Here is a 57281-nt window from a genome sequence, read left to right as displayed (position 1 = left end):
CGGGTCATGTAGAAGCCGGTGATGCCGGCGCCGAGCAGGGCGCACAGTCCGACCACGAGGTTCTCCGCGAGCGCGGTCTCGATGATCTTGTCCTTGGACCAGAAGCCGGAGAAGCCGGGGAAGCCGATGATCGCGAGGTAGCCCATCGCGAAGGTCAGGAAGGTCACCGGCATGTACTTCGACAGGCCGCCGTAGTGGCGCATGTCGACGTCGTCGTTCATCCCGTGCATCACCGAGCCGGCTCCCAGGAACATGTTGGCCTTGAAGAAGCCGTGGGTGAGCAGGTGGAAGATGGCGAACGGGTAGCCGGCGGGGCCGAGACCGGCGGCCAGCATCATGTAGCCGATCTGGCTCATCGTGGAGCCGGCGAGCGCCTTCTTGATGTCGTCCTTGGCACAGCCGAGCACCGCACCCCAGAGGAGCGTGACGGTCGCGACGATGACCACCGCGGTCTGTGCCGTCGGCGTCAGGTCGTAGATGAAGTTGGACCGGACGACGAGGTAGACGCCGGCGGTGACCATGGTCGCCGCGTGGATGAGGGCGGAGACCGGGGTCGGACCCTCCATCGCGTCGAGCAGCCAGGCCTGCAGCGGGACCTGGGCCGACTTGCCGCACGCCGCGAGCAGCAGCAGCAGCCCGAGGGCGTTGAGCGTGCCCTGCGAGGCGTCCCCGGCGGACTCGCTGATGGCGGCGAAGTCGGTGGTTCCGAAGGTCGTGAACATGAGGGCGATGGCCAGCGAGAGGCCGATGTCACCGACGCGGTTGATGACGAAAGCCTTCTTGGCGGCCGCGGCCGCGGAGTGCTTGTGCTGCCAGAAGCCGATCAGGAGGTACGACGCGAGGCCCACGCCCTCCCAGCCGAGGAAGACGCCGAGGTAGTTGGCCGAGAGGACCAGCACCAGCATCGCCGCGACGAAGAGGTTGAGGTAGCCGAAGAAGCGGCGCCGGCGGGCGTCGTGCTCCATGTAGCCGATCGAGTAGACGTGGATCAGCGCACCGACGCCGGTGATCAGCAGCAGGAAGAGCGCCGACAGCGGGTCGTATAGCAGGTCCATGCCCACGTCGAGGCCACCGACCTCGAACCAGGTGTAGAGGTGCTGCCCGACCTGGCGCTCCTCCTCGGAGCGGCCGAGCAGCGACACGAACATGGCCAGGCTGAGGCCGAAGGACCCGGCGACGGTGGCGGTGCCGAGCCAGTGGCCGACCCGGTCGAGAGCCCGCGGGGCCAGGGCGCCGCCGAGCAGCAGCACGACGGCTCCCGCGAGCGGCAGCGCGATGATCAGCCACAGGAGCGAGAAGACGCCGTCGGCGTCCACCGGGTGCACGACCGGGATGGCGCCGCCCTCGGCGGCGAGCACGATGGTCTGGAGGTTCACAGTCAGGTCCTCAGTACTTCAGCAGGCTGGCGTCGTCGACGGAGGCCGAGCGTCGCGTGCGGAAGATGGTCATGATGATCGCCAGTCCGATGACGACCTCGGCCGCGGCCACCACCATCACGAAGAAGGCGGCGATCTGCCCGTCGAGGTTGCCGTGCTGCTTGGCGAAGGTCACCAGGGCGAGGTTGCAGGCGTTGAGCATCAGCTCGACGCACATGAAGACCACGATGGCGTTGCGTCGGGTCAGCACCCCCACGCAGCCGATGGTGAACAGGATCGCGGACAGCACGATGTATTCGTTCGTCATCGGGGGACGTCCTCCTCGGTGGTCGCCGGGGCGCCGTCCTTGCCGCCCTGCTCGGGCATCCGGTCCGGGTCGGCGGTCGCGTCGCTGCGACCGGCGGCGAGCTGGCGGCGTACCTCGTCGATGTCGTCGGCGAAGGCCGGTGCGGAGCGCACCGTGCCCCGCGCGGCCAGCACGCGGGAGACCGACAGCTCGGAGGCGGTGCCGTCGGGCAGCAGCGCCGGGGTGTCGACCGCGTTGTGGCGGGCGTAGACGCCGGGCGAGGGCAGCGGACCGAGGTGCTTGCCGGTCTCGGCGTAGTCGCGCATCCGCTGCGCGGCGAGCGAGGACTGGGTGGACTTGGGCGTGAGGCGCTCGCGGTGCGCGAGCACCATCGCGCCCATGGCCGCGGTGATGAGCAGCGCGCTGGTGGCCTCGAAGGCGAAGACGTAGCGGCTGAAGAGGACGTTGGCGAGCTGCTGGATGTTGCCGCCCTCGTTGGCCTCGTCGAGGCCGACGGCCGTGCCGAGCGCGATCTGGGAGAAGCCGGTGACCAGCACCAGGCCGAGCAGGAGGCCCAGCACGGTCGCCATCGCCCGCTGGCCGCGGATCGTCTCCACCACCGAGTCGGAGGCGTCGACGCCGACCAGCATCAGCACGAAGAGGAACAGCATCAAGATGGCGCCGGTGTAGACGATGATCTGCACGGCGAAGAGGAACGGCGCGTCGAGGACGGCGTACAGCACGGCGAGGCTGATCATCACCACCGCCAGCAGCAGGGCGGCGTGCACGGCCTTGCGGACGAACAGGATGCCGAGCGCGGCCACGACCATGATCGGGGCCAGGATCCAGAAGGCCATCAGTGGCTCCCCTCCCCCGCGGTCGTGGTCCGGTCCGTCACCAGGTCGGTCGGTGCGCCATACGTGCCGCGGTAGTAGTCGCCCTCGTCGTCGCCGAGGCGCATCGGGTGCGGCGGCTGCTCCATGCCGGGCAGCAGCGGCGCGAGCAGGTCGGACTTCTCGTAGATGAGGTCGGCCCGGTTGGTGTCGGCCAGCTCGTACTCGTTGGTCATCGTCAGCGCGCGCGTCGGGCAGGCCTCGATGCAGAGCCCGCAGAGGATGCAGCGCAGGTAGTTGATCTGGTAGACGCGGCCGTAGCGCTCACCGGGGCTGAAGCGCTCGCCGTCGGGACCGTCGCTGTTGGAGCCGCCCTCGACGTAGATCGCGTCGGCCGGGCACGCCCAGGCGCACAGCTCGCAGCCGATGCACTTCTCGAGGCCGTCGGGCCAGCGGTTGAGCTGGTGCCGGCCGTGGAAGCGCGGCGCCGTCGGCATCTTCTCGAAGGGGTACTGCTCGGTGACGACCTTCTTGAACATGGTCCGGAACGTGACGCCGAAACCGGCGACCGGGTCCCAGAACTGCTCCTTGAAGCCCTTGGACTCACTCATGACTTCTCCTCCTGCGACGCGGTCCCGGAGGTGGACGCGTCGTCGGCGTCGGACGTGCTCGAGGTGCCCGACACCGTCGTACGGCGATCGGCGAAGGTCAGCGGGGCGGCCGCACCACGGACCGCACCTCCCGCGGGCATGGGCGGGACCGGGAAGCCCCCGGCGAAGGCGTCGACCGGCTCCCGGTCGGCGGGGCCCTCGGCCTCGTCGTCCCCGGAGTCGCTGTCGCCGATGAAGAACAGGACCAGGAACAGCACCAGCAGGACACCCGCGGCGCCGAGGAGGTAGTCCCGGTTGATGCCGCCCTCCAGGGTCATCACCCGGATGGTGGCGACCGCGATGATCCACAGCAGCGAGATCGGGATGAGCCGCTTCCAGCCGAACGCCATGAACTGGTCGTAGCGCAGCCGCGGCAGCGAGCCGCGCAGCCAGATGAACATGAAGACGAAGAGCAGGACCTTGCCGAAGAACCAGAGCAGGGGCCAGTAGCCGGAGTCGGCGCCCTCCCAGATCTGGATGATCGGCCACGGGGCGTGCCAGCCGCCCAGGAACAGGGTCGTGGCCAGGGCGGCCACGGTCGCCATGTTGATGTACTCGGCGAGGAAGAACAGCGCGAACTTGAGGCTGGAGTATTCGGTGTGGAAGCCGCCGACGAGCTCGCCCTCGGCCTCGGGGAGGTCGAACGGGGCGCGGTTGGTCTCGCCGACCATCGCGATCACGTAGATCACGAACGACGGCAGCAGGATCAGGGCGTACCAGGTCGGGATCGGGATGACGCCGAGCCAGTAGTCGGGCTCGGGGTTCTGGGCGGCCACGATCTCGGACGTCGACATCGAGCCGGCGTAGAGGAACACCGCGACGAGCGCGAGGCCCATCGCGACCTCGTAGGAGATCATCTGCGCGCTCGAGCGCAGGCCGCCGAGCAGGGAGTACGTCGAACCGGAGGACCAGCCGCCCAGCACGATGCCGTAGATGCCGATCGAGGCGATGGCCATCACGAAGAGCACCGCGACGGGCATGTCGGTCAGCTGCAGCGGGGTGGTCCGGTCGGAGAACGGCAGCCCGACCTCGGGACCGAACGGGATCACCGAGAAGGTGACGAAGGCCGGGATGACGGCCAGGACCGGCGCCAGCAGGAAGACCACCTTGTCGGCGGCCTTGGGGATCAGGTCCTCCTTGAGCGCCAGCTTGACGCCGTCGGCGAGCGACTGGAGGAGGCCGAAGGGGCCGTTGACGTTGGGGCCGATGCGGTGCTGCATCCGGGCCACGACCCGGCGCTCCCACCAGATGTTGAAGAGCGTCAGCAGCACCAGGACCACGAAGATCAGCAGCGCCTTGACGAGAATGAGCCACCACGGGTCCTGCCCGAAGGCCTCGAGCCCGTCGCCCTGCGGCGTCTCCGCCGCGAGGGTGACCACCTGGGAGATGTTCACTTGCCGGCTCCCTTCACCGTGACCGTGCTGCCGGGTGAGGCCAGGTCGGCGAGCACGCCGCGCCCCACGCTGTGGGTCGGCAGCCACACGACGCCGTCGACCATGTCGGCGGCGGCCTCGACCGGCACCGTGACGGACCCGCGGTCACCGGTCAGGACCACGTCCACGGCGCCGTCGAGGCCGGCGAGGGTGGTCGGACTGACGAGGGCGACGGCCGGGCGTCGGGTGGCGGCCAAGTGCGGGTCGCCGTCCTGCATCGAGCCCTGGTCGAGCAGCTGCTTCCAGCCGGCGAGGACGAGGGCCCCCGCCTTGGCGCGCGGCTTGCGCGGTTCCTTGCCGAGGACCGGCTCGGGGCGTACGCCGTCCCAGGGACCCATCGCCTCCATCTCGGCGCGCACCTCGGGGACCGTGCGGAAGCCCAGCGAGCTCCCCTGTCCCAGCGCGGCGAGCTCGTCGGCGATGCCGGCGAGGACCCGCAGGTCGGGCAGCGAGCCGGGGTTGCTGAAGACCGCGTCGAAGGGGCGCGGGCGTCCCTCCCAGGTGACGAAGGTGCCGGCCTTGTCGGTGACCGGGGCGATCGGGAGCACCACGTCGGCCAGCCGCGTCACGTCGGTCTCGCGCTGCTCGAGGCTGACCACGAACGACGCGGCCTCCAGCGCGGCCCGGGTGGCGGCCGGGTCGGCGGTGTCGTCGGGGTCCACGCCACCGACGACGACGCCACCGAGGCTGCCGTCGGCCAGCGCGGCGATGATCGCGTTGCCGTCGCGACCGGGGGCGTCGGGCAGGTGGTCGATGCCCCACGCGGTGGCGGCGTCGACCCGGGCCGAGGCGTCGCCAACCGGACGACCGCCGGGCAGCAGGGTGGGGAGGCAACCGGCCTCGACGGCGCCGCGGTCACCGGCCCGGCGGGGCACCCAGGCGAGCCGGGCGCCGGTGGTGCGGGCGAGCTCGACGGCGGCCGTCAGGGCGCCGTGGTGCTGGGCCAGCCGCTCACCCACGAGGATGACGCCGCCGGAGTCCAGGGCGGTGGTGGCGTCCTCGGCCAGGGCGCGCAGCGCCTCGGCCTCCTCGCCCGGGGCGGTCGGGACCAGCCGGCCCTTCATCTTGCCCAGGCCGCGGGTGGTGAAGGGGGCGAGGGCGACGACCTTGGTCGACCCCTTCGACGCCTTGCGCAGCCGCAGGAAGATCGTGGCCGCCTCGTCCTCGGGCTCGAGGCCCGCCAGCACGACGACCGACGCGCGCTCGAGGTCGTCGTACGTGACGTCCATGGACAGCGCGACCCGGGAGGCCAGGAAGTCGGCCTCCTCGGCGGTGTGGGGGCGGGCGCGGAAGTCGATGTCGTGGGTGCCGAGGGAGACCCGCGCGAACTTGGCGTAGGCGTAGGCGTCCTCGGCGGTGACGCGGCCACCGGTCAGGACGGCGGCACTGCCGGCCGCGTGCAGGCCGCGGGCCGCGACGGCGAACGCCTCGGGCCACGACGCCGGGCGGAGCTCCCCGTCCTCGCGCACCATCGGGTGGGTGAGGCGGTCGTCCTGGCGGGAGTACTGGAAGGCGAAGCGGTCCTTGTCGCTGATCCACTCCTCGTTGACCTCGGGGTCGTTGCCGGCGAGGCGACGCATGACCTTGCCGCGCCGGTGGTCGACGCGGATGGCCGCGCCGCACGAGTCGTGCTCGGCGACGCTCGGGGTGGAGACGAGGTCGAAGGGGCGCGAGCGGAAGCGGTACTCCGCGCTCGTCAGGGCACCCACCGGGCAGATCTGGATGGTGTTGCCCGAGAAGTAGGAGAGGAACGGCGCGCCGTCGGCGATGCCGATCTGCTGCTGCGCACCACGCTCGACCAGCGCGATGAACGGGTCACCGGCGATCTCGTCGGCGAAGCGGGTGCAGCGCTGGCACACGATGCACCGCTCGCGGTCGAGCAGCACCTGGGGCGAGATGTTGATGGGCTTGGGGAAGGTGCGCTTGACGCCGTCGAAGCGGGTCTCGCCGCGGCCGTTGGACATGGCCTGGTTCTGCAGGGGGCACTCGCCGCCCTTGTCGCAGACGGGGCAGTCCAGGGGGTGGTTGACGAGCAGGAACTCCATGATCCCCTGCTGCGCCTTGTCGGCCACGGGGCTCGTCGCCTGCGTGCTGACCACCATGCCCTCGGCCACCGTGATCGTGCACGAGGCCTGCGGCTTGGGGATCGGCTTGCCGTTGCCGGCGTCCGGGATGTCCACCAGGCACTGCCGGCAGGCACCGACGGGGGCCAGCAGCGGGTGGTCGCAGAAGCGCGGGATCTGGACGCCGACCTGCTCGGCGGCGCGGATGACCAGCGTGTCCTTGGGGACGCTGACCTCGACGCCGTCGATCGTCAGGGTCACCGTGTCGATCTTGGCCGGGGTGGTCGTCATGCAGAGGCTCCGGTCTGGGCGAACGCCGTCGAGGCGGTCGGGTCGAACGGGCACCCACCGTGGGTGAGGTGCGCGAGGTACTCGTCACGGAAGTACTTGATCGAGCTCGAGATCGGGCTGGTCGCGCCGTCGGCGAGCGCGCAGAACGAGCGGCCCATGATGTTCTCGCACTGGTCGAGGAGCATGTCGAGGTCGGACTCCTGGCCCTCGCCCTTCTCCAGGCGGGCCAGCGTCTGCACCAGCCACCACGTGCCCTCGCGGCACGGGGTGCACTTGCCGCAGGACTCGTGCTTGTAGAACTCCGTCCAGCGCAGCACGGCGCGCACGACGCAGGTCGTCTCGTCGAAGATCTGCAGCGCGCGGGTGCCGAGCATCGAGCCGGCCGCGCCGACGCCCTCGAAGTCGAGGGGCACGTCGAGGTGCTCGGTGGTCAGCAGCGGGGTGCTGGAGCCGCCGGGGGTCCAGAACTTCAGCTCGTGGCCCTCCCGGATGCCACCGGCCAGGTCGATGAGCTGGCGCAGCGTGATGCCGAGCGGGGCCTCGTACTGGCCGGGGCGCACGACGTGGCCCGACAGGCTGAAGATGCCGAAGCCCTTGGACTTCTCGGTGCCCATCGAGGCGAACCACTCGGCGCCGTTGCCGATGATGCTCGGAACCGACGCGATGGACTCGACGTTGTTGATCACCGTGGGGCTGGCGTAGAGGCCCGCCACCGCGGGGAACGGGGGGCGCAGGCGCGGCTGGCCGCGACGACCCTCGAGGCCCTCGAGCAGGGCGGTCTCCTCACCACAGATGTAGGCGCCCGCGCCGGCGTGCACGACGACGTCGAGGTCGTAGCCCGAGCCGTGGATGTCCTTGCCGAGGTGGCCGGCCAGGTAGGCCTCCTGCACGGCGCGCTGGAGCCGGCGGATGACGTGCAGCACCTCGCCCCGCACGTAGATGAAGGCGTGGTTGGCGCGGATGGCGAACGAGCTGATGATGACGCCCTCGAGCAGCGTGTGGGGGCTCGCCATCATGAGCGGGATGTCCTTGCAGGTGCCCGGCTCGGACTCGTCGGCGTTGACGACGAGGTACTTGGGCTTGGGGTTGTCCTGCGGGATGAAGCCCCACTTCATGCCGGTGGGGAAGCCCGCGCCGCCGCGACCGCGCAGGCCGGAGTCCTTGACGGCTTGGACTATCGCGTCCGGGCCGCCGAAGTCAGGGCCCAGCGCCGTGCGCATCGCGCCGTAGCCGCCGCGTCCCTCGTACGACGCCAGCGTCCAGGAGCGCTCGGCGTCCCAGTTGTCGGTGAGGACCGGGGTCAGGGTGTCTGTCTTCACTGCGCCTCCTCGGTTCCCTGGGCGTCGTCCTCGTGCTTGAGGTCGGCGTCGGAGCGCTGGACCGCGCCCTCGGAGTCCTGGCGGTCGGCCTCGTGGCTGCCGTCGGCACCCGTGGCGGCCGCAGCGGGCTCGTCGGCGGTGCGCCCGCCGGCCTTGCCACCCGGCGCCGTCCAGCCACGCTCGCGCGCGATGCCCAGGCCCACCAGGGAGGCGGGACCGGCGGATGGCCCCTCGTCGGCGAGGTCGTCGGGGAAGCCCGCGAGCACCCGCTCGGCCTCGCGCCAGGTGCACAGGCGCGGACCCCGGGTGGAGTGGACGTCCTTGCCGGCACGCAGGTCGTCGACGACCTGGACGGCCGAGTCGGGCGTCTGGTTGTCCATGAACTCCCAGTTGACCATCATCACCGGGGCGTAGTCGCAGGCGGCGTTGCACTCCACGTGCTCGAGGGTGATCGTGCCGTCGGCGGTGGTCTCGTCGTTGCCGACGTCGAGGTGCTCCTTGAGCCGCTCGAAGATCAGGTCGCCACCCATGACGGCGCACAGCGTGTTGGTGCAGACCCCAACGTGGTAGTCGCCGACGGGCTTGCGCTTGTACATCGTGTAGAAGGTCGCGACGCCGCTGACCTCGGCCGGGGAGATGCCCAGGATCTCGGCGCACGCCTCGATGCCCTCGGGCGTCACGCGACCCTCCTCCGACTGCACGAGGTGCAGCATCGGGAGCAGTCCCGAGCGGGCCTCGGGGTAGCGCGCGGCGATCTGGCGCAGCTCGGCCCACGTCTGCTGGGTGAGGGCGCGCTCGTTCTCGGTGAAGCGGTCGGGTGCGGGGTGATTCATCGGTCGACGCCTCCCATGACGGGGTCGATCGAGGCGATCGCGACGATGACGTCGGCGACCATGCCGCCCTCGCTCATCACGCTCGTCGCCTGGAGGTTGGTGAAGGACGGGTCGCGGAAGTGCGCCCGGAACGGTCGCGTGCCGCCGTCGGAGACGACGTGCGCGCCGAGCTCGCCACGGGGCGACTCGACCGGGACGTAGGCCTGGCCGGCCGGGACCCGGAAGCCCTCGGTCACCAGCTTGAAGTGGTGGATCAGCGCCTCCATCGACTCGCCCATGATGTGGCGGATGTGGTCGAGGGAGTTGCCCATGCCGTCGGAGCCGATGGACAGCTGGCTGGGCCAGGCGATCTTCTTGTCGCCGACCATCACCGGCGCGCCCTCGAGGTCGGCGAGCCGCTTGGCCGCCTGCTCGACGATCCGCAGCGACTCGTCCATCTCGGCGAGGCGCACCCGGAAGCGGCCGTACGCGTCGGCGGTGTCCCACGTCTGGACGTCGAAGTCGTAGTCCTCGTAGCCGCAGTAGGGCTGCGTCTTGCGCAGGTCCCAGGCGTAGCCGGTCGAGCGCAGCGGGGGGCCGGTGAGGCCCAGCGCCAGGCAGCCGGCCAGGTCGAGGTGACCGACGCCCTCGAGGCGGGCCTTGAAGATCGGGTTGGCGTTGCAGAGCGCGGCGTACTCGGGCAGGCGCTTGCGCATCAGCGAGACGAAGTCGCGGATCTCGTCGAGCGCGCCGGGCGGGAGGTCCTGGGCGACGCCGCCGGGACGGATGAACGCGTGGTTCATGCGCAACCCGGTGATCAGCTCGAACAGGTCGAGCACCAGCTCGCGCTCGCGGAAGCCGATCGTCATCACCGTCAGGGCGCCGATCTCCATGCCACCGGTCGCGATGGCGACCAGGTGCGAGGAGATGCGGTTGAGCTCCATGAGGAGCACCCGCATGACCTGGGCCTTCTCCGGGATGTCGTCCTCGATGTCGAGCAGCCGCTCGACGCCCAGGACGTAGGTCGCCTCGTTGTAGAACGGCGAGAGGTAGTCCATCCGGGTGCAGAAGGTCGTGCCCTGGACCCAGGAGCGGTACTCCATGTTCTTCTCGATGCCCGTGTGGAGGTAGCCGATGCCGCAGCGGGCCTCGGTCACCGTCTCGCCCTCGAGCTCGAGGATCAGGCGCAGCACGCCGTGGGTCGACGGGTGCTGGGGACCCATGTTGACGACGACCCGCTCGTCGGCGGCGTCGCCCAGGCCCTGGGTGATCGAGTCCCAGTCCTGGCCGGTGACCGTGAAGACCTTGCCCTGGCTGGTCTCGCTCGGGTCGGCGTACAGGTCCTGCTGGTTCTCTGTGCTGGCCATCAGTTGTACGACCTCCGCTGGTCGGGCGGCGGGACGGACCCGCCCTTGTACTCCACGGGGATGCCGCCCAAGGGGTAGTCCTTGCGCTGCGGGTGGCCCGGCCAGTCGTCGGGCATCAGGATGCGGGTCATGGCCGGGTGGCCGTCGAAGACGATCCCGAACATGTCCCACGTCTCGCGCTCGTGCCAGTCGATGGTGGGGTAGATGCTCACCAGGCTGGGGACGTGCGGGTCGCCGTCGGGGCACGACACCTCGAGGCGCACGCGGCGGTTGTGGGTCATCGAGAGCAGGTGGTAGACCGCGTGCAGCTCGCGGCCCGTGTCGTCGGGGTAGTGCACGCCGCTCACGCCCGAGCAGAACTCGAAGCGCAGCGCCTCGTCGTCGCGGAGCATCTGCGCCACGAACGGCAGGTCGTCGCGGCGGACGTGGAAGGTGATCTCGCCACGGTGGACCACGACCGACTCGATCGCCGCGGTCAGGTCGGTCTGACGCAGCCGCGCCTCGAGGGCGTCGGCGACCTCGTCGAACCACCCGCCGTACGGGCGCTGGGAGGGGCTGGGGAACACGATCGGGGAGACCAGGCCGCCGTAGCCGGAGGTGTCACCGGTGCCGGAGACACCGAACATGCCGCGGCGCTGGCCCGCCGAGCGGACCTCGGTGCCCTCGCCGCCGGGGGCCGGGAGGTTCTCCGGCGACTGCTCGACGGCCGGCTGGTCGACGTGCGCGGTCTCCGGCTTGTCGGAGGGGTTGTCCTGCGGGTTGCTCATCGCAGCAGGCCTCGCATCTGGCTCGTGGGCAGCGCCTTGAGCGCGGTGGTCTCCAGCTCCTCGATCTCCGCGAGGCGGTTGGCACCGAGCTTGGTGGCCTGCACCTGGTCGTGGAGCTTGAGGATCGCGTCGATGAGCATCTCGGGCCGCGGCGGGCAGCCGGGGAGGTACATGTCGACGGGGACGATGTGGTCGACGCCCTGGACGATGGCGTAGTTGTTGAACATGCCGCCGGAACTGGCGCACACGCCCATCGCGAGGACGTACTTGGGCTCGGCCATCTGGTCGTAGATCTGGCGCAGGACGGGAGCCATCTTCTGGCTCACCCGACCGGCCACGATCATCAGGTCGGCCTGGCGCGGGCTGGCGCGGAAGACCTCCATGCCGAAGCGGGCCAGGTCGTACTTGGGGCCGCCGGAGGTCATCATCTCGATCGCGCAGCAGGCCAGGCCGAAGGTCGCGGGCCAGAACGACGCCTTGCGCATGTAGCCGGCGACACCCTCGACCGTGGTCAGGAGCACACCGCTCGGCAGCTTCTCTTCAAGTCCCATGAGTCAGGCCTCTCTCTGAGGGTCACGAGGTGCGTGCGCTGCCGAGGCGGAGGAGGGAAGGCGACCTTCAGCGGAGCGCAGCGGAGCGGTCGTCGACCGACGACAACGAAGGCAGGGTGCGGGCATCGTGATCCTCAGTCCCAGTCCAGTCCGCCGCGACGCCAGACGTACGCGTAGGCCACGAACACCGTGGCGATGAAGATGACCATCTCGATGAGCCCGAAGAGCCCCATGGCGTCGAAGTGCACGGCCCAGGGGTAGAGGAAGATGATCTCGATGTCGAAGATGATGAACATCATCGCGGTGATGTAGTACTTCACCGGGATGCGGCCGCCACCGATGGGCTGCGGGGTGGGCTCGATGCCGCACTCGTAGGAGTCGAGCTTGGCGCGGTTGTAGCGCTTCGGCCCGATGAACGCGCTCATGACGACCGAGCCGACCGCGAAGGCCGCGGCGATGGCCGCCAGCACGAGCACTGGCGTGTAGAGCTCCATCGAGCTGTCCCTTCCTCGTCCCTGTGCACCGCCTGCTTGTGCACCTCACCGCCACCGGCGGGCCGCCGCGACCAGGTCGCATGTGGCTTTGTGAACTACTTCACTAGTGGCGCAGCCCACAGTGTAGGACCCGTCACGCCGGTCGTCACGCGGGGGGCCGTCGACCCCCTCACCCCGCCTCACCTGCGGATTTAACGCACGCAGGGCTTGTCTAAATGAGGGACTCGGTGCGGCTCTCAGGCCGTCGCGCGGTGCAGGGCGACGATGCCGCCCGAGAGGTTGCGCCACTGCGGCGACTGCCAGCCGGCGGCGGCGACCATCGCGGCCAGGCCCTGCTGGTCGGGCCACGCGCGGATCGACTCGGCGAGGTAGACGTAGGCGTCCGGGGACGACGAGACGGCCCGCGAGATCGTGGGGAGCGCCTTCATGAGGTATTCCATGTAGACGGTCCGGAACGGCGCGAACGTCGGGCTGCTGAACTCGCACACGACGAGGCGGCCACCGGGCCGCGTGACCCGGCGCATCTCACGCAGCCCGGCCTCCGGATCGACGATGTTGCGCAGCCCGAACGAGATGGTCACCGCGTCGAAGGTGTCGTCGGAGAAGGGCAGCCGGGTGCCGTCGCCCGCGGTGAAGGGCAGGTGGCGACGGGCCTTCTTGCCGACCTGCAGCATGCCGAGCGAGAAGTCGCACGGGACGACGTACGCGCCGGCGTCGGCGAAGGGCTGGCTCGAGGTGCCGGTGCCGGCCGCGAGGTCGAGCACGCGGTCGCCGTACGACGGGGCGACGGCGTCGATGACGTCGCGCCGCCAGCGGCGGTCCTGGCCCAGCGAGAGGACGTCGTTGGTGACGTCGTACCTCTGGGCGACCGCGTCGAACATGCGTCGGACGTCGGTCGGCTGCTTGTCGAGCTCTGCGCGTGCCACGCGGTGAGCGTAGTCGGACGCAACTTCACGATGTCGGTCGGCGTCCCTACGATGACGACCACTTCCAACCTCGGAGATCCCATGCCTCTCGCCCGGTCCGCGCGCCTCGTGCTGGTGCTCGTGCTCACCCTCGGCCTCGCCGGCCTCGGTGCCACCGTCCCGCTCGCCCCGGCCGGTGCGGACGACACCGCGTCCGCCCGCGCCTTCGCCCCGTTGCGCTTCGGCGACACCGGGTGGCGGGTCCGGGAGCTCCAGAGCCGGCTGCACCAGCTCGATCTCCACTCCGAGGTGGTCACGAGCCGCTTCGACGCGCAGACACGTGCGGGCGTGCGCACCTTCCAGGCGCGCCGCAAGCGCGAGACGACCGGACGCGTCGACGCGCGCACGTGGCACAGGCTGGTCTCCGTCACGACCGAGCCGACCCGCGAGGCGCTGCACAACGTCTACACGCCCGGCCCGGCGATCCTCGCCACGGGCGACCGGGGCCTCGCGGTGCGCCGCGTCCAGGCCCGGCTGGCACAGCTGCAGTGGTGGAGCGGCGACGTGACCGGGATCTACGACGCACGCACCACCGAGGCGGTCCGCGGCTTCCAGGCCAAGCGCCGCATCCCCGTCACGGGCGAGGTCGACCGGCGGACCCTCGACCGGCTCGCCGCGATGACCCGCCAGCCCACCAAGGCCGAGCTCTTCAACATCGAGCCGCAGGGCCCCGCGCTCGACCCGCGCTGCATGACCGGGCGCGCGATGTGTGTCGACAAGACCTCGCGTTCCCTGCGCTGGGTGGTCGACGGAGTGGTGAGGACCCGCGTCGACGTGCGGTTCGGCTCCGACGAGCTGCCGACCCGCGAGGGGGCGTTCACGGTCTTCCGCAAGAGCCGCGACCACGTGTCGAGCCTCTACGACACCCCGATGCCGTTCGCGATGTTCTTCTCGGGCGGCCAGGCGGTGCACTACTCCCCCGACTTCGCGGCGACCGGCTACGACGGCGCCTCGCACGGGTGCGTCAACGTGCGCGACTACGACGCGGTGCGCCGGCTGTTCGACCAGGTGCACCTCGGCGACAAGGTGATCGTCTACCGCTCCTGACGGCGCCGGTCATCCGTGGTGGCTCGGGCTCGCGGGGCCCGTCGCAGTAGGCTCCGGGACGTGACGAGTGCGGCGACCACCCCCGTGACGACCGCGTCCAGCCCCCTCGTGGTGCGGACGACCGCGGTCGATCTCGGGGACCCTGCCACCACCCGCCTGCTGGACCTGTTGCCCGCCGACGCGCCGGTGACGTGGTTGCGCAACGGCGAGGGCCTCGTCGGCTGGGGCGTCGCGGCCCAGGTCCGCACCAGCGGCACCGCCCGCTTCAGCGACGCCGACAAGTGGTGGGCCGAGACCACCGCCCGCGCCGACGTCCTCGACGAGATGGTCGAGCCCGGCACCGGACTGGTCGCGTTCGGCTCCTTCGGCTTCGCCGACGACCCCGGCGACTCGGTGCTTGTCGTCCCCCGGGTGGTGCTGGGTCGACGCGGCGACCGAGCCTGGATCACCACCGTCGGCGACTCCCCTCTCGCCGAGGCGCCTCGGGTCGCGCCGGCCGACGTCCCGGCGGCCCCGGTCGGGTTGAGCTTCGCCGACGGCGCCCTCAACGGGGAGGCCTGGATGAGCGTCGTCGCCGACGCCGTCTCCCGGATCGACGCCGGCGCCCTGGAGAAGGTCGTGCTCGCCCGTGACCTGATCGCCACCTGCGCCGAGCCGATCGACGTGCGGTGGCCGCTGCACCGCCTCGCCGTCGACTACGCCATGTGCTGGACCTTCCACGTCGACGGTCTCTTCGGCGCCACGCCCGAGATGCTGGTGCGCCGCGAGCGCGGCCTCGTCACGTCCCGCGTGCTCGCCGGGACCATCCGGCGCACGGGCGACGACGAGCGCGACCTCGCGCTGGCCGCGACGCTGGCCCGCTCGTCGAAGGACCTCGAGGAGCACGAGTACGCCGTCCGCTCGGTCGCCGACGCCCTCGAGCCGCACTGCTCGTCGATGAACGTGCCCGAGGCCCCCTTCGTCCTGCACCTGCCCAACGTCATGCACCTCGCCACCGACGTGGCCGGGGTCGTGCACGACGCGGCCACGGTGTCCTCACTCCAGCTCGCCGAGGCCCTGCACCCGTCCGCCGCGGTGGGCGGGACCCCGACCCCGGAGGCCGTCGCGCTAATCGGCGAGATCGAGGGCATGGAGCGCGACCGCTACGCCGGCCCGGTCGGCTGGATCGACGCCACCGGCGACGGCGAGTGGGGCATCGCGCTGCGCTCGGCGCTGGTGCAGGGCTCGACGGTGCGGCTCTTCGCCGGCTGCGGCGTGGTCGGCAGCTCCGACCCGGAGGCCGAGCTGGCCGAGTCCCAGGCGAAGTTCGTCCCGGTCCGCGACGCCCTCTCGGGCGAGATCTGAGTCGTCCGGGCCCTACAGGTCCAGGTCCTCGCCGGGCTGGCGGCGTACGAACTCCTGCCCCTCCGGCAACAGGTTGCCCATGTGGGAGGCGACCATGTCGAGCCCGATGTCGCTGTAGACCCGGTCGTGGATCCCCAGCGAGCGCGGCGCCCCGACCTCGCGGACGAAGTCCACGGCCTCGCTCACCTTGAGCCAGGGCGCGCTCACCGGCGCGAGGAGCACGTCGACGGTCCGTCCGGGCGCCGTGAGGGCGTCGCCGGGGTGGTAGACGGCGTCCGGACCGACGGTCAGGAGATAACCGGAGTTGTCGAAGCGGTCGTAGTCGGGGTGGATGACCGCGTGCTTCTCCCCCACCACCTCGACCGGCATTCCGGACACGTCGAGACGGTCGCCGGGGCGCACGACGGTGACGCGTTCGGCGACGTCGGGCGCCTGCTCGCGCAGCAGCCGGGCCACCGCCTCGATCGTCCAGATCGGGGCGTCGGAGCGGCGCAGCAGGTCGGGGTGGACGTGGTCGGCGTGCTCGTGGGTGATGAGCACGGCGGTGGCCCCGTCGAGCGCCTCCGCCTCGCTGAAGACCCCCGGATCGAGGACGACGGCGGCCACGTCGTGCTCGATGCGCACACACGCGTGGCCGAACTTCGTGATCCGCATCCCGCCACAGTAGGCCGGTCCCGGAATCCGGTCATCCCCGTCCGACTCCGCCGTTCGATGCGGAGGATCAGGTCCTGGAAGTTAAGGTGTGCTCGCCCTCGAGTGCAGTGGGGGAACGTCAACCGCACCCGATCGAATGAGAGAACTCATGTCTGGACGCCGCGCCCTCGCAGGAAGCCTGCTCGCGCTGCTGATGCCCGCCTCGATGATCCTGGTCACGCAGACCAGCTCGTCGAGTGCCGACACCTCCGACTCCATCTCGACCTCCGTCAGCGAGCGTCGGGCCAAGAAGACCCGCGTCAGCCTGGTGGCCCTGCCCCAGATCGTCGGCCAGGGCAAGCGCCCCGCGTCGGCCGGATCGGCCCAGGCCGGCCTGACCGCCACCGTCAAGCCGGGCAAGCCCGGTCGCACCGTTGCCCTGCAGGTCAAGAAGGGCAACAAGTGGAAGACGGTCAAGAAGACCAAGGTCAACAAGAAGGGTCGCGCCGAGTTCGGTGCGCCGATCTCCAAGGGCGGCCAGGCGCTGACCTACCGCGCCCAGGCGATGGCCTTCAAGGGCTCCAAGGCCGGCAAGAGCAAGTCGGTCAGCACCTCCCGCTGGATGACCCCCACCTGGACCGACGAGTTCTCCGGCAGCACGCTGGGCCCGGTCTGGAACCACCGCGGCGGCACCTACGAGCCCCAGAGCCTGCGCGCCTGCTCCAAGGGTGACCCGCGCGCCGTGTCCGTCGGCGGCGGCACCGCCCGCCTGAGCGTCATCAAGGACCCGAGCCGCTCGGAGAAGTGCAACGCCAAGAAGGACGGCAAGTCCACCGGCAAGTTCGCCTACCGTCTCAACGGCCACATCGGCACCCAGGACGCGTTCTCGTTCAAGTACGGCTTCGCGGCCGCCCGCATCAAGTTCCAGAAGAGCCGCGGCCAGCACGGCGCGTTCTGGATGCAGCCCGAGGTGAGCGTGGACGGTGCCACCGACCCGCGCCTGACCGGTGCCGAGATCGACGTCATCGAGTACTTCGGCGACAAGCACCCCGAGGGTGGCCTGACGTCCTTCGTCTACTCGAAGAACAAGAAGGGCCAGGGCGTCAAGACCGGCTCGTGGATCAAGGACTCGCGCTCGTTCCTCAAGAACAAGAAGGACGGCTGGTCCAAGAACTTCCACGTCTTCTCGGTGGAGTGGACACCCAACGTCTACATCTTCCGGATCGACGGCAAGGAGACCTACCGCACCAAGGTCGGCGTCTCCGGCCAGCCGCAGTACCCGATCCTGAGCATGCTCGCGTCCGACTACGAGATCTCCAAGATCGTCAAGGACAGCAAGCTCCCGCAGTCGATGACCGTCGACTGGATCCGGGTCTGGCAGGCCTGATCGACCGGCCGCAAGGCCACTCCGCACGACGTACGACGCGTCGTCCCGCTCCGGCGGGACGGCGCGTCGTCGCATTTCACCCCACGCCGCGCAATACGCCGCCCGGGCGCCGGGGTCGCGCCGCCGTGGGGCGCACCGCCGGGGGCCGCAGTGCGGTCTCAGCCGGTGAGGTGGTGCACGTAGCACCAGCGCCAGTCCTCGCCGGGCTGGGCCGACTGCATGACCGGGTGCGTGGTCTCGTGGAAGTGCTCGGTGGCGTGCCGGAAGGGCGAGGAGTCGCAGCAGGCCACCTGCCCGCAGGTGAGGCAGCGGCGCAGCGAGACCCAGTGCACCCCGGCGGCGAGGCACTCCTCGCACACCAGCCCGTCGTCGGCCGACGCGGGAGGTCGGGCGGGCGTCTCGTCGAGGTGGTCGCAGGTGTCCCCGCGCCGCACCCGGGCGTTGCGGGCCTCGTCGCGGTCGTCCTCGTCGCCGAGCGCGACGTCGAGCATCGACTCCTCGACGTCGAGCACGGCGAGCACGTCGCGGATGACGTCGCTGGCCACGGTGCCCGTGTTGCGGATCTCGAGCACCCGCTCCCGCTCGGCGCCGATCATCGCGACGCGGACCCGCGCGTAGAGGTCGCTGGGCGACTCCTGCCCGGCGGTCGTGGACAGCCGCTCCCAGGCGGCGAAGTTGCGCTGCTCGACCCGCTGCCGGATCTGGTCGAGGACACCGTGCGGGTCGTCGGTCTCCATCCGCTCGAGTGCCTTGAAGCCGGCCTTGGACGCCTGCTGCAGCACCGACGCCCGGGCCAGGGCGTCGTCCAGCGGGTCGGGTGACGGCACCCGCAGGGTGCGGGCCACCCACGGCAGGGTGAGGCCCTGGAGGAAGAGGGTGCCGGCCACCACCGTGAAGGCGATGAGCAGCAGCACCTCGCGGTGCTCGGTCTCCTCGGGGATGACGAAGGCCGCCGCCAGCGTCACCACGCCGCGCATGCCGGCCCAGCCGAGGACGAAGCTGTACTGCCACGGCGGCAGCTGGCCGCTGTCCGGGTCCGGGCCGGGCCGGACCAGCAGGTAGCGCGCCGCGAACACCCAGACCATCCGCAGCACCACCGTGGTCAGCAGCGCCGCTCCGCACACGGCGGTGATGAGCCGCGGGGAGAGCTCGCTCTCCGCGACCCCCTCGAGGATCCAGCGGGCCTGGAGGCCGATGAGCAGGAAGACGGTGTTCTCCAGGAGGAAGGCGATGGTCCGCCAGTTGATGCGCTCCGCGATCCGCGACTGCGCGGTCTGGATGACCGGCGCCTTGTGCCCGAGCAGCAGGCCGGTCACCACGACGGAGATGACGCCCGAGGAGTGCAGCTCCTCGGCCAGGAGGTAGGCCGCGAACGGCGTGACCAGCGAGATCGCGGTGTCCATCAGCGGGTCGGTGACGAGCAGGCGGACCTTGGCCACCACGACGAAGACCAGGAAGCCGAGCGCGGCACCGCCGACGGAGGCCCACAGGAAGTCCAGGCCCACGTCGAGGGCCTCCACGCCGACCGAGCTGGCCGCCAGCGCGGTGCGCAGGGTGACCAGGGCGGTCGCGTCGTTGAGCAGCGACTCGCCCTCGAGGATGGTGACGATCCGTCGTGGCAGCCCGATCTTGCGGGCGATCGCGGTCGCCGCCACCGCGTCGGGCGGCGCCACGACCGCGCCCACGGCGATGGCCAGCGGCCAGGAGATCGCCGGCACCATCCAGTGCACGACCGCACCGACCCCGAACGCCGTGAAGAGCACCAGCCCGACCGAGAGCAGCAGGATCGGGCGCCGGTTGGCGTTGAAGTCGACCAGCGACGTCTGCAGCGCGGCGGCGTACAGCAGCGGCGGCAGGAAGCCCAGCAGCACCACCTCGGCCTCGAGGCGGACCTCCGGCACGAACGGCAGGTAGGTCCCGGCGACGCCGACCAGGATAAGCAGCAGCGGGGCGGGCAGGTCGAAGCGGTCGGCCAGCGCCGTGCCGGCGAGGACCACGACGACGAGGGCGACGAGGAAGAGGGCGATCTCCACCCGCAGAGTCTGGCAGGAGTACGACGCACGGTCGCCGCGCGTCCGCGGGCCGCGGGGTCCGGGCCCCACCGGGCGGCTGGGATGATCTGCGGGTGCGACGACTCGGGAGGATGCTGCTGGCCCTCGTCGGGCTGGCGTGCCTCCTCGCCGGGGCCGCTGCGGCGGCGTACGTCGGCTCCGACGACACCGTCTTCAACCGCCCGGCCGCGCTCGGCGCCGACGGGCGTCCGGTCCTCACCGCACCGGACCTGCTGGCGTGGGACGGCGTGACGGTGACCCTGCGCGCCCAGGCGCCGGACGGCGTGTTCATCGGCACCGCGCACCCGGTCGACGTGGCCGACTTCGTCGGCCGCTCCACGCGCGTGCGGCTCGAGGGCGTCACGCTCGACGGCGTGGTCGCCGAGGACGCGGGCCGGGGGGCTCCGCGGCACCCCGAGGACGCCGACTTCTGGACCCGCGAGATGACCGGCACCGGGCCGCAGGAGCTGGCGCTCGACCGCAGCACCTCGGCCGCGCAGTGGGTGATCGCCCCGCTCGGCGGCACCGGCCCGACGACGGTGTCCTTCGGCGTGACGGTCGAGGGGGCCTACCTCGCCGCGCTGGGCGTCGCGGGTGCCGGGCTGCTGCTGCTGGTCCTCGCCGTCGAGCTGCTGCGTCCCCGACGCCCCCGACGCCCCCGGCCCTCGCGGGGCCAGGCGCCCGACCCCGCCGACCCCGTGGAGCCGGCGCCCGTCCGCCGCCCGGGCGCCCGCAAGGCCGCCCGCCCCGGACGCCGCGCCCCCACCTCGGCCGCCGCCCTCGCCGCCACCCTCGCCGTCGTGCTCCTCGCGAGCGGCTGCCGGCTCCCGGAGCCGTCGACCCAGGAGGCCGCCACCCTCGCCCGGACCAAGGTGTCGCTCACCGAGGACGACCTCCCGGCGCTCTACGCGTCGTACGACGAGCGGCGGGCGCGGGCGGTCCGGCGGGCCGGTCCGCCGGCGTACCGCGAGAGCCCGTGGCGCGCCGCCGACCGCGGGCTGGCGCTGGCCGTGGACCGCTACGAGACGGCGGCCCGGCGCACCCTGGGGCTCGGGCACGGGCAGGCGACCGCGCACACCGGGCTGCGGGTCTACGCCGCGCGGTTCGACGCCTACCCCATGTGGGCGCTGGTGGCGGCGCGCGCCCGCGGCGCCGACCCCGAGGTGCACGTGATGGTCCGCGACTCGGTGACCTCCCCCTGGCTGATGGAGGCCCGGACCGAGGTCACCGGCGACCTGCCGCGGTCGGGGCGACCCACGACGCTCCCCGGCCGCGGGGTCCGCGAGGCGGCGACCGGGGCACGGGGCGCCTGGGCCGCGTTCCTCGAGGGCGGCACCGAGGACGGCCTGCGGGTCGACGAGGCGTCGCGGGCGTGGCGCCGGGCGATGGCCGACCTGGGCTCGCGGGCGATCTTCCGCGGCTGGGAGGTCGGGACGAGGGCCGAGGGCGCCCCGGTGCGGGTCGTGGCCGTCGCGGACGGCCACCTCGCCGTCGTGGCGCTGCGGGTCACGACCCGGCTGCGCGGCCGTCCCGACCTGGCGGTGCGGTGGAACCCGCCCTATACCCGGCTCCGTGCCGGGGAGGGGGGCGTGCTGGTGGTCGACGAGCTCGCGGTCGGCCTGGTGCACCTGCCGGACGACGGTCCGCCGACGCTGCTGGGGACGACGTTCAGCGAGATCCCGGCCGGAGCGCCCTGATCCGGGCGTCGAGGTCGCGCCGGTTGTCGCGGCGCACGACGGCCTCGACCACCTCGATGCCGCCGTTGGGCGACGCCAGCGCCTGCTCGAGCTCGGGCAGGCTCGTCACCCGCAGGTGCGGGGTGCGGGTGGCCGCGCAGAGGCTCGCCAGGTCGACGTCGTGCGGCGTCCCGAAGAGGGTGTCGAAGGCGTCGCGGTGCTCGTCGGCGCCCTGCTCCAGCATGCTGAAGATCGATCCGCCGTTGTCGTTGACGACCACGACCGTGAGGTCGGGGTGCTGCTCGCGGGGACCGAGCACCAGTCCGGTCATGTCGTGCACGAAGGTCACGTCGCCCATGAGCGCCAGGGCCCGGGTGCTGCGGGGGCGGCCCAGCGCGGCACCGATCGCGGTCGACACCGTGCCGTCGATCCCGGCGAGACCACGGTTGGCGATCACCTTGCGCCGGTCGCCGACGGCGTAGCGCGCCACCATCAGGTCCAGGTCGCGGATCGGGCTGGAGGCACCGACGTGCAGCAGCCCTCCGGGCGGCAGTGCGCGGCTCACCGCACCCGCGACCTCGTACGGTGTGAGGTCGGGCTCCGCGGCGAGCAGCCGGTCGAGCTGGCGGCCCACCGACCGGTCGGCCTCGCGCCACTCGTCCAGCCAGGCGGGGTCGCCGGCCGCGGCGGCGTACCGGTCGGCCTCCTGGCTGACCGCGAACGGTCGCGCCGACCAGATGCCCCGCGAGCGCATCGAGACGACCTCGACGTCGTCGCGGCCGAGCAACCGGGTGACGGGGCGGGACAGCGTCGGGTGCCCGGCCACGACGACCCGCTCGACGCGGTCGCCCAGGTCGCTGCCCAGCAGCAGGCGGTAGGTGCGGATGGCGTGGTCGCCGGTGCGCGAGCCGCTGGTCGGCTCGGCCAGCAGCGGCCAGCCGGCGTCCTGGGCGAGCACCCGCGCGGGCGGGCCCGCGTCGTCGCCGGCCACCACGACGGTGCGTGGACCGGACGGGAGCTCGACGGGCTCGGCGCGGTCGTCCCACGACATGGCCCAGGAGTCGGCGGCCACGTCGGTCCACGGACCATCGGGGAGCAGCGGCTCGTCGAGGTGGACGTTGAGGTGGACCGGCCCGCCGGTGGCCGACAGCACGTCGCCGACGGCCGGGCCGCCCGCCTGCAGGACGGTCGTCGGGGCGAAGGCGCCGAAGACCCCCACCTGGTCGGTGGTCTGGTTGGCGCCGGTGCCGCGCATCCGCGCCGGCCGGTCGGCGGTGACGACGACCAGGTCGAGGCCGGAGTGGGCGGACTCCATGACGGCGGGCAGGAGGTTGGCCACGGCCGTCCCGGAGGTGCACACGACGGCCGCGCGGGCGCCCACCTTGGTGAGCCCGAGCGCGAGGAAGCCGGCAGTGCGCTCGTCGACCCGGGTGTGCAGGCGCAGCAGGTCGGCCCGGGCCGCGTCGTGGACCGCGAAGGACAGCGGTGCGTTGCGCGAGCCGGGGCAGAGGACGACCTCGCGCACCCCCGCCGCGAGCAGCGCGGTGACGACGTCGCGGGACAGGGCGGTCGACGGGTTCACGAGGGCTGATCCTGCCGCACGGTCGCCAGCCGGCGCTCCCACCAGGCGACCCGCTCCGGGTCGGCGGCCAGCCGGTCGAGCGCGGCGGGGTCGACGACCGGAGTGCGGACGGGCAGCATCCCGTCGACCGGCAGCAGCGGCTCGGTCACCACGTCGTCGGTGAGCATCTGCACGGTGGCCAGCCCGCAGGCGTGCGGCAGCTCCGGCAGGGCCGCCGCCAGGGCCACCCCCGCCGCGATGCCCACGCTCGACTCGATCGCGCTGGAGACGACCACCGGCAGGCCGATGTCCTCGGCGATCCGCAGGCACGCGCGCACGCCGCCGAGCGGCTGCACCTTGAGGACGGCGATGTCGGCGGCACCCAGGTCGCGCACCCGGTAGGGGTCCTCCGCCCGGCGGATCGACTCGTCGGCGGCGATCGCCACGTCGACGGCGCGGCGTACGGCGGCCAGCTCCTCGACGTCGGCGCAGGGCTGCTCGACGTACTCCAGGCCACCCGCGGCCCGCTCGAGGAGGCGGATCGCGCCGACCGCCTCGTCGACGTCCCAGCCGCCGTTGGCGTCGACCCGGATGATCCCCCCGGGGCCGAGCGCGTCGCGCACCGCCTCGAGGCGCGCCTCGTCGTCGCCGAGGGTCTGGCCGACCTCGGCGACCTTGACCTTGGCGGTTGTGCACCCGCCCGCCCGCACGATCGCGTGCGCGCGCTCGGGGCTGCACGCGGGCACCGTCACGTTGACGGGCACGGCGTCGCGCAGCGGGGCGGGCCAGTCCCCGGCGGCGGCCTCCTCGGCGGCGCGCCACCACGGTCGCGCGGTCGGGGCGTCGTACTCGGTGAAGGGGCTCCACTCCCCCCAGCCCGCCGGACCCTCGACCAGCACGCCCTCGCGGACGGTGATGCCGCGGAACCGGGTGCGCAGCGGGATGCTGAAGACCCGAATCACGACTCCTCCCCCGCGCGCGCCACGAGCGCCTGCCGGTCGACCTTCCCGTTGTCGAGCAGGGGCAGCGCGTCCAGGGCGACGACCCGGCGGGGCGCCCACGACCGCGGGTGCTCCTCGCCGACCCAGTCGCGGACCTCCTCCAGCGCCACGACCCCGGCCCCGACCACGACGACGAAGGCCACGACCCGGTGCCCCCACTCCTCGTCCACGACGCCGACCACCTCGGCGGAGTCGACCGCCGGGTGCTCGCGCAGCCGGCGCGCGACCGCGGGGAGGGGCACGTTGACCCCGCCACTGACGACCACGTCGTCGAGGCGGCCGAGCACGTGCAGCCGACCGTCCTCGTCGAGGCGACCGGCGTCGGCGGTGAGGTACCAGCCGTCGACCAGCGTGCTCGCCGTCAGCTCCGGGTCGTCGACGTAGCCCTCGAACAGGGTCGGGCCGCCGATCCGGATCCGGCCGTCGGTCCCGATCGCCACGGCGACGCCGTCGAGCGGGTGGCCGTCGTAGACGCAGCCGCCGGCGGTCTCGCTGGCGCCGTACGTCGCGACGACGTGCAGGCCGGCGTCCTCGGCCCGCCGGCGCAGGGCCGGGTCGATCGGACCGCCGCCGAGCAGGATCGTGTGCAGGTGACGCAGGGCCTCGACCTCGCGCTCGTCGGTGAGCAGCCGGTGCAGCTGGGTGGGCACCAGCGAGGTGAAGAGGGGGACGTCGCGGTGGTGCGGCAGGCCGGCCAGTGTGTGCGCGAAGGAGCCCTCGACCACGACCGGCTCGTGGCCCGCGACCAGCGAGCGGCAGACGACCTGCACGCCCGCGACGTACGACGCCGGCAGCGCCAGGAGCCACTGGCCGCCGGCCCCGAGGCGGGCCGCGGACGCGTGCACGGAGGCGAGGACCGCGTGCCGGGCCAGCTCGACCCGCTTGGGCGTGCCCGTCGACCCCGATGTCTCCACCACGAGCGGCACGGGCTCGGCCATCACCGCCAGCCAGTCCCGCAGCGCGGCGACCACCTCGGTGGCCCCACCCCGCACCGGACGCAAGGAATTCACGAGACGCACGCTAGTCCCGGGGGGAGAATGGGCGGCAATGACCTCCCAGCCACCCGATCTGCCGGAGTCCTCGGGGCACTCCGGACCGATGGCACCGACGACTCCCCCGATCGACCCTGACCCCGGCTGGTGGCAGCGCCAGCTGCCTCCGTCGCCGCTGGCCCGGCGCCTCAGTGTCCAGTCGATCCTGTTCGCCGTCGGCGAGGGCACCTTCATCACCGGCAGCGCGGTGTTCTTCACCCAGATCGTCGGGCTCTCCGCCGCCCAGGTGGGCGTCGGCCTGACCGTGGCCGGGCTGGTCTCGTTCTTCCTCGCCGTCCCGGCCGGCAAGCTGGCCGACCGCGTCGGCACCAAGCGCATCTGGGCCATCAGCGCCGGCCTCACCGCGGCGCTCTACCTCCTCTGGCCCTTCATCGACGGGTTCGTCGCCTACGTCGCGATGATGGTCGTGCTCGAGGCGGTGAGCGTCGCCGGCTGGAACGGCCGCGGCGCCTACACGCTCGACATCTTCTCCAAGGAGGAGCGGGTCGAGTCGCTGGCGTTCATGCGTGCCGCCCTCAACATCGGCTTCACCATCGGTGCCCTCATCGGCGGTGCGGCCCTCGCGACCAACAACGACGACGTCGTGCGCGCCGTGCCCGTGCTGACCGCCGCGATCCTCGCCCTCAACACCTTCTGGATCACCCGGCTCCCCGAGCCGCCGGCCAAGGAGCCGACGCACGACGACGACCAGCTCATCAAGCCGGGCGCCCTCAAGAACCGCGCCTTCCTCGGCCTGATGACCGCCGACGGGGTGCTGGGCACCAACCAGGTGCTGCTCAACATCGTGATCCCGCTGTGGCTGGTCGAGGAGACCGACGCCCCCCGGGTGCTGCTGGCGTTCCTGTTCGGCACCAACACCGTGATGGCCGTGCTCCTCCAGGTCGCCGCGGCGCGCGGCGTCGACTCGGTCGCCCGCTCGCTGCGAGCGTCGTACATCTCGGCCTTCTTCTTCGTGCTCTCGTGCCTGATCGTGCTCGTCACCCACGACACACTGGGCTGGGTCACGATCCTCCTGGTGTGGGTCGGGCACGTCACCGTCACGGGCGCCGAGCTCTTCCAGTCGGCCGGGAGCTGGGGCTACCAGTCGGAGCTGACCGACCCCGACCAGCGCGCCGAGTACCAGGGAGCGGCCCACATCGGTCACACTGCCGGGTCGGTGTGGGCCCCCGCCCTGTTCACCTGGCTGGCGATGGAGCACGGCACCACCGGCTGGCTGGTGATCGCCGCGATCGTCCTGGTCGCCACCGCCACCATGCGTACGACGTCCCGCTCGGCCGAGCGGTACCTGGAGAGGACCACCATGTCGACGGGAGGACCGCGTTGAGCATCCTGACGACGCTCAAGCACCAGGCGATCCCCCCGTCGCCGCTGGCCGGGCGGTTGGCGCTGCAGTCGCTGCTGTTCGCGCTGGGCGAGGGCACGTTCATGGCCGGGTCGGCCGTCTTCTTCACGCAGATCGTCGGCCTGACCCCCGCGCAGGTGGGCCTCGGCCTGACGCTCGCGGGCATCGCCGGGTTCATCGCGGCGTACCCGATGGGCAGGCTGGTCGACCGCTTCGGCCCCAAGCGCTGCTGGGCCATCAGCTCGGCCGGCCAGGCGGCGATGTTCGCGGTCTGGCCGTTCATCGACAGCTTCACCGGCTACCTCGCGATGGCCGTCGTGATGGAGGTGATCGGCGCCCTCGGCGGCGTCGCCCACGGCGCGTACACGATCGACGTGCTGCCACCCCGGGAGCGCGTGACCTCCCGCGCCTACATGTACTCCGCGCTCAACGTCGGCTTCACCCTCGGCTCGTTCGTCGGCATCATCGCGCTGGCGCTGGAGTCGCTCACCCTGCTGGGGATGGTGCCGTACTTCACCGCCGCGGTCTTCATGGTCAACGCCGTCAACGTGACCCGCCTGCCCAAGGCACCGCACGACCTCAAGACGGTCGACGAGCGCAAGGTCCGGATCGCGGGCCCGGGACCGATGCGCAACGTCGGCTGGCTGGCCACCACCTTCTTCACCGGCGTGCTGTGGACCAACCAGGTGATCCTCAACCTGGTCATCCCGCTGTGGCTGGTCGACAAGACCGACGCCCCCTGGGTGGTCCTCGGCTTCCTCTTCGCGACCAACACGGTGATGTGCATCGTGCTGCCGATGGCGGCCGCCCGGGGCGTCAAGGACACCCGCACGGCGTTGCGGGCCATCCGCATCTCGACCGCCTTCTTCGTCGTCTCGTGCGTGATCACGCTGTCGACCCACGAGTCGATCGGGTGGGCCACCATCACGCTGTTCTTCCTCGGCCACATCACCCTGACCGGGGCCGAGCTCTTCCTCTCGGCGGCGAGCTGGACCTTCGAGGCCGAGCTGATGGACCCCCGCCGCCGCGGTGAGTACCAGGGCGCCTCCGAGCTCAGCGGCACGCTGGGCCGGGTCTGGGCGCCGGCGGCGTTCACGTTCCTCGCGATGAACTGGGGAGCGATCGGCTGGATGATCATCGCCGGCATCATCACCGCCGCCGCCGTGGCCCTCCACCCCTCCACCGCCATGGCCCGGCGCTTCCTCGAGAAGCACGTCCCGGCCGACGTGCTCGCCGACGCCGCCGCCCACGAGGTCGAGGACGACGTCGCCCCGGTCGGTCCTCCGACGATCGAGCAGCCGGCCAGCCCGGGTGCGCCGGGCGCGCCCTCCGGGGCCGTCGGCCCGGGTGCTTGAATCCTCCGGTGGCATCACCGTCTGACTGGCTCGCCGGAGCCCGCCCCCGCACCCTGCCCGCTGCCGTCGCCCCCGTGCTCGCGGGCACCGGCGTCGCGGCGTACGTCGACGGCGCGGTCTGGTGGAAGGCGCTGCTCGCCCTCGTGGTGAGCCTGGCCCTCCAGGTGGGGGTCAACTACGCCAACGACTACTCCGACGGGATCCGCGGCACCGACGCGGACCGGGTCGGCCCGATGCGTCTCGTCGGCTCGGGCACCGCATCGCCCGGTGCGGTCAAGGCGGCCGCGTTCGCCGCGTTCGGCGTCGCCGCCGTGGCCGGGCTCGTGCTCGCCGCCACCACCGCCTGGTGGCTGGTCGCCGTCGGGCTGGTCTGCGTGCTCGCCGCCTGGTTCTACACCGGCGGGTCGCGGCCCTACGGCTACCTCGGCCTCGGCGAGGTCATGGTCTTCGTGTTCTTCGGCCTCGTCGCCGTGGTCGGGACGACGTACGTCCAGACCGAGACCTTCGAGTGGGCCGCGCTGTACGCCGCCGTGGGCGTCGGCGCCCTCGCCTGCGCGATCCTGGTGGCCAACAACCTGCGCGACATCCCCACCGACGTCGAGGCCGGCAAGCGGACGCTCGCCGTCAAGCTGGGGGCCGAGCGGACCCGGGGCCTCTACGCGCTGCTGGTGCTGGCCGCGGCGCTGGCCGTGGTGGCCGTCGCGGCCGCCACGACGTGGTGGGCGCTCCTCGGGCTCGGGTTCCTGCTCCGGATGGTCCCGCCCGTCCGCACCGTCCTCGGTGGCGCGGTCGGCCCGGCGCTGGTGCCGGTGCTCCAGCAGACCGGGGTCGGCCAGCTGGCCTGGTCGGTGCTGGTCGCCGTACCCCTCCTCCTCACGTCCTGACACCGGATCACGGCCGGACCCTTGACAACGTACAACTGATTGGTTGTACGTTAGGCGCATGACCAGCGACCGGGAGAAGCAGGCGGACGCCTTCTTCCACGCCCTCGCCGACAGCACGCGGCGCGACATCCTCCGTCGCGTGCTGGCGGGCGAGCACTCCGTCTCGGCGCTGGCCCAGCACTACCCGATGAGCTTCGCGGCCGTGCAGAAGCACGTCGCGGTGCTCGAGCGTGCCGGCCTCGTCTCCAAGCGACGCAGCGGGCGCGAGCAGCTGGCGAGCGGTGAGGTGGAGGCCGTCCGGTCGGTCACCGCGCTGCTCGTCGAGTTCGAGCAGGTCTGGCGCGGTCGCGTCGACCGAATCGACGCGCTGCTGGAGGACGACCGGACCCACCCGACCACTCAGAAGGAGACCTGACATGCCCGTCATCGACGTCGCCAAGGACCTCGACAGCCGCACCATCACCGTGACCTCCGAGTTCGCCGCCCCGGTGGACCGGGTCTGGCAGATCTGGGAGGACCCGCGCCAGCTCGAGCGCTGGTGGGGTCCGCCGACCTACCCGGCCACGTTCACCGAGCACGAGCTCGCGCCGGGCGCCCGGGTCAAGTACCACATGACCGGCCCCGACGGTGAGGTCTACCCGGGCTACTGGGACATCACCGAGGTCGAGAAGCCCACCCGCCTCGGGTACGACGACGGCTTCGCGGACGCCGAGGGCAACCCGCAGGAGTCGGCGCCCCTCGGCACCATCGGCGTCGACCTGGTCGCTGCCGACGCTGGCAGCACCCGGATGGTCATGACGGCGACGTACGCCACCGCCGAGGACCTCCAGAAGGTGCTCGACATGGGGATGGAGGAGGGCCTCACGGCCGCCGTCAACCAGGTCGACGGCCTCCTCGCCGCCTGAGCGCGGTCCCCGGGCGGCGGGGATGCCCGCGTAGTTTGGGACGACCTGGTGGCTCGAACATCGTCCGGGCCTACCAACTCGTCCCCAACTACCCGCGGAAAATCCGGTTGCCGCGCTGACTAGCGTGAGGTCCGTGGAGTACGAGCACAGGACCCTGGACCCGCACGACGACACCGCCGAGGGCAAGGCCGCCGTCGATGCCTGGATGGGGGCGGTCAGCCGTGGCTTCCACGACGGCCGCCCCTCGGAGAGCACCCTCGAGATCTGGCGCGAGACCGCCCGGGAGGACTCGCTCCGGCTGGCCGGGGCGTGGCTCCCGGAGGGCACCTTCGGGGCCGGGCCGCTGCCCGTCGCGACCTTCAGCTCGTGGACCAAGACGCTCAACGCGGGCGCCGCCACGGTGCCGCTGCACATGATCAGCGACGTCACGGTGAGCCCCGCCCACCGCCGGCGCGGCCTGCTGCGGCGGATGATGGTCGACGACCTCGCCCAGGCCACCGCCCCGGTCGCCGCGCTCACCGTCTCCGAGGCGTCGATCTACGGCCGCTTCGGCTTCGGCCCCGCCACCTTCCGCCGTCGGATCGAGGTCGACACCACGTCGAGCTTCGCGCTGCGCGACTTCGTCGACCCCGGCCGCGTCGAGCTCGTCGAGCCGGCCGACCTGTGGGACACCGCCAGCGACCTGTTCGACCGCTTCCACGCCTCCTCGCGCGGGTCGGTCGAGCGCCCGCACTTCTACCGCGCCTGGCAGACCGGCCGCTTCGACCCGGCCACGGGCGGCACCGACGACAAGCTGCGCGGCGCCGTCCACCTCGACGCCGACGAGCGGCCCGACGGCTACGTCCTCTACAAGTACGCCGAGGGCGAGGGCGACAAGCCCGCCACCGTCACCGCCGAGCTGCTCACCCTCGACACCTCCGCACACCTGGGCCTGTGGCGGTTCCTGGCCGACATCGACCTCTCCTCGCGGGTCGCGGTGCGCAACAGCCACCCCGACGACCCGCTCTACTGGGCGCTGGTCAACAGCGACGTGATCGGCGTCCGGAGTGTCTACGACCACCTCTGGGTCCGCGTGCTCGACGTGCCGGTCGCGCTGGGCGCGCGGCCGTGGTTCACCGACGACACGGTGGTCCTGGGGGTCACCGACCCCCTCGGCCACGCGGAGGGTGCCTGGCGGATCGAGGCGGTCGACGGCCGGGCGGAGGTCACGGCCACCGACGACGACGCCGACCTCACGGTCACCGCGGAGACGCTCGGGTCGCTCTACCTGGGCGGGGTGCGGGTCGAGTCGCTGGCCAGCGCCGGTCGTCTCACGGGAGGCCGCGAGGCGGTCGAGCGGCTGGGCCGGCTCATGGACGGCGGGCCCGCGCCGTACTCGCTGACGAGCTTCTGACTACTCCTTGTCCTCGCGGGCGCGGCGCTCGTCGAACGCCGCGCTGGCGCGGGCGGCGCGCTCCTCGACCTTGCGGGCGAAGGCGTCGCGCTGGCGGTTGAGCAGGAAGTACGACGCGACCCCCGAGAGCGCGAACGCGATGACCACGGGCCAGATCATGTTGACCCGGCCGTCGCCGTCGAGCAGCGTCCAGACGCCGAGGACGAGGCCGACCATGCCGATGAACAGCAGGACACGCAGGGCGGTGTAGACGAAGAACTCCTTCACGCCACCAAGCCTAGGTGCTGCCCGGGAGCATGACCCAGGTGGGCGGTTGCGTGGCCGCCTACATTGGGGGGGTGAAGTTCCTGGTGTTCCTCGTGCTGCTGGCACTGGTCGTCTACGCCCTCGTGCGGGTGGCCCAGCAGCGCGGCCTGCGCCCGCCGCCGCGACGACCCGCGGCGCCGCCCCCACGTCCTCACGGACCCGACGACGACCCCGAATTCCTGCGCGACCTCGACCGCAAGCGACGTCAGGAAGAAGGCGGGACCGGCGGTCCCGGCGGGACCGGCACCGGCACCTGAGCCGCGCGGCCGGGGGCGACGTCGTCGTACGCCGGTCGCTGCTCGACCAGCGCGGGCGCAGCGTAGGAGTGCTGCGAGCTCGTGCTGAAGAAGTTGATCCCGATGAAGTTGAACCACAGCGTCGCCAGGCCCACCAGCGCGACGTACGCCGCGTTGCGGCCCTTCCAGCCGACCGTGGCGCGGGCGTGGAGGTAGGCCGCGTAGACGACCCAGGTGATGAAGGCCCAGACCTCCTTGGGGTCCCAATTCCAGTACGACGACCAGGCCTGGTGGGCCCAGATCGGCCCGGTGATGAGCACGGCGAAGGTCCACACCGGGAACGCGAAGGCGTGCATCCGGTAGGAGATCCGGTCCAGGGAGGCCAGCTCGGGCACCCGGGCGAGGTAGCCGCGCTCCTTGGTGGAGCGCTCCTTGAGCAGGTAGAGCACCGAGCAGATACCGCCCAGGGTGAAGGCGCCGGTGGCGATGACCGCGGACACCACGTGGATGACCAGCCACGGGCTGTAGAGCGCCTCGGTGAGCGGCGCGACCGGCGAGTAGAGCCAGACGACCGCGGTCATCATCAGCGCCAGCACGAGGCCCACGACGAGGGGGCCCATCCACTCGAGGTCGAAGCGGCGCAGCAGGAGCAGGTAGAGCAGGGTGACGACGAAGGTGCCGGAGAGCGTGAACTCGTACATGTTGCCCCAGGGCACCCGGTTGGGGTCCGCGGCCATGCCCCGCGCGACGAGCGCCAGGCCGTGCACGAGCGCCGCCACCGCGGTCAGCAGCACGCCGAGGCGACCGGCCATCGCGGTGCGCCCGGTGGTGACCACCTCGTCGGCCGGCAGCTTGCGCAACGACGCCCACTGGACCAGGTGCGCCATCAGGGCGAGGAAGTAGACGACCCCGGCGGCCGCGACGGCCTGGTTGCTGAGGGTCTCCCACGATGCGTCGGTCACGAGCTCTCCTTGGTGGTGCTGCCCGCGCCGCCGGAACCGGCGCGCAGGGTGTCCATGATCGCCACGAGCTCGGCGGCACCCCGGTCGGGGTCACCGCCGTTGGAGCGGTCGAGGGCGGCGACGTCCACGACGGTGGCGCCGTCCTGCTCGCGGGCCCGCACCCACAGCCGGCGCGGCCGGATGAAGAGCGACCCGAGGAGGCCGACGAGGGCCAGCACGACGCCCCCGAGGGCGACGAGCTTGCCGGGGGTCTCGCTGATCTGCAGCTTGTTCCAGCGCTGGACGCCGTCGAAGGTCACGGTGCCGAGCCCGTCGGGCAGCTCCACCGTGTCGCCGGGACGCATGTCGAGCCGCAGCGGCTGGCCGTCGTCCTGCATGAGCTGCTCGGCGTTCGACTTGTCCAGCACGTAGACCGACTGGCTGCCGCCGTCGTCGAGCCCGAGGTCGCCGGTGTAGACGAACAGCGACATCAGCGGGTTGACCGCGTCGCCGAACACCGACCGCGGCAGGCCGTCGCCGAGGGCGAACGTCGGGTAGAACGTGCCCTCCAGGGCGATCTGGCCGGGCTGCGCGTCCGGCGCCTTGATGACACCGAAGCTGTCGAAGGTCGGGCCCGTCGGCAGGAAAATCGTCGGGCCGCTGTAGGCCACGTCCCCGTTGCCGTCGGTGATCGTGACGACGGGGGCGTAGCCGTGCCCGATCAGGAAGACCTCGGTGTCGCCGATGGCCAGCGGGTGGTTGACGCGCAGGTCGTAGGTGCCGCTCTCGCCGTCGGCCGTCGTGTAGTCGAGGTGGGAGACGAACTTGCGCGCCTGCCCCTTGGCCGGCCCCTCGGTCAGCCAGGTGATGTCGAAGTCCTCCACCGCCACGGAGAAGCCGTCCATGTCGTCGGCACCGAAGAGGCTGCCGGGGACGAACTCGTCGTACTGCGTCGGGTTGTTGGAGAAGCCGTTGCCGACGGTCACGATGACGCCGGCCTTGAAGCCGAACAGCCCACCGACGGCGAATCCGACCAGCACCACGAGCACCGACAGGTGGAAGAGCAGGTTGCCGGCCTCCCGCAGGTAGCCCTTCTCGGCCGAGACCGCGCCCTCGCGGACCTCGACGCGGTAGCGACGCCGCCTCAGCTCCGTCGCGGCCGCCGCGAGGACGTCGTCCGCCCCCTCGTCCGTCCGGTACGACGCGTGCTCCGGCAGGCGGGACAGGTTGCGGGGGGCGCGGGGCGGCCGGGCCCGCAGCGCCCGCCAGTAGACCGCGGACCGGGGCAGGATGCAGCCGACCAGCGAGATCATCAGCAGGATGTAGATCGCGGAGAACCACACCGAGTCGTAGACCGAGAACAGCCCGAGCCGCTCGTAGACCGGTGCCAGGTCGGGGTGCGCGTCCTTCCACCGGCCGGCGGCCAGCGCGTCGACGTCCTCCTGCGGGACGACCGAACCGGGGATCGCGGCCAGCGCGAGGAGGAGCAGCAGCACCAGGGCGGTGCGCATCGACGTGAGCTGCCGCCACGACCAGCGTGCGAGCTCGCGCGCGCTCATGTCGGTGGGCATCGGCTGGGCCTGCCGGTCGTCACCGGACGAGTGGGTGGTCACCTCAGACCGCCGTCTCGAAGGAGGTGACCATGCGGACCTGGAGCCACTGGACCATCTGGTCCCACAGGCCGGTGACCAGCAGGACGCCGACGAGCACGAGCATGAGCCCCCCGGCCCGCATCACCCACAGCTGGTGGCGGCGGATGACGGCGAAGACGGTCAGCGCGCGGCGGTAGGCGAGGGCGGCGATGATGAACGGCAGGCCGAGGCCCAGGGCGTAGATCGCCGACAGCAGGGCGCCGCGGGCCGCAGTGCCCTCGTTGAGGGAGAGGTTGGTGATCACCGCGAGTGTGGGCCCCATGCACGGGCTCCAGCCCAGGCCGAAGAGGAAGCCCAGCAGCGGCGCCGCGGCGAGGCCCACGGCCGGCACCTGGTGGACGCGCCAGTCGCGCTGGAGGCCGGGCATCAGTCCGGCGAACATCAGTCCCAGCACGATCGTCACCAGGCCGAGCACGACGGTGATCTCGCGCTTCCAGTCGACCAGCCAGGCGCCCATCGAGCCGGCCGCCGTCCCGATGGCCACGAAGACGACGGTGAAGCCGAGGACGAAGAGCAGGGCACCCGCGAGCATCCGGCCGCGGCGGGCGTTCTCCAGGTCGGCGCCGGACAGCCCGGTCGCGTAGGAGAGGTAGCCCGGCAGCAGCGGGATCACGCACGGGGAGAAGAACGAGACCAGGCCGGCGAGCAGGGCGACGGGGACCGCGAGGGCGAGCGAGCCGTACGCGGCCTGGTCGGTGAACCAGTCGCTCACGAGGCGTCCCCGGCAGCGGTGGCCTCGGCGGCGGTGTCGTTGACGAGGTCGACCAGCGTCTGCTTCGACGGCAGGGCGCCGAGGACCGAGGCGGCGATGCGCCCCTCGGCGTCGAGCACCACGGTCGCCGGCACGGTGTAGGCGGTCAGGGTGCCGTAGAAGGGCACCAGCGCCTTGCCGTCGGCGGAGTAGAAGGACGGGTAGGGCACGTCGAACGTCCGGACGTAGGCGTTGGCCTGGTCGGACGACGAGTCACGGATGTTGAGCCCGACGAAGGCCGCCTCGCCCTCGAGCTCGGCCGCCGCCTCGGTGAGGTCCGGCTGCTCGACCCGGCACGGCGGGCAGGCCGACCACCAGACGTTGACCACCACGGGCTGCCCACGCAGGTCGGCGAGCGACAGCGGCTCACCGTCCAGGTCCTCGCCCTCGAGCTCGATCGGCTCGCCGCGGTCGGCGGCGGCCACGACCTCGACCTGGCCGTCGCTGGTGACGTAGCCCTTGTCGCCCGAGCCCTCCAGGGACGAGCAGCCGCCGAGGGCCACCGTGCCGAGGAGGAGGCAGGCGAGCAGGGAGACGAGGGCGCCGGGGGTCCGTGGGCGCGAGGGGTGGGAGCGCACGATCAGGGCCGGTCCTCCGCGGCGGCCCCACCGGCCGAGAACGGTGCCGACCGGTCGGCCACCGGGATCATGTCGCCGGCCGGCTCGGAGTAGGTCACCCGCACCAGGCGGTCGTCGTCGAAGTGCAGCGACGTGAGCGAGCACAGGGTGCACTGGCGCTTCTTGGGGTGGTGGAGGTAGGACTTGCGCTCCGCGAAGAGGCGGGTGGTCCAGATCGGCAGCTGGTGGGAGACCACCACCGCCTCGTGGCCGCGGGCGGCGTCGCGCGCGTCGTGGACGGCGGCCATCATCCGCGCCGCGATGTCGTCGTACGGCTCGCCCCACGACGGCTTCACGGGGTTGTACATGTGGCGCAGCAGCGCCGGACGCTTGACGAAGGTCATGCCGCCGTCGCGGAAGCTGATCCCCTCGAACTTGTTGGCCGACTCGATGACTCGCTTGTCGATCACCGGCTCCAGCCCGCGTGCTGCGGCGAGCGGCGCGATGGTCTCGCGGGCCCGCTCCAGCGGCGAGCTGACCAGGTGGACGATGTCGCGGTCACCGATCGTCTCGGCGACCCGGCGGGCCATCCGGGTGCCCAGGTCGGAGAGGTGGAACCCGTCGCGACGGCCGTAGAGGATGCCCTCGGGGTTGTGGACCTCGCCGTGGCGGAGCAGGTGGACGATCGTCTCCATCAGGAGCGGTTTCCTTCGCTGTCGGAGGGGATGGCCGCCGCGGCGGCACGGGCGGCCGCGGGCAGCGCGTCGAGGACGGTCTGCACGGCGCGGTCGTCGTGGGCCGCCGACACGAACCACGCCTCGTACGCCGAGGGGGGCAGGTAGACCCCGCCCTCGAGCATGGCATGGAAGAACGCCGCGAACGCACCGGTGTCCTGCCGGCTCGCGCCGGCGAAGTCGCGGACCTCGCCGTCGGCGAAGAAGATCGAGAACATCGTGCCCGCCGACTGGAGGCGGTGCGGCACCCCGGCGCCCTGCAGGGCGTCGACGGCCGCGGAGCCGATCGTCGCGGCGGTCTCGCCCAGCCGGGTGTAGACCTCCTCGGTCGCGAGCCGCAGCGTGGCGAGCCCCGCGGTGGTGGCGACCGGGTTCCCCGAGAGGGTGCCGGCCTGGTAGACGGGCCCGTCCGGCGCCAGGCGGCCCATCACGTCGGCGCGGCCGCCGAAGGCCGCGGCCGGGAAGCCGCCGCCCATCACCTTGCCGAAGGTCATCAGGTCGGGGGTCCACCCCTCCACGGCGCCGTCGAGACCCCAGCCGCCCTGCCGGGTGGCGCGGAAGCCGGTCATCACCTCGTCGCTGACGAAGAGCGCGCCGTGCCGACGACAGGTCTCCGCGAGGAAGCCGTTGAAGCCCGGCTCGGGAGGGACGACGCCCATGTTGCCGGGGGTGGCCTCGGTGATGAGGCAGGCGATCCGGTCGCCGTGCTCGGCGAAGGCCCGCTCCACCGCGGCCCGGTCGTTGTAGGGCAGCACGATCGTCTCGCCCGCCGCGGAGGCCGGGACGCCGGGCGTGCCGGGGACGGCGAGGGTGGCCAGGCCGGAGCCCGCCGAGGCGAGCAGCGCGTCGACGTGGCCGTGGTAGCAGCCGGCGAACTTCACGACGAGGTCGCGACCGGTGAAGCCGCGGGCCAGCCGGATCGCCGACATGGTCGCCTCGGTGCCGCTGGAGACGAAGCGGACCGCCTCGACCGGCGTGCGGGAGACGATCTCCTCGGCCAGCTCGACCTCGGGCTCGGTGGGGGTGCCGTACGACGTCCCGCGTGCCACCGCCGCGGCGACCGCGGCCTGCACCTCGGGGTGGGCGTGGCCGAGCAGCATCGGGCCCCACGAGCAGATGAGGTCGACGTACTCGTTGCCGTCGACGTCGGTGAGCCAGGCGCCGGAGGCCGAGCGGATGAAGCGGGGGGTCCCGCCCACCGCGTTGAACGCACGGACCGGTGAGTTGACCCCACCGGGGGTCACGGCGCGGGCCCGCTCGAAGAGCGCGCTGCTGTGGGTGGTCGGGGCCGTGGCCTGCAGGGGCTGGGTCACCCGGTCATTGTCGCCCAGCCACCAAGCCCGGACGTATTCGGGAGGGCGGTGCGGAGCCGCGCCCACCCGCTCGGCGGGTGCAGCTGGGCGGGCGGCCCGGGGACCCATCCGCCCGAGTCTTGGGTACGAATTGCCCGCACGGGGTGTCACGGCGGCCTCATCGGGGGAGGATGGGGGCGCCACACCACTGTCACGGAGGGGCCGGGATGGGACGCAGGTCACAGCCCGGTGGTGCGACGTAACTCACTGTGACAACATTCGTTGGAACCACACGCGAGCTCGAGGGAGGCCGCGACCGCTCCGGCGACACAGCACCACCTGACCACGGGGAGACCAGCAGATGTCCGCATTCGGCCGCATGCACAAGGCCACGGCACTCGTGCCGCTGGCCGTGCTCTCCGCCGCGTGGACGGCCAGCATGGCCGGCTCGGGCATCGGCTCCGCGGTCGCCGGCGACGAGGGCTCGGGCGCACTGCCCGACGGCACCACGGTCCCGGCGCAGGCCATCGAGGCCCCCGCCAGCGTCTCCGTGCCGGGGGTGGTGGCCCCCAGCGTGCCCCGCGGCCGGGCCGCCCGGATCGTCGACACCGCCTCCGCCAGCGGCATCCCGTCCGCCGCCCTCGCGGCCTACCAGCGGGCCGAGTCGGTCATCAACGCCGCCGACACGTCCTGCGACCTCCCCTGGCAGCTGATCGCGGCCATCGGGCGCGTCGAGTCCGACCACGGTCGTTTCGGCGGCAACGTCCTCGGTGACGACGGCGTCGCCCAGCCCGGCATCTACGGCATCGCGCTCGACGGGCGCAACAACACCCAGCGGATCACCGACACCGACGCCGGGCAGTACGACTCGGACAAGAAGTTCGACCGCGCGGTCGGCCCGATGCAGTTCATCCCGTCGACCTGGACGGTCGTCGGCGTCGACGGCGACAACGATGGCAGGCGCAACCCCCAGGACATCGACGACGCCGCCCTCGCCACCGCGGTCTACCTCTGCTCCGGCGAGGACGACCTGTCCGCCGAGCAGGGCCAGCGCGCCAGCGTCTACCGCTACAACCATTCCAACGACTACGTCGACCTGGTCCTGTCGATCATGCAGGCCTACATGGACGGTGAGTTCACGTCCGTGCCGACCCGCACCACGTCCGCCGGCGTCTTCGTCCCCGCCCCCACCGGACCAGCGGGTCCGGGCAAGGACAAGGGCCGCGGTGGCAAGGACGACCAGCAGGGCAACCCGGTCGCCGTGGCCGGCACCCCCACCGCCACACCGACGAAGAAGCCCACCAAGCAACCCACCAAGACCGCGACGCCCACCCAGACGCCCACCCAGCAGCCGACCCAGGAACCCACGAAGACGCCGACCACCAAGGCGCCGGTCCCGGTCCCCGTGCCCCCCACTCTGCCGACCCTGCCGTCGACCAGCGTCCCGCCGCTGGACCAGACGCTCACCTACGTCCAGGCCGTGGCCCAGTGCACCACCCAGGGCGTGGTCGACAACCCGCTCACCGCCACCAACGAGCTCGCGACCTGCGCCAACGCCCTGCTCGCTCCCTGACCCGTCAGGGCTCGAGCAGGTCCAGCAGGTGGCGCGCCTGCCGCTCCGTGGTGCCCGCCGGGTTGCGTCGCCACCCGCCGTTGCCCGGCAGCAGCATGGCCAGCCAGAAGGCGGCCCACAGCGGGCGGTAGGCCCCGAAGCGCTGCCGTGCGGCCCCGTCGAGACCGACCGCGCCGACCAGGGCCTGCGCGTCGTACACCCCGGTCAGCCGGCTCGCGATGTGCTCGACGTGGTCCGCGAGCTCGTACGCCGGGTCGCTGAGCCCGCCGTCCTCGAAGTCGACGAGCCGGCACCGCTCCCCGTCCCACAGGACGTTGGCCGGGTTGAGATCGGCGATGCCCAGGCCCCGCAGCTCCGGCTCCGGGAGCGCACCCGGGGCGGCCAGCGCCGCGAGGGCCCGGTCGACCGCGGTCGCCACCAGCACCGGGTCCTGGCAGGCCGCCAGGTCGTAGGACTCCCCCAGCCACTCCGCGACGGTGCCGGCGTGCGTCGAGATGCCGTAGGTGCGCTCGCTGATCCCGGCGGCGCGCACCGCGGCGAGCGGGACGTCGTACAGGCTGCGCAGCGCCTCGCCCAGCGAGGCGGTCTCCACAGCCGTCAGCGGCTCGTCGCCAAGCGGGCGGCCGGGCAGGCGCTCCATGACGACGACCGGGGCGCCGTCCTCGATCTCGCGCCGCAGCGGCCGGGGCGCGACCCCCGGCGCGTGCTCGGCCAGCAGGCGCAGGCAGCCCCACTCCCGCTCGGCCTCGCCCCGGTCCCACGAGACGAACCGCTTGCGGACCTCGGTGTCGCTGAACGTGAGCTCGTGGGTCTGGGTCTGCACGACCTCGACCCTAGGCGGGCGCCCGTCCGCTCGCCGTCGGACTCCACCCGCCTCGGCCGACCTTGGGTGTGGGATCGGTGCCACCAGGTGACACCGATCCCACACACATCTCCGCCGCAGGTCCGGCCGCTGGTCGACTGTGGTCATGTCCGTGCTCGGGTACGTGGAGACGACCGGTCGCAGGCCGTGCGCAGTGCCTGCCGCGACCTGCACTGGTGGGACTGATCGCCGGACCGGGTGGTCCACCTGGACGGGTGGAGCGACCCCTGCCCAGCGGGCCGGTTCAGGGCTAGGGTCCCCGTGCATGGACATGCTGAGGAGCGCACAGATCGCCGAGGCCGACCTGACCGACTGGCGCAAGCTCGCCCAGGGACTGCATGCGCGCTACCTGGTCGACGACTTCGGCGCCGGCGCCCGGTTCGTCGCCGCGGTGGGTGAGGCGGGCGACGCGCTCGGACACCACCCGCACGTGTCGATCGGCCGCGGACACGTCGATCTCGAGCTGGTCACCGACGACGCCGTCTATCGCGAGGACGACGGCACCGAGCACGTCGTCGAGTGGGTGACGCAGCAGGACGTCGACCTCGCGCGACGGATCACCGAGGTCGCCGCCGACCACCGGCTCGCCGCAGACCCCGCGTCGGTCAGCGAGGTCGAGCTCGGCCTCGACACGGCGCGCTCCGCGACCATCGCCCCCGTGTGGGCCGCCCTGCTGACCGGGAGCGCCGAGTCCCAGGGGCGCGGATCCCCCAGCGACGAGGTCCGGGACGCCACGGGCCGGGTGCCGAACCTGTGGTTCGGGGACGCCGACGAGCCCGGGTCCCCGGGCCAGCGGTTCCACGTCGAGGTCTACGTCGCGGCCGAGGTGGCCGAGCAACGGATCACTGCCGCCGTCGCCGCGGGTGGCACCGTCGTGGACGACAGCGACGCGCCCGCCCTCACCGTGATCGCCGACGAGGACGGCAACCGGGGCGTCGTCTGCGTCGACGCGGCCGCCGCCGGGAAGCGGGACTGACCCCGGCCGGGCCTACCGCGGCCCGCTCTCGAGGACCGCGAGGTCGCGCTCCGCGTAGGTCCGGTGCCACCACTCCTCGTTGAGCACGATCGACAGGCACTCCTTCACCGCGAGGGGACGGGGCGGGGGCCACCCGGCGCCGTCCGGCGGCGTGGTGTCGGCGGCGAGCGAGTCCTCGGTGAGCCCCTCGAGCACGCGACGTACGTCGGCCTGCCGGACGCGGCGGATCTCGAGCACCTCGTCCAGCGAGGGCCGCGCCGTGCGGTCGCGCGGCAGGCCCTGGTCGTCGGGTGCCTCGTCCCACGGCAGGTCGAGCGGGTGCCACGGGGCGGGATCGCCGCCGATCGCGCGGTGGACCCACGAGGCGGTCGCGAACGAGAGGTGCCGCAGCGTCTCGATGAACGACCACTCCCCGTCGACCTGCTCGTGCAGCTGCGCCGGGTCGAGGCGTCGGGCCCGCTCGACGGTGCCGTCCCAGAGCTCCTCGAGCAGGTCCCAGGCCTCGAGGAAGCCGGCGGGGTCGTCGGGGCGCATCCTGGCCAGGTCGGGCTCGCGGCGCGCCATCTCCTCCTCGACGTACGCCGTCACGTCGACGCCGTTGATCCGCAGACCACTCACCTCGCCACTGATGTCGACGTCCCAGAGCTCGACGCCGGTCATCTTCACGTGGTGCAGGTCGGTGCCCCGGATCGTCACGTTGCTGAGCGACGCGGCCCGGAACGTCGACCCGCTGAGGTCCGTCCAGTCGAAGGTCGAGCCACGGAGGTCCTCCCTGCCGAACTCAGCCATCCCACACCGCGCTTCCCGGCACGGAGGCCGCGTGGTCGGGTCCTCGGTCGAGTGCGAAGGCTGCGCCGCTCCGGTCACATGAGGTCATGGATCCGACCCTAGGACCCGTTCCGGTCGATACGCGTCCGGAACCTGCCCCGCCGTCGGGGACTACCCGCGCGATCGAGCCAGGCGACGGGCCTTGAGCGAGACGTGCAGGGCGGTGCGCCACAGACCGTCACCCAGGTCTCCCCCGAGCTGGCTCGCGGCGCGGTTCAGCCGGTAGTAGAGCGTCGTCCGGTGCAGCATGAGCTCCGCCGTGGTCCGCTGGGCGTCACCCGCGAGGTCGAGGTAGGTCTCGAGCGTGTCGAGGAGCGTGTCACCCGACGCGCCCTGCGCGTCCAGCGGCGCCAGTGTCTGGAGCCACGGTGGAGGGTCGCCGTGGGAAAGCAACCGGTAGACCCCGAGCTGCTCCCAGGCGTGGTCGCGCGGGAGGCGGGGATCGGCCACGACGCACGCGGCCGTGAAGTCCGCCATCGCCAGGCCGTGGAGCAGCCCGGGCGCGTCGAAGGGCACGGCCGGCCCCGTGCCGGTCGCGAGCACGGCCGACGCCACCATGTCGGCCATCGCCGGCGTCCGGGACGAGGCCACGGCACGACACAGCACCACGACCCTCGTCGTCGCCACCCAGCTGGTCACCACTCCCTCGGGACCGCCCGCGAGTGCGCCGAGCCCGCGGACCAGGCGTGCGACCTCGCTCGCGGACAGCCCGCCGCCAGGGCCGTCGCTGTCGCTCCCGGACGGGGGCGAGGTCGGGGACACGGGGAGGCCCACGACCAGGCGGACCGTGGCGCCGAGAAGGTCGGGCGCGACGTCGACCATGGCGCCGACCAGTCGTTCGGCGTCGTCGACGGGGGCGGGCACCACCAGGTCCCGGAAGAGCCCGACCAACGCGTCGGTCCCGGCGGGCGCCGGGGTCTCGGGCAGCCGCGCCAGCACTCGCCGGCCGTGCTCGGCGACCGCGGCCACCTCCTCAGGGGTCAGCGCTGTGGCGCCCTCGACGATCCACAGGTAGGCGCGCAGGACACCGTGCTGACGCAGGGGCAGGCACAACCGCGCCGTCATCCGGAGCCCACGGTTGGCGGGCAGCCGGACGGGACCGGTCGCCGTGCTGAGGCCGTGCTCGTCCTGCCACTGCCGCACCGGCTCGGGCACCTGTCGCGCCAGGATCGTGAAGATCCGGGCCTGGTCGGCGTCGTCGGACTGGACGCTGTAGCCGAGCAACCGGCCCGAGGGGCTGTCCACCGAGACGCTGCGCCCGAGCAGCGTCGCGAGGCTGTCCAGCTCGTCCTGCATCGCGCCCCCACCGTCCCTGCCCGCGTTCCTACAAGTGTAGGAGACACCGGTGGGAAGTCGCGTCGTCTGTCCGATGACGCACGGGCCGTCCGCTCCCTAGCGTGGGTCGCAGCCCGGCGTCACGTCGCCGGTGCACCCGAACGAGGAGGACCCGGATGTCCCAGGCCGTCGCCACCCGCCCCTGGCTGCCCACCACCGTGGCCGACCGCGTCCGCGACGTGTCGTCGAGCGCGTTGACGGGCGGCGCGCTGCAGGCCGAGATCGAGCGACTGGCCGGCGAGAACCACCGCATCCACGACGTCACCTGCCTCAACCTCAACCCGGCGACCAACGTCATGAACCCGCGGGCCGAGGCCCTCCTCTCGGCGAACCTCGGGTCCCGCGCGTCGCTGGGCTACCCGGGTGAGAAGTACGAGACGGGGCTCGAGGCGATCGAGCAGATCGAGGTGCTCGCCGCGGACGCCGCCTGCCGCGTCTTCGGGGCGGCGTACGCCGAGGTCCGCGTCGGCTCCGGTGCCCTGGCCAACCTCTACTCCTTCATGGCCACCTGCCGGCCCGGCGACACGATCATCGCCCCGCCTGCCACGATCGGCGGGCACGTGACCCACCACCTCGGTGGCGCCGCCGGCCTCTACGGGCTGACCACGGTGGCCGCGCCGGTCGACCCGGACGGCTACACCGTGGACGTCGACGCCCTCCGCACCCTGGCGCAGCAGACGCGACCCCGCCTCATCACCATCGGGGGGAGCCTCAACCTGTTTCCCCACCCGGTCGCCACCATCCGGGAGATCGCCGACGAGGTGGGCGCCCTGGTCCTCTTCGACGCCGCGCACCAGTGCGGCATGTTCGCGGGAGGAGCGTGGCCCAACCCGCTCGCCGAGGGCGCGCACCTGATGACGATGAGCACCTACAAGAGCCTGGGCGGACCTCCCGGCGGGCTCGTCGTCACCAACGACGCGGCCCTGGCCGAACGTCTCGAGGCCATCGCCTACCCCGGCCTGACCGCCAACTTCGACGCGGGCAAGACCGCCGCCCTCGCGGTGACGCTGGCCGACTGGGAAGTCGCCGGCAGCGCCTACGCCGAGGCGATGGTCGCCACGGCGCGTGCCCTGGCCGACGGCCTCGGTGCCCTGGGCGTCCCGCTCTTCGCCGCCGATCGCGACGCGACGACGTCGCACCAGTTCGCGGTCCTGGCCCACGAGTACGGCGGCGGCCAGCGCGCCGCACAGGGCCTCCGCCTGGCAAACCTGCTCGCCTGCGGCATCGGGTTGCCGACCACCCCGGTCGACGGCGACACCAACGGGCTGCGAATCGGCACCCCCGAGCTGGCGCGCCTCGGAATGACGGCCGCCGACATGCCGACCCTCGCGTCCTTCATCGCCCGCGGGCTCGCCGGCGACGAGTCCGCCGCGTCGGCCGGACCCGAGGTCACCGAGTGGCGCAGCGGCTTCACCGGCACCCACTTCACCGTCGACCTCCCGCACTGAGGCCGACCGGGGAGGTCAGCGACGCAGGAGGTGGGCCGCCTCGGCGGCCCAGTAGGTGAGGATCACGTCCGCACCGGCACGCCGGATCGACGTGAGCGTCTCCAGGATCGCCGGCTCCCGGTCGATCCAGCCGTGGGCGGCGGCCGCCTCGACCATGGCGTACTCGCCGGAGATGTTGTACGCCGCGACGGGGACGTCGACGGCGTCGCGCACCCGGCGGATGACGTCGAGGTAGGCCAGGGCCGGCTTCACCATGACGATGTCGGCGCCCTCGGCCACGTCGAGCAGGGCCTCCCGGACGCCCTCGACGGCGTTGGGCGAGTCCTGCTGGTAGGTGCGCCGGTCGCCCTCGAGCGAGGAGTCGACGGCCTCGCGGAAGGGGCCGTAGAACGCCGAGGCGTACTTGGCGGAGTAGGCCAGGATCGAGACGCCCTGGTGCTCGCTGGCGTCGAGGGCCTCGCGGATCACCCGCACCTGGCCGTCCATCATCCCGCTGGGGCCGACCATGTCGACGCCGGCCTCGGCGTGCGCGCGCGCCATGTCGGCGTACGCCGCGAGCGTCCGGTCGTTGTCGACCTCACCGTCCGTGGTGAGCAGGCCGCAGTGGCCGTGGTCGGTGAACTCGTCGAGGCACAGGTCGCTCATCACGGTGAGCCCCTCGCCGACCTCGGCGACCACGTCGTTGATCGCGAGGTTGAGGATGCCGGCCGGGTCGATGGCGCCGGAGCCTGTGGCGTCCTTGGTCGCCGGTATGCCGAAGAGCATCACGCCCCCGAGCCCGAGCTCGGCCGCCTCGGCGGCGGCCTTCCGCAGGGACTCGCGGGTGTGCTGGACGACGCCGGGCATGGAGCCGATCGGCTGCGGCTCGTCGATGCCCTCACGCACGAACATCGGCAGCACCAGCTGCCGCGGCTCGACCGAGGTCTCGGCCACCATCCGGCGCAGCGCAGGGGTGCGTCGCAGGCGTCGGGGCCGGACGACCGGCCCGACGACCTCCGGGTGCTCCCCCGCGCTGCTCGTCACTTCGCGCGCGCCTTGCGCCGCGCGGCGGGCTTGCGCTCGCTCGGGCGGGTGACGGGATCACCGGACTCGAGCATCGCCAGGCGGCGGGCCGAGCCGAAGTCGGCGAGGGCGTCGACCAGCAGCTCGACGTCGGGCTGGGGGGCCATGACGTCGACGCGCAGGCCGTGCTCCTCGGCGGTCTTGGCCGTGGCCGGACCGATGACCGCGATGATCGTCGACGGGTGCGGCTTGCCGGCGATGCCGACGAGGTTGCGCACGGTCGAGGACGAGGTGAACACGACCGCGTCGAACTTGCCGGTCTTGATCGCGTCCCGGGTCGGCGCCGGCGGCGGGGTGGCACGCACGGTGCGGTAGGCCGTCACGTCGTCGCACTCCCAGCCGAGGTCGACCAGGCCGGCGACGAGGTTCTCCGTGGCGATGTCGGCGCGGGGCAGGAAGACCCGGTTGATCGGGTCGAGCACCTCGTCGTACGGCGGCCAGTCCTCGAGCAGGCCGGCGGCGGACTGCTCGCCCGACGGCACCAGGTCGGCGCGCAGGCCCCAGGCGGCGATGGCCTGGGCGGTCTTGTCGCCGACCGCGGCGATCTTGAGGCCCGAGAAGGCACGCGCGTCGAGGCCGTACTCCTCGAACTTCTCCCGGACGGCCTTGACGGCGTTGACCGAGGTGAAGGCGATCCACTCGTAACGGCCCTCGACGAGGCCGCGGACGGCCTTGTCCATCTGCAGCGGGTTGCGGGGCGGCTCCACCGAGATGGTGGGCACCTCCTCGGGCACGGCGCCGTACTCACGCACGCGGCGCGACAGCGACCCGGCCTGCTCCTTGGTGCGCGGGACGAGCACGCGCCAGCCGAAGAGCGGCTTGGTCTCGAACCACGACAGCGTGTCGCGCAGGTCGACGACGTCACCGATGACGGTGATGGCCGGCGGGGCGACCCGGGCGGCCCGCACGTCGGCGGCGATGTTCTCGAGGGTGGAGATCACGGTCTCCTGCTCGGTGGTCGTCCCGACCCGGGTCATCGCGACCGGGGTCTGCGGGGAGCGACCGGCCTCCATCAGGGCGGCGGCGGTCTCGCCGATGGTGCCGACGCCGGAGAGCAGCACCAGGGTGCGGTCGTCGGCGTACTGGCTCCAGTCGACCTTGTCGCCACAGGTGACGACGGCCATCTCCTTGTGGTTCTTGGTGGTCAGCGGGATGCCGGCGTAGGCAGGCACCGCAGACACCGACGAGACGCCGGGGACGATCTCGAAGCCGACACCGGCCTTCACACAGGCCTGCGCCTCCTCGGGACCGGAGGCGTAGAGGAACGGGTCACCCGTCATGAGGCGTACGACGCGCTGCTTCTTGCCGTGGCGCACCACGACCTTGGCCCGGGCGGCGTGGGTCAGCGGCTGGCCGTCCTCGCCGAAGCCACCGTCGACGAGGAGCGGACCGGCGGCCTGCTCGTCCGGGGCCGCGCCCTCGACCGGGGTCGGGAGGCCGAGCAGCGTGCGGACCATGCCGACGTGCTCGGGCGTCTCGGTGACGACGACGTCGGCGTCGCGGAGGAGCTCCACCGCGCGCACGGTCAACAGGCCGGGGTCGCCGGGACCACTGCCGACGAAGGACACCCATCCACGGGGCGCGACGCCCGACGTGCTGGACGGGGACTGGCTCTGGCTTCGAGTCATGCCTGCTGCTTCCTCACTGGTGCTTCCATCAGGTCTGCGGCGCCGTCGTCGAGCATGTCGCTCGCGAGGCGGTGGCCGACGCCGGCGGCGTCGGCGACCGGTCCGGTGGTGCTCCTCCGGACCGAGAGGCCCCCGTCGTGGGAGAGCGCGACCGCGCGCACCCACAGCTCGTCGCCGTCCTCGCCCTCCACGACCTCGGCGAGGGCGCCGAGGGGTGCGGAGCAGCCGGCCTCGAGCGTGGCCAGCACGGCGCGCTCGGCGGTCACGGCCGCGCGGGTGGCGGGGTCGTCGAGCGCGGCCAGGGCGGCCACGAGGTCGGGGTCGTCGGTGCGGCACTCGATCGCCAGCGCACCCTGCCCGGGGGCGGGGAGCATCTGCAGCGGGTCGAGCACCTCGGTGGCGTCGTCGAGGCGGCCCAGGCGGGCGAGCCCGGCGCGGGCGAGCAGCACGGCGTCGTACTCGCCGCTGGCCACCTTGCCGATGCGGGTGTCCACGTTGCCGCGGACGCCGGACACGTCGAGGCCGAGGCCGAGTGCCTCGAGCTGGGCGGCGCGGCGCGGGGAGCCGGTGCCGACCCGGCTGCCGTGCGGCAGCTCACCGAGGGTGAGTCCGTCGCGGGCGACGACGACGTCGCGCGGGTCCTCGCGGGTGGGTACGGCGGCCAGCGCGATGCCGTCGGCGGGTGCGGTGGGCAGGTCCTTGAGCGAGTGGACGGCCACGTCGACCTCACCACGGAGCAGCGCGTCGCGCAGCGCGCTCACGAACACCCCGGTGCCCCCGAGGGTCGCGAGCGGGGCGGAGCTGACGTCGCCCTCCGTGGTGATGGTCACGAGCTCCACTTCACGCCCCAGCCGCTGCCGAATCAAATCGGCGACGAGGCCGGACTGGGTGGTGGCCAGCGCGGAGGCGCGGGTGCCCAGGCGCAGGGGGTCCACGACGGCCGTCACGACGTGCCCTCCCGCGAGATGCCCTCGGCGCGGGTGACCGCGTCGACGGCCTCGGGGTCGAGGGCAAAGAGCTCGGCCAGCGCGGCGGCGTAGGACACGGCGCCGTCCTCGTTGGCGAGCTCCTTCACCCGAACGGTGGGCTCGTGGAGCAGCTTGTCGGCGACCCGTCGCACGGTGTGCAGCACCTCGGCGCGGGTGGCGTCGTCGAGGCCGGGCAGCCGGGACGCGAGGCGCTCCATCTCGCTGTCGACGACCGACGTGGCCATCGAGCGCAGCGCGACGACGGTCGGGGTCACGCTGGCCTGCCGGCGGGCGGCGAGGAACGCGGCGATCTCCTGCGCGACGATGGACCGCACGTCGTCGACGCCGCGGGCCGAGTCGGAGCCCTTGAGCTCCTCGGCCAGCGCGGCGAGGCCCAGCACGGTGACGCCCGGCACCTCGGCGGCCGCCGGGTCGACGTCGTGGGGCAGGGCCAGGTCGACGATGGCCAGCGGGGCGGAGGTGTGCGCGCGGGCGGTCTCGACCGCGCCCCGGCTGATCAGGACGCCGGTCGCGCCGGTGCAGGAGATGAGGACGTCGGTGCGGCCCAGCTCGACGTCGAGGTCGACGAGCGAGACCGGCCGGGCGGCGTACTCGGTGGCGAGTCGCTCGGCCCGGTCGGGCGTGCGGTTGACCACGGCGATGTCGCTGGCGCCCATCCGGTGCACGGTCGCGGCGGCGAGCGACGCCATCGCGCCCGCACCCACGACGACGACCCGGCGACCGGCCACCTGACCGGGGATACGCTCGAGGGCCGCGGTGACGAGGGACGGGGCGGCGCGGTCGATGTCGGTCTCGGCGCGCGAGCGCTTGCCGACGCGCAGCGCCTGCTGGAAGAGCACGTTGAGGGCGGGTCCGACGGTGCCGAGCTCCTGGCCCACCCGCAGCGCGTCGCGGGTCTGGCCGAGGATCTGCCCCTCGCCGACGACCATCGAGTCGAGCCCGGCGGCGACGTTGAAGAGGTGGGACACCGCACCGTCGTCGTAGTGGACGTAGAGGTGGGGCACCAGCGCCTCGGTCGACTCACCGGCGCGGTCGACGAGCAGGCGGGAGACCTCCTCGATGCTGCCGTGGAAGCGGTCGACGTCGGCGTAGATCTCGAGGCGGTTGCACGTCGAGATGACGGTCGCCTCGGTGACGTGCTCGCTGGCGGCGACGTCGGCGATCAGCTTGGTCACGCCGCCCGCGTCGAGCGCGAGGCGCTCGAGCATCGACACGGGTGCGGACCGGTGGGACACGCCCACGACCAGGACGCTCATGCGGTCACCTCCTCGTCGTGCAACCGGTCGAAGTCGTCGGCCACGGTGCCGCCGGCCTTGCGCTGCACGTGGTAGGCGAGGATCTGCAGCTCGATCGACAGGTCGACCTTGCGCACGTCCACGCCGTCGGGCACCGACAGGACGGTCGGTGCGAAGTTGAGGATGCTCGTGACTCCCGCCGCGACCATCCGGTCGGCCACGTCCTGGGCCGCGATGGCCGGGGTGGCGATGACGCCGATGGCGACGCCCTGGTCCTCGACGATCTCCTCGAGGTCGTCGAAGGGACGTACGTCGATGCCGGCGACGAGCTCGTCGTGACGCTCCGGGTCGGCGTCGAGCAGGGCCACGACCCGGAAGCCGCGGCTGCGGAAGCCGGAGTAGTTGGCGAGCGCGTGGCCGAGGTTGCCGATGCCGACGATGACGACCGGCCAGTCCTGGGTCACGCCGATCTCACGGGCGATCTGGTAGCGGAGGTACTCCACGTCGTAGCCGACGCCGCGGGTGCCGTAGCTCCCGAGGTGGGAGAGGTCCTTGCGCAGCTTGGCCGAGTTGACGCCGGCAGCCGCTGCAAGCTCCTCGCTGGAGCACGTGGCCGTCCCCGCCTCGGCCAGGCCCACGAGGGCCCGGAGGTAGACGGGCAGCCGCGCGACGGTCGCCTCGGGAATGTCCCGGGCGTTGTCGGTGGAAGTCCGTGCGGTCACTGCTCTTCTCTCCAGCCGGCTCGATCCCGGGTGGTGGGAGACCCGGTCAAGGTCGAGCGGCGTGGTCACTGTAGGAGTTTGTGAACGGGAGAACAAACTCGGAGGAGGGCCTCGGCTAGCACATGTGAGTATCCCCACCTCGACCGGGGTGCGTCGAGGGCTCAGCCGCGGCGCAGCGCGGCCCGGAGCCGGTCGGGATCGACCCGCCAGAAGTCGTGCTGGCGCCCGTCGACGAGGGTCACCGGGATCTCCTCGGCGTAGCGGTCGAGCAGCACCGGGTCCTCGTCGACGTCGACCTCGGACCACGACTCCCCCAGCTCGGCGCAGACCGCCTCGATGACGGCGCGGGCGTCGTCGCACAGGTGGCAGCCCGGCCGGCCGACGAGCGTGACCCGCGGGCCCGTGGGCGGGGCGGACCCCGACCCGGTCACTCGAGGAGCCCCAGCGCACGACGGCGCTCGAGGCCGCGCAGCCGGCCCTTCTGCACCTTGCCGGTGACGGTCAGGGGCAGCTCGTCGACCACCTCGATGCGGGTGGGCTGCTTGAAGCGGGCGAGGCGTGCGGCGGCGTGCTCGGCCACGGCGGCGCCGAGGGCGTCGGCATCGACGTCGTGCGCGACGACGTACGCGACCACCGCCTCGCCGGTCCCGGGGTCCTCGACGCCGATGACGGCCGCGTCGAGGACGCCGGGCACCTCGCGCAGCACCTCCTCGACCTCGGTCGGGTAGACGTTGAAGCCGCTGACGATGACCAGCTCCTTGACCCGGTCCACGAGGAACAGGTCGCCCGTCTGGTCGAGGAGGCCCACGTCCCCGGTGGCCCACCAGCCCTCGGCATCGACCCCGCCGGACCCGTCGGGCCAGTAGCCGCTGAAGAGGTTGTCCCCGCGGACCTGGATCTCGCCCGGGTCCTCACCGCCGAGCACCCGTCCGGTCGCGTCGACGAGGCGCACCTCGATGCCGGGCAGGGCCGCGCCCACGGAGCCGGACTGCAGCGACTCGCTGCACAGGGTGCTGGTCACCACCGGCGCCGCCTCGGTCAGCCCGTAGCCCTGGTGGACCGGGATGGAAGTGGCGGCCGTGAACGCGTCGACCACCTCGGGACCCAGCGGCGCCGAGCCGGACAGCACCAGCCGGACCGGACCGAGCCGGTCGGCGAGGTTGTCCAGCGGCAGCCAGTGGGCGAAGACGGGCGGGGCGACCGGCAGCACGCTGCAGGCCTCGTCCTCGACGATGTCCAGCACGGTGACCGGGTCCCACCGCTCGACCAGCAGCAGCTTGGCCCGGTGCCGGAGCACGCCGCCGAGGACGGCGTTGAGGCCGTAGACGTGGAAGAGCGGGAGGACGCCGAGCACGACGTCGTCACCGTGGATCATCTTGGGCTCGACCCCGGCGACCTGCTCGATGTTGGCGAGCAACGCGCGGTGGGTGAGCATCGCGGCGCGCGGACGACCCGACGTGCCGCTCGTGTAGAGGAGCGCGGCGAGCTTCTCGGGGTCCTGCAGCGGCGGGACCGGGCGGGCCTCGCCGGCGAGGAGGTCGTCGTAGCCGATCTCCCCGGGTCCGCGCCCGTCGCCGACCGCCACGACCCGGGGGTGCACGGCGCGGGAGACGAGGTCCTCGTCGAGCATCGACGCGTCGCCGTCGAGCGCCGCGTTGACCGTGGCCACCGCCACGCGGACGGCGGGCAGGGCCTCCTCGTCCGCGATGACGAGGCGCGAGGCGGAGTCGGCGATCATCCGGGCGAGCTCGTCGGCGGTGGAGCGCGGGTTGACCGGCACCGCCACCACCTGGGCGCGGAGGACCCCGAGGTAGCTGGTGACGAACTCGAGCCGGTTGCCGACCACGATCATCACCCGGTGGCCGGCCAGGACCCCGAGGCGACCCAGGCCGGAGGCGCAGTGCGCGACCTCGGACTCGAGCCCGCCCCAGGTCACCGCGCGCCCGCCGGACTCGACGACCGCCAGGCGGTCGGGAGATGCCTCGGCGGCCTCGGCGACCAGGTCCGCAAGGTCCGTCAACGACATGGATCGATCCTTCCACACCTGCGGACCTGCCCTCAGCCGATCACCGGCCGGTCCGCCGGACGACCGCGGCGTTCCGGACTACCCTGAGCGACGTGACGCCGCCCGATCGCCCCCGCCGCCTCAACCTGCAGCAGCGCTCGACGATGGCGGGCGAGGCAGCGGCCGCCGCCGCGGAGGTCGAGACGGCACTCGACACCCCCGTCGACCCGACGGCCGCGGCGTTCTTCGACGTCGACAACACGATCATGCAGGGCGCGAGCATCTTCCACCTGGCCCGCGGCCTGCACCGGCGCGAGTTCTTCACGACGCGCGACATCCTCGGCGCCACCTGGAAGCAGGTCTACTTCCGGGTGGTGGGGGTCGAGGACCCCGAGCACGTGGCGGACGCCCGCAACTCCGCGCTCGGCTTCATCGCCGGCCACACCGTCAGCGAGCTCGAGGGCCTGGTGGAGGAGATCTTCGACGAGGGCATGGCGCACCGGATCTGGCCGGGCACCCGGGCACTGGCCCAGATGCACCTGGACCAGGGCCAGCGGGTGTGGCTGGTGACCGCGGCGCCCATCGAGATCGCGCGGATCATCGCGCGGCGCCTGGGCCTGACCGGCGCCCTGGGCACGGTGGCCGAGCACGTGGACGGCGTCTACACCGGCCAGCTCGTGGGCGACATGCTCCACGGTCCCGCCAAGGCCGAGGCGGTCAAGGCCCTCGCCGCTCGCGAGGGCCTCGACCTCACGCGCTGCTCGGCCTACTCCGACTCCTCGAACGACCTGCCGATGCTCTCCCTGGTGGGCGACGCCTGTGCCATCAACCCGGACGCCCGCCTGCGCCACCACGCGCGCCAGCAGGGCTGGCGGATCCGCGACTACCGCACCGGACGCAAGGCCGCCCGTGCCGGACTGGTCGTCGCCGCGACCGCCGGAGCGGTCGGCGGGGCGGTCGCCGCGGGCGCCACGGTGCGTGGCCGAGGCCACCACTGAGCACCGGGACCTGACCCCGACCCACGTTTGCCCGTGGACGGTTCACAACGACGACACCTCCACCTACTCTTGAGTAGGTCCCGACAGGGACCGATCTGGGGAGGGTCGTCAACGACGCCATGTGGGGTGCCACCGACATCGAGCAGGGGCTCGACGCGCTGCGGCGCGCCGTGCTCCTCGCCCTCGCCGCGCCCGCTCCCGTCGGGGCCCACGTCCTGCTCGCCGAGGCCGACATCTCCGTCGGCGGCTCCGGCCACGGCGGGGGGCACGGTGGCGGCCGCGATGCCGGCGGGAACACCTACGGCGACGCCGACCAGGCCACCTCCTCGGAGGACGACGAGGCCGAGCGTGCCCGGCTGATCGCGCTCGTCGAGCTGGCCCGCGGCGGCGACACGGAGGCCTTCGGCCTGCTCTACGACCACTACCAACCGTCGGTCTACCGCTTCCTCTACTACCGGACCCGCTCGGTGGCGCTCGCCGAGGACCTCACCTCCGAGACCTTCTTCCGGGCCCTGCGCAACATGAACAGCTTCCGCTGGCAGGGGCGCGACCTCGGCGCGTGGCTCATGACGATCGCCCGCAACCTCACGACCGACCACTACAAGGCCGGCCGGACCCGGCTGGAGCTCACCACCGAGGACATGACGCTCCACGACGACGCGACCGACGGTCCGGAGGACGCGGTGCTGGAGGGGATCACCCACGAGATCCTGCTCGAGGCACTCACCGAGCTGCCGACCGAGCAGCGCGAGTGCATCATCATGCGGTTCCTCCAGGGGATGAGCATCGCCGAGACCGCGCTGGCCCTCGAGCGGAGCGAGGGCGCGATCAAGCAGCTCCAGCTCCGCGGCGTACGCAACCTCGCCAAGCTGATGCCCGAGGGGATGCGGGACTGATGGCCACGTCGTTGCTGCAGCCCTGCCGGCCGGGTCAGTTCACTGCGTCACAGTGCGTAACCTCCTCGCCCGACCCGTCGTTCATCGAGGTGGAGGGGCACCGCACGGTCGCGACCGGCGGCACCCAGGACGAGACGGGACGGACAGGATGACTGCGCCATTCCCGGCACGACGACGTGCTGAGGAGTTCGACGCCCTGGTCAGCGGGGCGTCCTCGACCACCCCGCGCCCACCGCTCACCGAGCGCGACGCCGCGCGCTTCGCCGACCTGCTCGCCGTGGTCGACGACCTCCGTGCCGTCCCCGAGGTCGCGCCGCGACCCGACTTCACCGCCGCGCTGCGCGAGCGGCTCATGCTCGAGGCCGACACGGTCCTGGTGGCCCAGCCCGCCCGGGCCCGCGCCGAGGAGGCCCGCCTCGTCCTGCCGACCCGGCCCCGTGCCCGCGACCGCCGGCTCGCGACGCTGCTCGGCGGAGCGGCCCTGATCGGCGCCACCACCTCGATGGCCGTGGCCGCCCAGACAGCCCTGCCCGGTGACTCGCTCTACCCCGTCAAGCGCGCCATCGAGGACGCCCGCACCGGCCTCGCCAACGACGGCGCCGACCGGGGCGCGAGGCTCCTGGCCCACGCCGGCGGACGGCTCGACGAGGTCGACGAGCTCTCCCGCACCTCCTCGCCCCTGCGGGGCGCGGCCGTCGCGGACACGCTCGTCACCTTCGACGAGCAGGCGACCGAGGCCGCCGACGTCCTCCTCGAGGCGTACGCCGAGTCCGGTGACGAGCAGGTGATCCGCTCGCTGCGCAGCTTCGCCGCCACCGGCCTCGACCAGCTCTCGACGCTCGAGGGCCGCATCCCGGACTCCGCCCGCGACGAGCTGGTCGCCGCCGGGCGGACGCTCGCCGAGATCGACGCGCGGGCCGCGGCCGCGTGCCCCGAGTGCGGTGGCGGCGCCGCGACCCTGCCGCCCTTCCTCCTCACCGCCTCGGCCCAGGGCCTCGACGTCGGCAGCGTGCTGAGCGCCTCGACCTCCTTCATCGTCGACCGCGGTCGCACCGGCCAGCCGGCCATCGGGGCGACCATCTCGGGCCAGGACGTCGGCGGCATCGTCGTCCCCGACCTGGACACCACCGTCACCGGTGGCGCCGGGGACGGTCCCGCGGGCGGCACGGGCGGTGGCTCGGGCAGTGGCACCGGCGGTGTCCCGACGCCCACCGAGGTCCCGTCGACCGGCGCCGGGGAGGCGGTCGAGGAGACCGTCACCGGCACGGTCGACGACGTCACCAAGCTGCTCACCGGCGACGTGCCCACGCTCGTCGACGAGGTGCCGGTCGTCGGACCGGTCGTGGGGCCGGTCGTGGGCGGCACCCTCGGCGGGGTGGTCGGCGGGGCGGGCGACACCCTCGACCAGACCACCGACTCGCTGCTCGACTGAGCAGCGCACCGGCGCGCGTCAGCCGAAGACGCCGTCGCGCTCCCGCAGCAGGGTGTAGAGCGTCTGCTGGATCGTCTCGCGCACCTGGTCGGTGACGTCGAAGACCAGCATCGGGTCCTCGGCCTCGACCGCGTCGTACTCGTCGGTGCGGATCGGCTCGCCGAACTCCAGCAGCCACTTGGACGGCAGCGGCACCATGCCGAGCGGACCGAGCAGCGGGAAGAACGGCGTGATCGGGATGTAGGGCACCCCGAGCAGACGGGCCAGGCTGGGGATGTTGCCGACCAGCGGGTAGATCTCCTCGGCACCCACCACGGACAACGGCACGATGGGTACGCCGGTGCGCAGCGCGGCGGACACGAAGCCTCCGCGGCCGAAGCGCTGCAGCTTGTAGCGCTCGCCGAACGGCTTGCCGATGCCCTTGAAGCCCTCCGGCCAGACCCCCACCAGCTCGCCGCCGGACAGCATCCGCTCGGCGTCCTCCGTGCAGGCGAGGGTGGCGCCGCTCCTGCGGGCCAGCGAGCTGACGACCGGGAGCTTGAAGACCAGGTCGGCACCGAGGGGACGCAGGAACCGGCCGGTCGCGTCGTGGATGGCGGTCATCGTCATGAGGCCGTCGACGGGCACGGTGCCGGAGTGGTTGGACACCACGAGCGCGCCGCCGGTCGTCGGGATGTTGTCGATGCCACGCACCTCGACGCGGAACCACTTCTGCGCGATCGGGCGCATGGCCGCCATGAGGAACCGCTCGGTGACCTCCGCGTCGAAGCCGTACTCGTCCACGGTGTAGTCGCCGGCGAGACGACGACGGAGGAAGGCCATGAGCTCGGCCAGGCGGCGCTCCCACTGGTCACCGAAGAGCTCGACGGCGGCGTGCTGGAAGGCGTGCAGCCAGTCACCGACGGGGATGCCGGCGAGCGGGTGCGTCTCCTCGGTGGTCGAGGCGGCGCGAGGTGCGGCGGCCGTCTCCGTGGCCGGCGACGCAGGCGGCTCGGCGCCCGGTGCCGACGGGACCGGGCGGACCGGGGTCGGCCGCGCCGACTTGGGCGCGGCCTTGGGCGCGGCCTTGGACGCCGACTTGGGCGCCGGCTTGCGCGGGGACGGGGCGAGGTTGCGGGCGGAGGCGGACGGGCGTGCCTTGCCGGTCCCGCGACCGGGGCGACCCGACGTACCGATGGGGACGACGTCGGCGCCCTCGGTCACGTCGCGCTGCGGGCGCTCGGACTCAGCCATCGTGCGCTCCGCCCGACCGGCCGGCGAGGGCGGGCTCGTCGGCGACGTGGATCGGGACACCCAGCGAGACGCCGAAGTCGGCGAAGGCCGACGCGGTGGTGAAGCGCGGCTCGAAGCCGAGCTCGGTGCGCATCCGGGTGGTGTCCACCCCCCGACCGTAGGTCAGGAAGGTGAGCTGCTCCGGCGAGAAGTCCGCCACCCGGGCCTGCCGCAGGACCGATCCGAGGCGACCGACGGCGACGCCGGGCATGGCGACCGACGGCTTGCCCAGCCGGCGGACCGCCTGGGAGAGCATGAGCATCCCGTCACCGGCGACGTTGAAGGTGCCGGGCGTGCCGGCGACCACGGCGTGCGTGAGCACGTCGAGCAGGTCGTCCTCGTGGAGGAACTGCAGCCGCGGGTCGAAGCCCAGGACGCGCGGGATCACGGGCAGCCGGAAGTAGCTGGTGATCGGGCTCGTCACGTGCGGGCCGATCACGTTGGCGGCACGGATCATCGTCACCGCGACGTCCGGCCGGCGGCGGGCGAAGCCGCGGACGTAGCCCTCGACCTCGTAGACGTCCTTGGCGTAGCCGGAGCCGGGCAGCCGCTTGGGCCCCATCTCCTCGGTGAACATCGCCGGGTCGCGCGAGCTCGCGCCGTAGACCGTGGTGGTCGACTTGACGACCAACCGCTCCACGCGCGGAGCCTTCTGGCATGCAGCGAGGAGCTGCATGGTGCCCATGACGTTGAGCTCCTTCATGGTGTTGCGG

The 57281-nt window shown here is 72.5% G+C and carries 54 protein-coding genes (2 of these 54 cut by a window edge); 17 read left to right on the top strand and 37 right to left on the bottom strand.

Annotated features, from left to right (window positions below):
* The 13 genes from nuoL to DAE25_RS01560 all read right to left on the bottom strand — a co-directional run.
* Nucleotides 1-1376, bottom strand: the 5' portion of a protein-coding gene (gene nuoL, locus DAE25_RS01620) for an NADH-quinone oxidoreductase subunit L (protein ID WP_407669314.1). Its footprint begins 583 nt before the window's first position; 1376 of the gene's 1959 nt are visible here — the first part of the coding sequence; it begins with the start codon at nt 1374-1376; its stop codon lies beyond the left edge, outside the window.
* A gap of 10 nt (nt 1377-1386) precedes the next feature.
* Nucleotides 1387-1683, bottom strand: coding sequence for an NADH-quinone oxidoreductase subunit NuoK (gene nuoK, locus DAE25_RS01615; RefSeq protein ID WP_056887582.1), 297 nt, complete (start codon nt 1681-1683; stop codon nt 1387-1389).
* Nucleotides 1680-2519 (bottom strand): NADH-quinone oxidoreductase subunit J, encoded by an 840-nt coding sequence (locus DAE25_RS01610; protein WP_107764496.1) that lies wholly within the window; start codon nt 2517-2519, stop codon nt 1680-1682. The genes nuoK and DAE25_RS01610 overlap by 4 nt, the downstream gene beginning before the upstream one ends.
* The gene (nuoI, locus tag DAE25_RS01605) at nt 2519-3106 is read right to left on the bottom strand and encodes an NADH-quinone oxidoreductase subunit NuoI (RefSeq protein ID WP_056887581.1); all 588 of its coding nucleotides are present in this window, start codon (nt 3104-3106) and stop codon (nt 2519-2521) included. The genes DAE25_RS01610 and nuoI overlap by 1 nt, the downstream gene beginning before the upstream one ends.
* Entirely contained in the window at nt 3103-4524 is a 1422-nt protein-coding gene (gene nuoH / locus DAE25_RS01600; RefSeq protein ID WP_199907417.1) for an NADH-quinone oxidoreductase subunit NuoH, read from the bottom strand. The genes nuoI and nuoH overlap by 4 nt, the downstream gene beginning before the upstream one ends.
* A gap of 11 nt (nt 4525-4535) precedes the next feature.
* Complete coding sequence (locus tag DAE25_RS01595) at nt 4536-6932, bottom strand: NADH-quinone oxidoreductase subunit G (RefSeq protein WP_107764495.1); 2397 nt, start codon at nt 6930-6932, stop codon at nt 4536-4538.
* On the bottom strand, nt 6929-8251 hold the full coding sequence (gene nuoF / locus DAE25_RS01590) for an NADH-quinone oxidoreductase subunit NuoF (protein ID WP_107764494.1): 1323 nt from the start codon (nt 8249-8251) through the stop codon (nt 6929-6931). Before nuoF ends, DAE25_RS01595 begins: the two co-directional genes overlap by 4 nt.
* Nucleotides 8248-9084 (bottom strand): NADH-quinone oxidoreductase subunit NuoE, encoded by an 837-nt coding sequence (gene nuoE / locus DAE25_RS01585; RefSeq protein ID WP_107764493.1) that lies wholly within the window; start codon nt 9082-9084, stop codon nt 8248-8250. The genes nuoF and nuoE overlap by 4 nt, the downstream gene beginning before the upstream one ends.
* Nucleotides 9081-10430, bottom strand: a complete 1350-nt coding sequence (locus tag DAE25_RS01580; protein ID WP_107764492.1) for an NADH-quinone oxidoreductase subunit D — start codon at nt 10428-10430, stop codon at nt 9081-9083. The genes nuoE and DAE25_RS01580 overlap by 4 nt, the downstream gene beginning before the upstream one ends.
* Nucleotides 10430-11197, bottom strand: coding sequence for an NADH-quinone oxidoreductase subunit C (locus DAE25_RS01575; protein ID WP_107764491.1), 768 nt, complete (start codon nt 11195-11197; stop codon nt 10430-10432). Before DAE25_RS01575 ends, DAE25_RS01580 begins: the two co-directional genes overlap by 1 nt.
* Entirely contained in the window at nt 11194-11748 is a 555-nt protein-coding gene (locus DAE25_RS01570; protein WP_056887575.1) for a NuoB/complex I 20 kDa subunit family protein, read from the bottom strand. Before DAE25_RS01570 ends, DAE25_RS01575 begins: the two co-directional genes overlap by 4 nt.
* A 134-nt stretch (nt 11749-11882) precedes the next feature.
* Nucleotides 11883-12242 carry an NADH-quinone oxidoreductase subunit A gene (locus tag DAE25_RS01565; RefSeq protein WP_056887574.1) on the bottom strand — a complete coding sequence of 120 codons (360 nt, stop codon included), beginning with the start codon at nt 12240-12242 and terminating at the stop codon, nt 11883-11885.
* Between the two features lie 236 nt (nt 12243-12478).
* Nucleotides 12479-13168 carry a demethylmenaquinone methyltransferase gene (locus DAE25_RS01560; protein ID WP_107764490.1) on the bottom strand — a complete coding sequence of 230 codons (690 nt, stop codon included), beginning with the start codon at nt 13166-13168 and terminating at the stop codon, nt 12479-12481.
* 81 nt (nt 13169-13249) lie between these two features.
* Here DAE25_RS01560 and DAE25_RS01555 point away from each other — a divergent pair, with 81 nt between their 5' ends.
* Together DAE25_RS01555 and DAE25_RS01550 are read left to right on the top strand one after the other, a co-directional pair.
* A complete protein-coding gene (locus DAE25_RS01555; RefSeq protein ID WP_234410782.1) occupies nt 13250-14254 on the top strand; it encodes a L,D-transpeptidase family protein in 1005 nt (334 codons plus the stop codon).
* 60 nt (nt 14255-14314) lie between these two features.
* On the top strand, nt 14315-15598 hold the full coding sequence (locus tag DAE25_RS01550) for an isochorismate synthase (protein WP_107764489.1): 1284 nt from the start codon (nt 14315-14317) through the stop codon (nt 15596-15598).
* A gap of 12 nt (nt 15599-15610) precedes the next feature.
* Here the strand turns inward: DAE25_RS01550 and DAE25_RS01545 are convergent, their stop codons facing one another.
* Nucleotides 15611-16252, bottom strand: coding sequence for an MBL fold metallo-hydrolase (locus DAE25_RS01545; protein WP_107764488.1), 642 nt, complete (start codon nt 16250-16252; stop codon nt 15611-15613).
* Between the two features lie 148 nt (nt 16253-16400).
* Between DAE25_RS01545 and DAE25_RS01540 the strand changes: the two genes are divergently transcribed.
* The gene (locus DAE25_RS01540; protein WP_159083513.1) at nt 16401-17618 is read left to right on the top strand and encodes a glycoside hydrolase family 16 protein; all 1218 of its coding nucleotides are present in this window, start codon (nt 16401-16403) and stop codon (nt 17616-17618) included.
* 158 nt (nt 17619-17776) lie between these two features.
* Here the strand turns inward: DAE25_RS01540 and DAE25_RS01535 are convergent, their stop codons facing one another.
* The gene (locus DAE25_RS01535) at nt 17777-19651 is read right to left on the bottom strand and encodes a Na+/H+ antiporter (protein WP_107764486.1); all 1875 of its coding nucleotides are present in this window, start codon (nt 19649-19651) and stop codon (nt 17777-17779) included.
* Between the two features lie 92 nt (nt 19652-19743).
* Here DAE25_RS01535 and DAE25_RS01530 point away from each other — a divergent pair, with 92 nt between their 5' ends.
* The gene (locus DAE25_RS01530; RefSeq protein ID WP_159083512.1) at nt 19744-21366 is read left to right on the top strand and encodes a hypothetical protein; all 1623 of its coding nucleotides are present in this window, start codon (nt 19744-19746) and stop codon (nt 21364-21366) included.
* On the opposite strand, the gene menD is transcribed toward DAE25_RS01530, so the two are convergent.
* Genes menD through DAE25_RS01515 form a run of 3 tightly spaced genes read right to left on the bottom strand, consistent with a single transcriptional unit; the run spans nt 21338 to nt 24917 of the window.
* Nucleotides 21338-22927, bottom strand: coding sequence for a 2-succinyl-5-enolpyruvyl-6-hydroxy-3-cyclohexene-1-carboxylic-acid synthase (gene menD / locus DAE25_RS01525; RefSeq protein WP_107764484.1), 1590 nt, complete (start codon nt 22925-22927; stop codon nt 21338-21340). The genes DAE25_RS01530 and menD overlap by 29 nt on opposite strands.
* Nucleotides 22924-23865 (bottom strand): o-succinylbenzoate synthase, encoded by a 942-nt coding sequence (locus tag DAE25_RS01520; RefSeq protein WP_107764910.1) that lies wholly within the window; start codon nt 23863-23865, stop codon nt 22924-22926. The genes menD and DAE25_RS01520 overlap by 4 nt, the downstream gene beginning before the upstream one ends.
* Nucleotides 23865-24917 carry an AMP-binding protein gene (locus tag DAE25_RS01515; protein WP_234410781.1) on the bottom strand — a complete coding sequence of 351 codons (1053 nt, stop codon included), beginning with the start codon at nt 24915-24917 and terminating at the stop codon, nt 23865-23867. Before DAE25_RS01515 ends, DAE25_RS01520 begins: the two co-directional genes overlap by 1 nt.
* Before the next feature lie 37 nt (nt 24918-24954).
* On the opposite strand from DAE25_RS01515, the gene DAE25_RS01510 reads away from it, so the two are divergent.
* The 6 genes from DAE25_RS01510 to DAE25_RS01485 all read left to right on the top strand — a co-directional run bounded on the left by DAE25_RS01510 (nt 24955) and on the right by DAE25_RS01485 (nt 30838).
* Nucleotides 24955-26283 (top strand): MFS transporter, encoded by a 1329-nt coding sequence (locus DAE25_RS01510; RefSeq protein WP_234410780.1) that lies wholly within the window; start codon nt 24955-24957, stop codon nt 26281-26283.
* Nucleotides 26280-27656, top strand: a complete 1377-nt coding sequence (locus DAE25_RS01505; protein ID WP_234410779.1) for an MFS transporter — start codon at nt 26280-26282, stop codon at nt 27654-27656. Before DAE25_RS01510 ends, DAE25_RS01505 begins: the two co-directional genes overlap by 4 nt.
* Nucleotides 27657-27664: 8 nt before the next feature.
* Entirely contained in the window at nt 27665-28540 is an 876-nt protein-coding gene (locus DAE25_RS01500) for a 1,4-dihydroxy-2-naphthoate polyprenyltransferase (protein ID WP_107764483.1), read from the top strand.
* A 58-nt stretch (nt 28541-28598) separates the two neighbouring features.
* The gene (locus DAE25_RS01495; protein ID WP_107764482.1) at nt 28599-28955 is read left to right on the top strand and encodes an ArsR/SmtB family transcription factor; all 357 of its coding nucleotides are present in this window, start codon (nt 28599-28601) and stop codon (nt 28953-28955) included.
* Nucleotide 28956: 1 nt separating this feature from the next.
* Complete coding sequence (locus tag DAE25_RS01490; protein WP_107764481.1) at nt 28957-29445, top strand: SRPBCC family protein; 489 nt, start codon at nt 28957-28959, stop codon at nt 29443-29445.
* Between the two features lie 133 nt (nt 29446-29578).
* The gene (locus DAE25_RS01485) at nt 29579-30838 is read left to right on the top strand and encodes a GNAT family N-acetyltransferase (RefSeq protein WP_107764480.1); all 1260 of its coding nucleotides are present in this window, start codon (nt 29579-29581) and stop codon (nt 30836-30838) included.
* On the opposite strand, the gene DAE25_RS01480 is transcribed toward DAE25_RS01485, so the two are convergent.
* Nucleotides 30839-31105: a DUF4229 domain-containing protein gene (locus tag DAE25_RS01480; RefSeq protein ID WP_107764479.1), complete on the bottom strand. Its 267-nt coding sequence runs from the start codon at nt 31103-31105 to the stop codon at nt 30839-30841. It lies immediately after the preceding gene.
* Between the two features lie 71 nt (nt 31106-31176).
* On the opposite strand from DAE25_RS01480, the gene DAE25_RS01475 reads away from it, so the two are divergent.
* Nucleotides 31177-31401, top strand: a complete 225-nt coding sequence (locus tag DAE25_RS01475) for a hypothetical protein (RefSeq protein WP_107764478.1) — start codon at nt 31177-31179, stop codon at nt 31399-31401.
* Here DAE25_RS01475 and ccsB read toward each other — a convergent pair.
* From ccsB to hemL, 6 genes are read right to left on the bottom strand one after another with little or no spacing between them, the layout of a single operon-like run.
* Nucleotides 31350-32342 (bottom strand): c-type cytochrome biogenesis protein CcsB, encoded by a 993-nt coding sequence (gene ccsB / locus DAE25_RS01470; RefSeq protein ID WP_107764477.1) that lies wholly within the window; start codon nt 32340-32342, stop codon nt 31350-31352. The genes DAE25_RS01475 and ccsB overlap by 52 nt on opposite strands.
* Complete coding sequence (gene resB / locus DAE25_RS01465) at nt 32339-33934, bottom strand: cytochrome c biogenesis protein ResB (protein ID WP_234410778.1); 1596 nt, start codon at nt 33932-33934, stop codon at nt 32339-32341. The genes ccsB and resB overlap by 4 nt, the downstream gene beginning before the upstream one ends.
* Before the next feature lies 1 nt (nt 33935).
* Entirely contained in the window at nt 33936-34685 is a 750-nt protein-coding gene (locus DAE25_RS01460; protein WP_107764476.1) for a cytochrome c biogenesis CcdA family protein, read from the bottom strand.
* Nucleotides 34682-35302, bottom strand: a complete 621-nt coding sequence (locus DAE25_RS01455; protein ID WP_234410777.1) for a TlpA disulfide reductase family protein — start codon at nt 35300-35302, stop codon at nt 34682-34684. Before DAE25_RS01455 ends, DAE25_RS01460 begins: the two co-directional genes overlap by 4 nt.
* Nucleotides 35303-35304: 2 nt before the next feature.
* Nucleotides 35305-35976, bottom strand: a complete 672-nt coding sequence (locus DAE25_RS01450; protein WP_056887557.1) for a histidine phosphatase family protein — start codon at nt 35974-35976, stop codon at nt 35305-35307.
* Nucleotides 35976-37328, bottom strand: coding sequence for a glutamate-1-semialdehyde 2,1-aminomutase (gene hemL / locus DAE25_RS01445; protein WP_234410776.1), 1353 nt, complete (start codon nt 37326-37328; stop codon nt 35976-35978). Before hemL ends, DAE25_RS01450 begins: the two co-directional genes overlap by 1 nt.
* A gap of 340 nt (nt 37329-37668) precedes the next feature.
* On the opposite strand from hemL, the gene DAE25_RS01440 reads away from it, so the two are divergent.
* Nucleotides 37669-38880 (top strand): lytic transglycosylase domain-containing protein, encoded by a 1212-nt coding sequence (locus DAE25_RS01440; RefSeq protein ID WP_107764474.1) that lies wholly within the window; start codon nt 37669-37671, stop codon nt 38878-38880.
* A 4-nt stretch (nt 38881-38884) separates the two neighbouring features.
* On the opposite strand, the gene DAE25_RS01435 is transcribed toward DAE25_RS01440, so the two are convergent.
* The gene (locus DAE25_RS01435) at nt 38885-39703 is read right to left on the bottom strand and encodes an aminoglycoside phosphotransferase family protein (RefSeq protein WP_159083511.1); all 819 of its coding nucleotides are present in this window, start codon (nt 39701-39703) and stop codon (nt 38885-38887) included.
* A 304-nt stretch (nt 39704-40007) separates the two neighbouring features.
* Between DAE25_RS01435 and DAE25_RS01430 the strand changes: the two genes are divergently transcribed.
* The gene (locus DAE25_RS01430) at nt 40008-40718 is read left to right on the top strand and encodes a 4a-hydroxytetrahydrobiopterin dehydratase (RefSeq protein ID WP_107764472.1); all 711 of its coding nucleotides are present in this window, start codon (nt 40008-40010) and stop codon (nt 40716-40718) included.
* 12 nt (nt 40719-40730) lie between these two features.
* Here DAE25_RS01430 and DAE25_RS01425 read toward each other — a convergent pair whose 3' ends face one another.
* Nucleotides 40731-41507, bottom strand: coding sequence for a DinB family protein (locus tag DAE25_RS01425; RefSeq protein WP_107764471.1), 777 nt, complete (start codon nt 41505-41507; stop codon nt 40731-40733).
* 150 nt (nt 41508-41657) lie between these two features.
* Complete coding sequence (locus DAE25_RS01420) at nt 41658-42842, bottom strand: helix-turn-helix domain-containing protein (protein WP_107764470.1); 1185 nt, start codon at nt 42840-42842, stop codon at nt 41658-41660.
* A 155-nt stretch (nt 42843-42997) separates the two neighbouring features.
* Between DAE25_RS01420 and DAE25_RS01415 the strand changes: the two genes are divergently transcribed.
* Nucleotides 42998-44329: a serine hydroxymethyltransferase gene (locus DAE25_RS01415; RefSeq protein WP_107764469.1), complete on the top strand. Its 1332-nt coding sequence runs from the start codon at nt 42998-43000 to the stop codon at nt 44327-44329.
* 15 nt (nt 44330-44344) lie between these two features.
* On the opposite strand, the gene hemB is transcribed toward DAE25_RS01415, so the two are convergent.
* From hemB to DAE25_RS01380, 7 genes are all read right to left on the bottom strand, one after another.
* Nucleotides 44345-45265 (bottom strand): porphobilinogen synthase, encoded by a 921-nt coding sequence (hemB, locus tag DAE25_RS01410; protein ID WP_234410830.1) that lies wholly within the window; start codon nt 45263-45265, stop codon nt 44345-44347.
* A gap of 83 nt (nt 45266-45348) precedes the next feature.
* Complete coding sequence (locus DAE25_RS01405) at nt 45349-47019, bottom strand: bifunctional uroporphyrinogen-III C-methyltransferase/uroporphyrinogen-III synthase (protein ID WP_056887550.1); 1671 nt, start codon at nt 47017-47019, stop codon at nt 45349-45351.
* Entirely contained in the window at nt 47016-47966 is a 951-nt protein-coding gene (gene hemC, locus DAE25_RS01400) for a hydroxymethylbilane synthase (RefSeq protein WP_234410775.1), read from the bottom strand. Before hemC ends, DAE25_RS01405 begins: the two co-directional genes overlap by 4 nt.
* A complete protein-coding gene (locus DAE25_RS01395) occupies nt 47963-49264 on the bottom strand; it encodes a glutamyl-tRNA reductase (protein WP_107764467.1) in 1302 nt (433 codons plus the stop codon). Before DAE25_RS01395 ends, hemC begins: the two co-directional genes overlap by 4 nt.
* Nucleotides 49261-49965 (bottom strand): redox-sensing transcriptional repressor Rex, encoded by a 705-nt coding sequence (locus tag DAE25_RS01390; protein WP_107764466.1) that lies wholly within the window; start codon nt 49963-49965, stop codon nt 49261-49263. Before DAE25_RS01390 ends, DAE25_RS01395 begins: the two co-directional genes overlap by 4 nt.
* A 161-nt stretch (nt 49966-50126) precedes the next feature.
* Nucleotides 50127-50396 carry a glutaredoxin family protein gene (locus DAE25_RS01385; RefSeq protein ID WP_107764465.1) on the bottom strand — a complete coding sequence of 90 codons (270 nt, stop codon included), beginning with the start codon at nt 50394-50396 and terminating at the stop codon, nt 50127-50129.
* Nucleotides 50393-51991, bottom strand: a complete 1599-nt coding sequence (locus tag DAE25_RS01380) for a class I adenylate-forming enzyme family protein (RefSeq protein ID WP_107764464.1) — start codon at nt 51989-51991, stop codon at nt 50393-50395. Before DAE25_RS01380 ends, DAE25_RS01385 begins: the two co-directional genes overlap by 4 nt.
* A 92-nt stretch (nt 51992-52083) precedes the next feature.
* On the opposite strand from DAE25_RS01380, the gene DAE25_RS01375 reads away from it, so the two are divergent.
* The 3 genes from DAE25_RS01375 to DAE25_RS01365 all read left to right on the top strand — a co-directional run bounded on the left by DAE25_RS01375 (nt 52084) and on the right by DAE25_RS01365 (nt 55296).
* Nucleotides 52084-52968: an HAD family hydrolase gene (locus tag DAE25_RS01375; RefSeq protein ID WP_407669313.1), complete on the top strand. Its 885-nt coding sequence runs from the start codon at nt 52084-52086 to the stop codon at nt 52966-52968.
* Between the two features lie 119 nt (nt 52969-53087).
* The gene (locus DAE25_RS01370) at nt 53088-53864 is read left to right on the top strand and encodes a sigma-70 family RNA polymerase sigma factor (protein ID WP_107764463.1); all 777 of its coding nucleotides are present in this window, start codon (nt 53088-53090) and stop codon (nt 53862-53864) included.
* A 148-nt stretch (nt 53865-54012) separates the two neighbouring features.
* Nucleotides 54013-55296, top strand: a complete 1284-nt coding sequence (locus DAE25_RS01365; protein ID WP_107764462.1) for a DUF5667 domain-containing protein — start codon at nt 54013-54015, stop codon at nt 55294-55296.
* A gap of 18 nt (nt 55297-55314) precedes the next feature.
* Here DAE25_RS01365 and DAE25_RS01360 read toward each other — a convergent pair whose 3' ends face one another.
* Both DAE25_RS01360 and DAE25_RS01355 read right to left on the bottom strand, forming a co-directional pair.
* A complete protein-coding gene (locus tag DAE25_RS01360; protein WP_107764461.1) occupies nt 55315-56529 on the bottom strand; it encodes a lysophospholipid acyltransferase family protein in 1215 nt (404 codons plus the stop codon).
* Nucleotides 56522-57281, bottom strand: partial view of an NAD-dependent epimerase/dehydratase family protein gene (locus DAE25_RS01355; RefSeq protein WP_107764460.1) — the 3' portion only. The gene runs 251 nt beyond the window's last position; only the last 760 of its 1011 coding nucleotides appear in the window; its start codon lies beyond the right edge, outside the window; its stop codon occupies nt 56522-56524. The genes DAE25_RS01360 and DAE25_RS01355 overlap by 8 nt, the downstream gene beginning before the upstream one ends.

The organism is Nocardioides terrigena, from assembly GCF_003047265.1.
GTDB lineage: Bacteria > Actinomycetota > Actinomycetes > Propionibacteriales > Nocardioidaceae > Nocardioides > Nocardioides terrigena.
Note: the sequence above shows the minus strand (reverse complement) of the source record. Positions and strands in the feature narration are given on the sequence as shown.

Coding starts and splice junctions, on each gene's coding strand:
- DAE25_RS01595 (WP_107764495.1), bottom strand. CDS start 6,932: ATGACGACCACCCCGGCCAAGATCGACACGGTGACCCTGACGATCGAC.
- DAE25_RS01570 (WP_056887575.1), bottom strand. CDS start 11,748: ATGGGACTTGAAGAGAAGCTGCCGAGCGGTGTGCTCCTGACCACGGTC.
- DAE25_RS01555 (WP_234410782.1), top strand. CDS start 13,250: ATGCCTCTCGCCCGGTCCGCGCGCCTCGTGCTGGTGCTCGTGCTCACC.
- DAE25_RS01380 (WP_107764464.1), bottom strand. CDS start 51,991: ATGTCGTTGACGGACCTTGCGGACCTGGTCGCCGAGGCCGCCGAGGCA.
- DAE25_RS01440 (WP_107764474.1), top strand. CDS start 37,669: ATGTCCGCATTCGGCCGCATGCACAAGGCCACGGCACTCGTGCCGCTG.
- DAE25_RS01575 (WP_107764491.1), bottom strand. CDS start 11,197: ATGAGCAACCCGCAGGACAACCCCTCCGACAAGCCGGAGACCGCGCAC.
- DAE25_RS01490 (WP_107764481.1), top strand. CDS start 28,957: ATGCCCGTCATCGACGTCGCCAAGGACCTCGACAGCCGCACCATCACC.
- DAE25_RS01580 (WP_107764492.1), bottom strand. CDS start 10,430: ATGGCCAGCACAGAGAACCAGCAGGACCTGTACGCCGACCCGAGCGAG.
- DAE25_RS01565 (WP_056887574.1), bottom strand. CDS start 12,242: ATGGAGCTCTACACGCCAGTGCTCGTGCTGGCGGCCATCGCCGCGGCC.
- nuoK (WP_056887582.1), bottom strand. CDS start 1,683: ATGACGAACGAATACATCGTGCTGTCCGCGATCCTGTTCACCATCGGC.
- DAE25_RS01610 (WP_107764496.1), bottom strand. CDS start 2,519: ATGGCCTTCTGGATCCTGGCCCCGATCATGGTCGTGGCCGCGCTCGGC.
- nuoI (WP_056887581.1), bottom strand. CDS start 3,106: ATGAGTGAGTCCAAGGGCTTCAAGGAGCAGTTCTGGGACCCGGTCGCC.
- DAE25_RS01395 (WP_107764467.1), bottom strand. CDS start 49,264: ATGAGCGTCCTGGTCGTGGGCGTGTCCCACCGGTCCGCACCCGTGTCG.
- DAE25_RS01425 (WP_107764471.1), bottom strand. CDS start 41,507: ATGGCTGAGTTCGGCAGGGAGGACCTCCGTGGCTCGACCTTCGACTGG.
- DAE25_RS01545 (WP_107764488.1), bottom strand. CDS start 16,252: ATGCGGATCACGAAGTTCGGCCACGCGTGTGTGCGCATCGAGCACGAC.
- DAE25_RS01415 (WP_107764469.1), top strand. CDS start 42,998: ATGTCCCAGGCCGTCGCCACCCGCCCCTGGCTGCCCACCACCGTGGCC.
- DAE25_RS01430 (WP_107764472.1), top strand. CDS start 40,008: ATGGACATGCTGAGGAGCGCACAGATCGCCGAGGCCGACCTGACCGAC.
- DAE25_RS01370 (WP_107764463.1), top strand. CDS start 53,088: ATGTGGGGTGCCACCGACATCGAGCAGGGGCTCGACGCGCTGCGGCGC.
- DAE25_RS01510 (WP_234410780.1), top strand. CDS start 24,955: ATGACCTCCCAGCCACCCGATCTGCCGGAGTCCTCGGGGCACTCCGGA.
- DAE25_RS01450 (WP_056887557.1), bottom strand. CDS start 35,976: ATGGAGACGATCGTCCACCTGCTCCGCCACGGCGAGGTCCACAACCCC.
- nuoE (WP_107764493.1), bottom strand. CDS start 9,084: ATGAATCACCCCGCACCCGACCGCTTCACCGAGAACGAGCGCGCCCTC.
- DAE25_RS01365 (WP_107764462.1), top strand. CDS start 54,013: ATGACTGCGCCATTCCCGGCACGACGACGTGCTGAGGAGTTCGACGCC.
- hemB (WP_234410830.1), bottom strand. CDS start 45,265: ATGGTGGCCGAGACCTCGGTCGAGCCGCGGCAGCTGGTGCTGCCGATG.
- DAE25_RS01420 (WP_107764470.1), bottom strand. CDS start 42,842: ATGCAGGACGAGCTGGACAGCCTCGCGACGCTGCTCGGGCGCAGCGTC.
- DAE25_RS01540 (WP_159083513.1), top strand. CDS start 16,401: ATGTCTGGACGCCGCGCCCTCGCAGGAAGCCTGCTCGCGCTGCTGATG.
- DAE25_RS01360 (WP_107764461.1), bottom strand. CDS start 56,529: ATGGCTGAGTCCGAGCGCCCGCAGCGCGACGTGACCGAGGGCGCCGAC.
- DAE25_RS01495 (WP_107764482.1), top strand. CDS start 28,599: ATGACCAGCGACCGGGAGAAGCAGGCGGACGCCTTCTTCCACGCCCTC.
- DAE25_RS01405 (WP_056887550.1), bottom strand. CDS start 47,019: ATGACTCGAAGCCAGAGCCAGTCCCCGTCCAGCACGTCGGGCGTCGCG.